We start from the raw sequence: 57351 nt of genomic DNA on the forward strand, positions 1-57351 counted from the left end.
ATCTCGGAATTGAGACAAGGCCCGTACTGATTGGGCCATTGACGCTGCTCCTGCTTGGCAAGGGAGTCAATGGATTTGATCCAATGGCGCTATTGCCGAAGCTAACCACTGCCTACGTGCAGATATTACAAGTACTCGAAGCAGAAAATATCGAATGGGTTCAGGTCGACGAACCCATGCTTGTGACTGATCTCGATGCAAACGTTCAGAGTGCTTATCGGCAGGTTTATTCAGAGTTGAAAAGGGTTCCAGTCAAACTCATGCTGACTACCTATTTCGACACAATCGGCGATAATTTGCGAACAGCAATTGAACTTGACACTGCCGGTCTTCACATCGATGTAGTTCGTGCTCCTGAACAACTCGAAGAAACTCTGCAGGCATTGCAACCTGAGCAGGTGTTAAGTGTGGGTTGCGTCGAAGGGCGCAATATCTGGCTGACTGATTTCTTTTTGGCCACGCCGCTGTTACGTAAAGCCGTCCGCCAACTCGGCGCCGACCGAGTGATCGTTGCTCCGTCGTGCTCCTTGCTGCATGTCCCACACGATCTTCGCAGCGAAGCGGAGTTGTCACCACGCATCAAAAGTTGGCTGCGCTTTGCCGAAGAAAAGCTGGCAGAGATCTCCGCGCTGGCGAGTCGTGATGAGGTCGCATATCAAGCCAACGCCGCTGCACTTGCTGATCGCGCTTCCGCAGAGACAACTACCAATCCAAATGTCCGTGAGGCGTTAACAGCGCTTCGGCCTCAGGACTTCTTGCGTAGATCACCGTATCCGCAGCGGGCTATCGTCCAACGCAATGAGCTACAACTGCCGCTGTTGCCTACTACAACAATTGGCTCCTTTCCTCAGACTGCCGAAGTACGTAAGCACCGTGCCGCACACAAGCACGGACACGAGACTTCCGAACAGTATGAAGCTTTTCTGAAAGATGCCATTGCACAATGCATCCGCGAACAGGAGCGCATAGGCCTGGATGTGCTCGTGCATGGAGAGTTCGAGCGCAATGATATGGTCGAGTATTTTGCTGAATTTCTGGATGGCTTCGCCTTCACTGAGAGCGGCTGGGTACAGAGCTATGGTTCGCGCTGCGTGAAGCCGCCCATCATTTACGGCGACGTCTCCCGCCCGGCACCGATGACACTGAAGTGGACAAGCTATGCTCGCTCGCTTACATCGCGACCGCTCAAAGGAATGCTTACGGGACCGATCACCGTGCTACAGTGGTCGTTTGTTCGCAACGACATTTCCCGTCAGCTGACAGCGTGGCAGATAGCGCTTGCTCTGCGGGATGAGGTTCAGGATCTAGAAGTGGCTGGCATCCGTATCATCCAGGTAGATGAGCCGGCTTTACGCGAGGGATTGCCGCTTCGTTGTGCCGACTGGCCACATTATCTTGATTGGGCCGTCAAGGCATTCAAGCTGACCACCAGCAGCGTTGAAGATGAAACGCAGATTCACACACACATGTGCTACTGCGAGTTCGAAGATATCCTTCCCTCCATTGCCGCACTGGATGCTGACGTGATCTCGATGGAATCAGCCCGCTCTCGCATGGAACTGCTCGAAGCCTTCCAATCACACCAGTATCCCAACGAGATAGGTCCGGGCGTTTACGACATCCACTCTCCGCGAGTGCCATCGGCGGAAGAGATGCAGGAGCTGCTGTCTCTGGCTCTCGATGTACTCAAACCGGCGCAGGTCTGGGTAAATCCTGACTGCGGCTTGAAGACACGTGGTTGGCCCGAAACTGTGTCAGCACTGGAGAATATGTGCAAGGCAGCCGACAGGCTTCGAAATCAGATCGGAGCATAATAACGAGCCGAGCTGGAAGGGCAAAATCCGGCTCGGTCCTTACACCTGATATAGGTATATGCACATGAAGCGTGGTTCTCCGGATACTGAGTGCGAATGCGATAGATTGCAAATGATTACTATTTCGCGTATGACGCGGCGCTCTGTAATTGCTTAAACAGCTAAATAGAACGCGCCAGATCCGCTGAATTTTTACAGGCCATTGCTTGACAAAACCATCAGATCCTTTTAACTTGGCATTGTGATTCACCTTCTACATAACGCTTGTTGCTGCCCTCAGAACATTTCGTGTTCAGAGCGGGCTATCATGAGCGTACCCAGCTAGGGCTGGAGCATACCCATTAAAAAGCCCACTCGGTTATCAACCTGAGTGGGCTTTTGCTGGTATTGATATCTACTCCAATCTGAGCATTCTTCTTTATAGAGCGAGCTTTGTCACCTAACTCATTGATTTTAAATGCGTTATTCAATCTATTGAAATAGATTGACAATGATTCTAAAAGGTTCCTATAATCCCGGCCATCCAAAAGAATAGGTATCTGCAACATTTCTGGGGGAAATTGATGGAGCAGTTTACACGAAGGAAAGTGTTGAAGACGATTGCGGCGGCAGGTGCGGGAGTGCTCGGACATTTCCCATATGCGTTCGCAGAAACCAGGGAGTATGCGGGTATTAGTTTCGGTGTTCAGTTGAACGCTTTCCCTATCGATCCTAAAAACTTCAACAGCTTCATGAGCGCACTCGCGCAGGTGAAGCAGATCGGCTATCAAGGGTTCGAAAGCAGCTTCCGCAATGTGAGCGCGCAGTTCGAATCACCTAGTCATGCAAGAGGACTGATTGCGCAGACTGGACTGACGTTCTTCGGTGTTCATATCTTTCTACCTACGCAGAGCTATGACACGCGAACATGCATCGCTCCGGCTTCTTTATATGAAGGCATTGCCAGGGGTGGCGCCGCGTTGGGTGCAAAGCACCTCATCTTGAGTGGGGCTCCTGTTTCGAGCGAGGAGCAGCTCAAGTGGAAGATCGAGGGACTTAACCAGGCTGGACGCTTTGCCAGGAGCGTAGGGATTACGGCTGCCTATCACAACCACTGGCCCGAATTTGAATCTAAGCTCGGTGAAATAGAGGCGCTGTACACGAAGACAGATCCTTCGCTGGTCTCATTTGTGCTCGATGCCGGTCACGCGTATCGTGGCGGTGCAAACCTGCCGGTTTTCATCCGCGCACATTCTCAGCGGATTGTTGGTTTTCATCTGCGCGATTACAAGAATGGACGATTGGTCACACTAGGCACGGGCACGTTCCCACTGGCTGAGGTTGCGCACACCATCGAGCAAATCGGCTGGAAGGGTTGGGTCGAAAACGAAGAGGAACGCGAGGATCTTTCTAAAAATGGCGCCGAGGTGATTGCCCCGGCATACAAAGCGATGAAGGGAGCGTTTTCCGAATGAACCGCCGTGATTTTCTCTACTCCGGTGCGGCCATTGCGGCCATGTCAACCCAAGGGATGACTGCCCGCTCGTATGCGTCGGTGCTCGGCGCAAACGGCCGTGTTGGTCTTGGCGTTATTGGATTAGGACGCCGTGGCACTATCGTCAGCAACGGCTTCGTGCAAGATCCTCGCGTTCGGATTGTTGCGCTTTGTGATGTCTATGGCGAACAGGCGAAAAAGTTTCAGCAGCGGTTCGCGGCGAATCTTGCACAGCCTGCACTAGCCGTCGACCATCATGATCTGCTTGCGCGCAAAGATGTGGACGCTGTGTTGATCTCCACGCCAGATCATCTGCACGTAGAGATCGGTTGCGATGCCTTGAACGCAGGCAAGGACGTGTACCTGGAAAAGCCGACAGTGCATCGCTGGAGTGATCATACGAAACTCAGCGAGACTGCCGGACGCTCCAGACGTGTGTTGCAGTGCGGCATGCAGCAACGCAGTGGTGAGCACTATGCGCGCGCAAAGCAGGAGTTCTTCGACAGCGGCAAGCTTGGCAATGTCGTCTTCGTTCGTGCAGTGTGGAGCAACTTTCCATGGCAGCGGCGTGACATCAAGCCTGAGCCGAAGCCGGCAAATCTTAACTGGGGCCTCTTCCTTGGACCCGCGCCGAAGGTTCCCTACGAGTTGGTGCGTTATAGCTCGTGGCGGTCGTTTCATGCATACGGCAATGGCCTGCTCGCCGACATTCTCACGCACTGGGTGGATGTTGCGCAGTGGATGCTTAACGATAGCCAGCCGCAGAAAGCCTCTGCGTTTGGTGGCATCTATGTTCTTCACCAGGAGAGGGACAATCCAGACACAGTAAGTGCAATGATCCAGTACAAGAATTGGAATCTAAACTTTGAGTCGTCAGTACTCTCCATCCGTGATGATCATCCATCTGTCTACTTCGAAGGCACCGAAGGAAACCTAAACCTGACGCGCGAGGGCTATACCTACACCCCGACACGTGGCGTTCCGGTAGAGGTGAAGTCCACTCAGAACCTTGACGCCGCACATCCCAAAAATTTCCTCGACGCAATTATCACGGGTAGCTCTGTAAGTGCGCCAATCACAGCTGGTATCGATGCTAGCCGACCAGTTGCTATGGCGTTGCAATCGTATTGGACACATTCGACGGTTTCTGTTGCGGATTTGACATAGTATTCCGGAGCGCCATGGATGCGGCGCTTCAAAGCCCATGTATCGACGTTAGTCCTGCTTAAGCACTGGAAAGGAAGGCCAAAATGAAGTTCAGACGATACAGACTTTTGTTTTTATCTCTTGGGATTGTCTTCTCTCTCTTCCCCGGGAATATGTTGTTGGCGCAATCGACAGGCAGCATCCGTGGCACGGTCAGCGATACAACTGGCGCAAACATTGTGGATGCCACCGTCACCGCCACCAACCCTTCTACCGGGCTTACTCGAACTCAGCAGACAAATGGTGATGGCATCTTTGTCTTTCCTGACTTGCCCATCGGCTCCTACACACTGCAGATTGCGAAGCATGGCTTTCAGACGCAGCAACGCGAAGCGCTTGAACTGCTGACCGGCCAGAACATCGCGCTCGACATCAAGCTGACTGTTGGAATCCAAACTGTTTCGGTTGAGGTCGACACGGACACGCAACAGATCCAGACAGCAACCTCCGAGGTCGCTACGACCGTCGACCAAAAGCAAATGCAAGACCTTCCTTTGAATGGAAGAAATCCATTGCAGCTTACGGCATTGACGCCTGGTGCGGTGCTGACAAACACGGGGACAGAGAGCGGACAGCAAGATAACACTGGCCTGTCTGTAAACGGCCTTCGCGCAACCCAGAACAACTATCAGCTTGATGGCTCTATCTACGTCGATCGCTTCTTTGATTCGGTCCCCATTCTGCCGAACCCAGATGCGCTCCAGGAGTTCACCATTCAGGCGGCGAACTTCAGTGCGGAGTTTGCGGGCGCGGGCGCGGTGGTGCAGCTCTCCACACGCTCTGGTACCAATCAGCTTCACGGCTCGGCGTTCGAGTTCTTCCGGAATACTGTTCTGAATGCAAAGAACTACTTTCAGAGCACCATCCCGCCATACAAACTCAATCAGTTCGGTGGCACAGTTGGTGCGCCAATTGTGATTCCGCACATCTACAACGGCAAAGATAAGACATTCTTCTTCTTCGCTGCAGAAGACATGCAGCAGCGATCGTCGCCAAATCCGATCAGCATCAACGTCCCGACAGCCGCCGAGCTGAAGGGAGATTTCTCCGGCCAATCGAAAACTATCTACAACCCTTCAACCGGCCTGCCTTATTCCGGTAACATCATCACCACTCCTGAAAGCCCACTCTCCGCAGCCGTCGCCAAGGAATACATCGATCCAGTCCTTGCTAACCCAAACACTAACCAGCAGACCGGCAACTTCAAGTCTTCCTCAAACTCCAACGTCGACCGCACGCAATATCTCGTCAAGGTCGATCACGCCGTCCACGCGAACAACCACCTGAGCGGTCGTTATTTCTACGTGCAGGACAACTTCCAGCGTGCGTTCAACGCGCCATTGGGCTTCTTTGCCGAAAATCTCTTCCGCAATCAGTCGCTTACGTTAAGCGACACGCAAATTTTCAGCAATACGCTCACCGGCACGATCTACGCGACAGGTTCACGCTACGCGCGCACACAAATACCTGAGACGCCGACGCTGCATACCCTGCAGGATCTCGGTCAGAACCTGCCCCTGGGCACAACCGTCCCCATCTTCGCGGGTGTGCGTGCCAATATCTCCGGTTTCGTCGACTTGTTCTCCGGTGGAGCGCTCACTCAGGACTCGACTACTTTTGAATACAAAGCGCAACTGGTGAAGGTCCTTGGAGCGCACACGATTAGCTTTGGCGGCGGATACGAGCGCACCCGTATTGACGCCGACGACTTCTCCTATACGCCCGGCGACCACACCTTCAACGGTTCCCGCACCCAGAATGCCGCGGGCCAAGGAGGCTCCGCCGCCGCGGACTTCTATCTAGGACTCGGCTCCACCTTCTTCCAGGACAACGGCCGCAAATTCTACCTGCGCGAAAACCGTCCTGCTATCTATATTCAGGACGACTGGAAGGTCACACGTGCGTTGACGGTCAACGCTGGTGTTCGCTGGGACCCCTGGCTTCCTCCGATTGACCTTAACGAATCACTCGTCGGCTTCAAGGCTGGCCAGCAATCAACCGTTGCCCCCGGCGCGCCCGTTGGCATGGTCTTCAATGGCGATGCAGGAACCGTCCCTTCGGTCTTCCACAACAACTACAAAGCATTCGGTCCACGTCTCGGCTTCGCCTACAATGTCGCCGGTCAGGGGCGGACCGTCGTCCGCGGTGCCTACGGCATCTTCTACGGCTTCCCCGAGGGCTTGCTCTATCAGCGGACCGACGCAGCACAGCCTATTGACCTCTACCTCAACATTCCAGCGCCCCCGGCCTGGGACAACATCTATGCCGGCTTCCCCGGCGGCGATCCCTTTCCGCGCGCGCACGTCCCGCCAAGCCAGTTCAAAACCTACAGCTTCATCCTACCCGTGTCAGGAGGCCTCCTTAATCCCGCATCGAAGGTCGCTTACAACCAGAACTACAACCTCACCGTCGAGCAGCAGCTTCCCGGCAACATGGCTATGTCGCTTGCCTACGTTGGAAACCACGCGGTTCACATCATGGCTTCGCGGCAGTTCAACCCAGCGGTTTATGGCCCGGGAGCGACCATCGGCAACGAAAACTCACGCCGTCTCTATCCCGGCCTCGGAGCGATGGAACTGGCAGACGCCTACTCGTACGAGCTTTACAACTCGCTCCAACTCAACGTCACCCGCCGTGTCTCCAGGGACCTGACTCTGCTCGGCAATCTGGTCTGGGCCAGAGTCACGGACAACACCTCATCGGGAACGGAAGGCCAGGCTGGTCCGCCAAACCCCTACAACCTCAACAGCTCTCGCGGCCCCGCCGACTTTGACCAGGCCGTGCGCGTCAACATCTCCGCCAACTACTATCTGCCGAAGTTCACCAGTAGCCGGCACTGGGGTGAGCTCGCCAACGGATGGCAGTTGAATATGATCGCGAACCTTCGGACAGGAATGCCCTACACTGTAACCAGCGGCACAGACCGATCACTCTCTGGCATCGGCAACGACTACGCCGACATCGTTCCCGGCGTTAGTACGAATCGTACTGCCGGTTTCTCGCGTATTGCGGAATACTTCAATCCGGCAGCCTTCAATCCGGCGGCCATCGGCACCTTCGGTAATACGCACCGCAATGTTTATCGCGGTCCAGGATATGAAGACATTGACGCCTCCATCTTTAAGGACTTTTTCACCGAACGTCGTGTTCACGGCCAGTTCCGTGCAGAAGGATTCAACATCCTGAACCACACCAATCTCAACAATCCGGTAACCACCGTGTCCAGCAAAAATAGCGTTATAGGAACGCCTAATAGCCTAGGAACGATCAATGGTTCGGGCGATCCACGCGTTTTCCAGTTCGGCGCGAAGATCTTGTTCTAATAACACCTAAGACTCAACAATGGGTCAGTCCGAGTTTGATTACGGACTGACCCGAATTCTGAAGAAGGAGTGTAGGAAATGATGATTGATTCGTTGGGTTTACTGCACACGCGGCGGCAATTTCTTCGCGGTACAGTTGCAGCGGCTGCGGGCTTGGGTCTTGGAGCGTCGTCCTTTGCCGAAGCTGCACCCTTGAGCGCGTTTGGCGTTCAGCTCTACACCGCGCGTAAAGACGTCATAGCTGACCCGGTCAAGACGCTCCAGACCATCCGTCAGATTGGCTATCGCTGCGTCGAAACCTTTGCCGCCGAGTACAAGAGCACGAACGCAAAAGACCTGCGCAAGATGATCACCGACGCAGGTCTTGCTTTGCCCAGCGCACATTTCGGTTACAACGAGATGAGTCAACGTCTTGATTACGCGAAAGAACTTGGCGTTCACTACGTTGTCGTCGGATCGACCCCCGTCAACATCGCCAACTCAGTCGACGGCTTCAAGCAGGCCGCGCACCAGTACAATCAGTGGGGAGAACAAGCCCGCAAACTTGGCCTTAGCTTCGCCTTCCATAATCACAACACAGAGTTTCAGCGCTTCGATGGCCGCACCGGCTTAGATATCCTTCTCGCCGAAACCGATCCCCATCTCGTTCAGTGGCAGATGGACTGCTACTGGGTCACCGAAGCTGGCTCCGACCCTGTCCAGCTTATCCGGCAGCACGGACACCGCCTTCAATCACTACATTTCAAAGACCGCAAACCTGACTTCCTGCCATCGACCATCCTCGGCAAAGATGCCCAGCACTTCACTGAGGTAGGAACAGGCACGATTAATTGGCGCGCGATATGGAATGCCGCTTCAGCTGTCGGCATCAAGTACTTCTTCGTCGAGCAGGACACCACGGAGATTCCAGCGCTCGACAGTTTGAAGATTAGCTTCGCGAATTTGAAGCGCCTGCTCGCATAAGTTTGGGGCACCCTCAATCAATTCCAATTCCCAAGCGGTTGGGATGCGATTGCGAGAACTCTACCGGGCCGGGCCGAGCAAAGAGGACATTGAAGTGACAAGCGTAAGAGCACATACAACGGCGACACGTGATTGTTATGTCCTTGCTTGAGCCATTCCGAATACGGCGTACAGATAAATGGTCAGGCCAAAATTTCTTAAGTAGTTAAATGTGGGTTACTTTTCCAACAATGGATCTGCTGGGCTCTCTCGAACATCGGCCGACCACCGTGGTGATAGCTCTACTAAGCTAAGGGGTCGAAAGGTAGCTATATAAACATTTACTCGATCTCTATAGCTGGTTTAAGGCCAGCGATTTTTCTTGACAACCTGGCAGGGCGGACTTTACTGTGTCGGAGTTCCCGTAGGAGTGTCATTTTTCTCGTCATAGTGGACGGACCATTTTTAGATAATCGTTATTTTAGGTCTGCTGTCTCGGGCTGGTATCGTACGCTCTTTTGCTACTCAGAGCGGCTGCCCATCTATGCCATTTCAGGTGATCACAGACCAGCAGAGCGTTGTCCCCGAACCGGGGAGCCTGGCTTTAACTGTGACCGGTGTGTTGATGCTTGCATTTCTTACTGGCAGAGGGTTGATCAGACAAGCGGGTGAGGATTCTCGCACCTAAACTGGATGGTCAATTGATTGAGACCCTTGCTTCTAAGGATTCCTAGAGCTGAGAGTTGACTTGCTACGAATGATCTGGCGGGTGCTCTCCATGCGGGCATTGGAGGGTGCCTTTACAACTTTTGGGGAACTTGCAATAGGCTTCGCTGGCGGTACTCTCCGGTAGTTGCTGATGGAGCTGCCATGAATATGCTGCCCTGCCTTGTTGCCGAGCCTGCTTCAATTATCTACATTGTGACGGGAACTTTGGGCCTTTGTCTGGTCCGCTTCCGTCCAAGTAAGCGCTCGGCACGGTCCTCGGTGATAATGCTCTTCTGCCGCCACTCGACCCATAAGAGGTTGGCTGAGGTCAATCTGTTTGAGGTATAAGGGCTGGACCCGAGCGAATTCAAGCGTTGACTCACCCAGTAGTCTCGGCTATTCTTAAAACTCGCGCAGTCTCGCATCTGCGCCCCTGTGTCTGTTTGTGACTGGGCGGCGTTGGCATTCGGGACATCCGTGGTGGATCCACCAGGCGCACTCCCATCCGGGAATGCCCTGAAGCACCCATCCAAAAGGTTTTGTGCGGAGCCCGAGCCTGGGCGAGGAATCTCTCGCGCCGCGTGCAGGCTAGTTTTCATTTGATGTGCGGCAGCAAACATTCTTTCTTCATGGAACACGCCGAACACTGAAGACGGCAGAAACAAGGAGCAACTCGACATGCCTACAACTATTCCCAGCGGCAAAGACGTTCAGCGCAAGTGGTTCGTCATTGATGCCAGCGGTCAGACTCTGGGGCGCCTCGCCACTCACGCCGCGTCGGTTCTCGCCGGCAAGCTCAGCCCTCTGTATACTCCGTATCTCGACATGGGCGACCACGTCGTCATTATTAATGCGGAGAAGATTGTGCTGACTGGTCTCAAGTCCGACAAGAAGCTTTATCGCCGCTACACGGGTTTCCCCGGCGGTCTGCGCGAAGAGTCCTTCGTCAGCCTGCTGGCCCGCCGCCCGGAGGCCATCATCGAGCAGGCTGTCAAAGGCATGCTTCCCAAGTCGAAGTTGGGCCGCCAGATGGCGACCAAGCTCAAGGTTTACAAAGGCGAGCGTCATCCGCATCTCGCCCAGAAGCCCCAGCCGATGCAGATTGCTAGCTAGTTTGCAGGGTTTCGGCTTACGGTCCGACTTTGGGTCGGGTCGATTCAAGATTCAGGGCTTTTGGCCCAGAGGTACAAGTTCTAAGGAGCATCATGGCAGATCTCGTTCAGTATTACGGAACCGGCCGCCGCAAGTCCTCGATTGCGCGCGTCTTCCTGCGCCCGGGCAGTGGCAAATTTACCGTCAACAAGCGTGAGTTCGAGCAGTACTTCGTCACGCCGGCACAGCGCGCAGCGGCCAAGCAGTCGCTCGGTGTGCAAGGTATCGACGAAACCTTTGACATCATCACGACGGTTAAGGGTGGTGGTGTCATGGGTCAGGCCGACGCAGTGCGTCTAGGTATCGCCCGTGCCCTGATGGAGTTCAACCCCGAGCTGCGCAAGGCCCTCAAGTCCGAGGGCTTTGTAACACGCGACTCGCGCGGCAAGGAACGCAAGAAATATGGACAGCGTGGCGCTCGCGCTCGCTTCCAGTTCTCGAAACGCTAAGAAGCGGGCTTCTCGCTGCCGTCTGCTGACGGATGGCAGCGGGGAGCATCGAATTGATTTTCGCAACACCCTCCGGAGCCCTGCGGCCGGGGGCAAGGAGTTCAATCTCTCTCGCTGGTTGATAGGCGAGGGATCAATTCAGGCACCGGATGTGTCCGTTCGCCTCGACAAAGGAGCATTATGGCAACGATTACGATGAAGGAGCTGCTCGAAGCCGGCGTTCACTTCGGGCATCAGACCAAGCGGTGGAACCCTCGCATGAAAGAGTATATTTTCGGCGAGCGCAATGGCATTTACATCATCGATCTGCAGAAGACTCTCAAGATGTTCAAGGAGGCGTCCAAGTTCGTCACCGATCTGACCGCTTCGGGCAAGATCGTCCTCTTTGTTGGCACCAAGCGCCAGGCACAGGATGCTATTGCCGAAGAGGCCAACCGAGCAGGCATGCCTTACATCAACTCTCGCTGGCTGGGTGGCCTGCTAACCAACTGGGTGACGGTGCAGAAGTCGGTCAAGCGCCTGCAGGAACTCGACGATATGTCGACCGATGGACGCTACGAGTTGCTCACAAAAAAGGAAGTTATCAAGCTCGAGCGCGAACGCAAGCACCTTTCGACCAACCTGGCTGGCATCAAGAACATGAAGCGGTTGCCGGACGCGATCTTCGTCGTTGACTCGAATAACGAAGCTATCGCCGTCTCCGAGGCCCGCAAGCTAGGTATCCCGGTGGTTGCTGTTGTCGACACGAATTGCGACCCCACTGTGGTTGATTATGTGATCCCGGGCAATGACGATGCGCTACGCGCCATTCGTCTGTTCACTACGAAGATCGCAGACTCGGCCTACGAGGGCACACAGATGGTTTCCGAGAACGCGTTCGCGGCCGAAGTCGCCGATGTTGATCAACTCGCGACTTCCTCTGAACACGTTGGCGAAGCTGGTGAACACGAAAGCGTCGAACAGCGCTACAGCGCACTTTCTGATGATGACGACAACGTGGACTTCGAGGCCGTTCTCGGCGGGAACATTCGTAAAGCACCTGCTGCCGCTGTTGCGGACGACTCGGATGCGGCTATCGCCGAGACTGGCGCATAAGCAAGAAGGTTAGGGCATTCGGTCTGAAAATCGGAGTGAGAAGATTGAAAATTCAGCTTCGAGACGTGACCTTTGTCATGTAGTAATACTTTCTCATTATTTCTGGGCGTGGGTGTTGAAACTCACGCCCCTCAGAATCAAAGGAAACGACTTATGTCTACTGAAACAGCTGTGAAGATTGATGCCAAACTGGTCAAGGAACTTCGCGAAAAGTCCGGTGCTCCCATGGGCGACTGCCTCAAGGCTCTTCAGGAGAGCAAAGGCGATATGGAAGAGGCTTTTGTCGTCCTGCGTAAGCGCGGTATGGCCTCGGCTGCCAAGAAGGCTTCGCGTACCACAAATGAGGGTGCCGTAGGTACTTACATCCATGCAGGTGGCAAGATCGGTGTCCTACTGGAGCTCAATTGCGAGTCCGACTTCGTTGCTCGCACTACCGACTTTCAGGACCTGCTCAAGGACATCGCCATGCACATTGCTGCGACTGACCCCCGTTACGTCCGTCGCGAGGACGTGACCGAGGAGGACTTGGCGCGCGAGAAGGACATCTACCGAGCTCAGGCAGCGGCTACTGGTAAGCCTGCCAACATTATCGAAAAAATGCTCGAGGGTAAGATGTCGAAGTTCTACGAGGAAGTCTGCCTACTCGACCAGCCCTTTATCAAGGAGCAGACCCAGACAGTTGCGCAACTGATCGCGGCCAAAGTCGGAAAGCTCGGCGAGAATATTTCTGTTCGTCGCTTTGCGCGCTTCAAGGTTGGTGATCCCAACTGGACGGTGGCCACAACCAAGGTTGCCGTCTCAGAGGAGTTGCAGGCGTAGTTACATATCTATACTTCACAAGAGCCCGGCACAATCGCCGGGCTCTTGTGTTTCTGACGAAACGAATCGGGTTGACTTTCTTTCAATGGGCGAGGCGCTCGGCCTCTTTGCGGTCCGGATCGAACCAGAAAGCATCGTCCTTGGGTAGTGTCGGAGCAAATCGTTCCAGGTCCCTACGGATCAATGCAGTTGCATCCTGCGAGGTGCTGTAAAAAACCACACATTTTTCCGGTAGAACAAATATAGGCTCCGGTACACACAGCTTCGCGACCGGTGTCCATGAGCGTGGAATCTGAAACCACTCTGGAAAAAGTATCGCCAGACCGATTCCGTGCTTTTTTACCATCGCTTCCATCCACTCCGGCGTCTTTTCAGGCTGACGCGCAGCTTCCAGGGATCCTAGCCCATAGAGGTCGAGAACATAGCTGCCCTTCCTCCTCTGAAAACTAGTGAGCCCTAAATCGTTCACAGCGTAATCGCTGTGATAATACTCCGTGACAAAGCGATGCATTTGGTACTGCTCGATGTAAATTTCATGGGAGGCATGTGGCGTGAGTTCGGTTGCGCGAATGTATGGCGCAGCACAGAATACGAGTCCCAGAGCGAAGTACCGGAACAAGAAGCGGGGACGTTCTCCCAGCACCCACATACAGATCATTGTCAAAAAGATAACGGAATACACTTCATATCGATAGAACCACCCGAAACGTCCTATGGCGAGTTGCAGGAAGGAGGGGTCATCTAACCCATACACGAAATGGCCATGGTTTCTCGTTAGAATTACAAAAAGGATAATTGCTGCCCAGCAGAGGTAAATTCCTACACAACACAGGGCCAGTTCGCGCTGAGAGTTTCGCATCTTCAGAGTTTGACTATCCTATTCACTCTGCAAAGCGGCGATTACATCTGGTCATCGGAAGGTCTTTGTCGAGTACATGGCTCCGCCCATGCGATACTGAACAGAGCCATGTACAAGCGAATCCTTCTCAAGCTCTCAGGCGAAGCTCTGGCTGCAGGCAAAGGCTTTGGCATCGACGCCGTTTTTATTCACAAAGTTGCTGCCGAGATTGCTGCTGTTCATTCTCTCGGTTGCGAGATTGGCATCGTCGTCGGTGGAGGCAACTTCTTTCGGGGTGTTGCTCAGCAGGCCATCGACATGGACCGCGTAGCCGCTGACCACATGGGTATGCTTTCAACGGTTATCAACGCTATCGCGTTGCAGGATGCCATCGAAAAGCTGGATATTATCTGCCGCGTTATGTCAGCCATTGAAATGCACGAGATTGCTGAACCATACATTCGCCGCCGAGCTATCCGCCACCTTGAGAAGGGCCGCATCGTCATCTTCGCCGCAGGTACGGGCAACCCATTCTTCTCTACCGATACCGCAGCCAGCCTACGTGCCATGGAGATCAAGGCAGATATCCTTCTCAAAGCTACCTCTGTTGACGGCATCTATACTGCCGATCCTAAAACGACTCCCGAAGCGACTAAACTTCCCGACATCACATACAATGACATCCTTCGCCTGAATCTCCGCGTCATGGATCAAGCGGCGGTTTCGCTTTGCAAGGACAACAATATGCCCATGATGGTGTTCAGCATGAAGGAGCAGGGGAACATCGTCCGCGTAGTAAAAGGTGAAAAACTGGGTTCACTCGTTACTGCCTGAAATCTCAAGACTCTATATGGCATAGTCGCTCTCTTAGCAGAAAAGCCAGGTCCTTTTTTGGGGAAGATTTCTGGGCGCGTATTGGAGCATGCTCGAAAGAGGTGCTGACAGTGCCGTCGTATCAAAAGGCTGCTAAGTTCTACTGTGTCCTCCTCACCGCAATGGCATCTAATTATCTGTCAATAGAAGGCTGAAGTGAATTCGAGCGCGCTACTACAGGAAGTACCCGTGACCACTCAGACGGCAAAGCCGCCAGCACCTATTTATGCGCGTAAACCTCAGTTGCCTGCGCTTACGGGAATTCGCACGCTGCTCGCACTTTTCATTGTGCTGTTTCACTTCACACCGCCGCACATGGGCTTGCTTTATCCGTTCATCGACAACGGCTATGTCTTTGTCAGCGTATTTTTCCTCATCTCAGGTTATGTGCTTACTTACAACTACGGCGATCGTGGGCGTAATTTGAACAAGCGCGATTTCTGGATGGCTCGTGTCTCGCGCCTCTACCCGGTCTACCTGCTGGTTCTCTTCATCTCGCTTCCCATGCTCCGCGATGAGTGGTACGCGCGCTCCCATGCTGAGTTCTGGCGGGGAGTCGTGATGACGCCGTTTCTCTTCCAGGGCTTCAGCCCTACCTTAGCTACCTTCTGGAACACCGTAGCCTGGACGCTCTCGTGCGAGGCCGTCCTTTATATTGCTTTTCCATGGCTTATACGTGCACCATGGCCCAAGACCCCCGGACGTCTCATCCTGTTGTTGTTAATGCTCTGGTCCCTCGGTCTAGTCCCCCATTCGCTCTACCTGCTGATCAATCCTGACCATCTCGCGGGACATGTTGACCGTTACACCTCTACTGAGTGGGTTCGTTTTCTTAAGTTCACCCCTTTGCCCTACCTCGGGACCTTCCTTTCTGGAGTCACGCTGGCCAAACTCCACTATGCCCTTCCGATGTCCGCGCGTCAGCGGCTTGCATTGAGCGCGGTTAGCCTCGCTGTGATATGTGCTTTTTTTTACACGTTCGTTTCAAAGACGCCCTACCTGCTCATGCATGGTGGCCTGCTCACGCCACTTTTTGCCGCGCTTGTTCTGGGGCTAAGCGGGCCACACCTGATCACCTCTTGGTTCTCGTGGCGTCCTCTGCTTCTAGTAGGCGAAAGCAGCTACTGTCTTTATCTCATTCACTTCAATCTCTACCAGTTGCTGCATCGAAGTCACGTCCTCGATCGCTTGCACCTCGCGAGTTTAGACCCGTGGCTCTCCTACGTCATTCTTGTAGCTGCCTCAGTAGCTGTCTTCAAGTGGTATGAAAACCCTGTCCGTCGCGCCATCCTGCGACGTTTTCCACCAGCCTCGCGTCCTCTTGCGCCAGCGGCTTCATAGACGGTTATTCAGGCTGAACAGGTCTGCTGTTTGCAGGTTCCTTAGCGCTATGATCTAACTCACGCGTTTTGAGGACAATGAAGTACTCGTAAATGGATTGGAGCGTGGCATATACCAAACCAGCCGAGCCGTCGAGGATGGATCGGCGGATGAACACCATGTAAATCCACTTGAGCACAGGACGGCCTGGAAGACGATAGAAGAGTGCTTTTTGATGAAGGCGCCGGGTGTGGAAGTCACGGTGACTAAGCGCCGTTCGCAAGGAAGGATTTTGCAGTCCTTGCTGACCGTGAATCAGCTCGGCTTCCATCGTGGAATAGAGGTTGTGTTTCTGGATCCAGTGAGCGATTCCTTTTGAGAACGGGTAGTGGTCGAGCTGGTGCTTCAAATCGCCAACTTTACCTTCTACATTGAGCACTTCGTTGATAGCGCGGGAGTAACGGGCGTGTTCTGGGCGAACGAGTCGAATATAGAACGGCGATATCTGTGCATGCTTGAGCCAGGTGCCGAAAAGAAAGTCGCGACGGCGAAGACGGAAGCCTGAGACCTCGGATGGTGCGGCGATGACGGTCTGATGTATTTCATGTGAGAGCTCATGTGTAGGGCGTTCGTCGGCGTCGAGGATAAAGACCCAGGAGTATTTGAAAGGGACCGTGGAGAGGGCGGCGTTGCGGTGGGTAGCGTAATCGTCAAACGCGCGCTGAGTCACGTGCGCGCCTGCTGACTGTGCGATCTCGACGGTCGCGTCTGTGGAAAACGAATCGAAGACATGGATGTCATCAGACCATGAGACGGAGGCGAGGCAGCCGGGGAGGTCCTGCTGTTCGTTGCGCGTGAGGATGAGAACAGAGATCATCTGAGGCGATGGCGCTTCGGTAAGAGCAACCCTATGCTATCAAGCAGTATTGCACGTGCCAGTTTAGAGTGAAGAGAGGTACAAGGGAGAGCAAGTTTGGACGCGACGAAGGCAAGCAGGGGCAATCCTTGTGTTTGGTGCGTGATTGTGAACTGGAATGGGTGGCGCGACACGCTGGATTGTCTGGCTTCGCTGCGGGAGCAGAGCTACGGACATCTAAAGACGGTTGTGGTGGACAATGGCTCAACTGACGATTCTGTGGAGCGGATTCGGCGGGAATTTCATGAGGTCAAGGTAATTGAGGCGGGGAAGAACCTGGGTTATTCCAAAGGCTGCAACGTGGGCATCCGCGCAGCCCTCGAATCCGGAGCGGATCTCGTCTGGTTGCTGAACAACGATACGATTTGCCCTGCGGACACGCTGGTGAAACTGGTGCGACGCGCGGTAGAGTGTCCTGAAGCGGGGCTGGTGGGGACGGTGTTGCTGTACGCGCATGATCCTTCGCAAGTGCAGGCATGGGGTGGCGGAAGGGTCCTGCCCGCAATTGGCTATGTGACCCACTTCACGGCCCCTGTGGTGTTTGGGAAAAACTGCTACACGACGTTTGCTAGTGTGCTTTGCCGCAGGGAGGTATTTGAACAGATCGGCGTGCTCTATGAAGGCTTCTTTATGTACTACGACGACAGCGATTTTTGCCTGCGCATGCAGAAGACGCGATGGAAGATCGTGATAGCTGAGGACACGGCGGTGCTGCACAAAGAAGGGGCGAGCACGTCAGCTGGCCAGAAGCCATTAATGACTCGAATCGTGACTGTCTCGACGCTCCGGATGATTCGCCGAAACTCGATATATGCCTTCATTGGAATGCCGGTTTTTGTCGCCCTTCGGTTAGGGAAGCGGGTGATGCGGGGCCAGTGGACTGGGGCCAAAGCTGTCTGTGAAGGGGTGATGGAGTTTATTCGGGAACCGATGCCGTAGCAGGAGCGAATGGAAGACACGTGCTTTTCAATCCGGATGTGATTCTGTGTGTGGGCTGAAATCCTTGAGGCGCTTTTGCATGATGGCGATAGCGGCGGGGTTCTGATCGATGAGGATGAAATGTCGATTGTGTGCTGCTGCGGCTTCTCCGGCGGTGCCGCTGCCTGCGAAGAAATCAAGGACGGTGTCGCCGGAATTGGAGTGGACACGGACGATGCGCTCGAGGATGCCGAGTGGCTTTTGCGTGGCGTAGCCAGTCTTTTCCTTGCCTGTGGGTGAGACGATGGTGTGCCACCAGACATCGGTGGGGGTCTTGCCGCGCGCGGCCTTTTCTTCGCCGACGAGCGATGGGGCCATGTAGGGGATGCGGTCTGAGGCATCGAGGTTGAAGGTGTAGTGGTCGGAGTCTTTGGTGTACCAGAGGATGTTGTCATGCTTGGCCGGCCAGCGTTTGGTGGAGCGTGCGCCGTAGTCGTAGGCCCAGATGATCTCGTTCTGGAAGGAGTTGCGGCCGAAGATTTCGTCGAGCATGATCTTGCAGTAGTGGACTTCGCGGTAGTCGATGTGGAAGAAGAGCGAGCCGGTGGGGGTGAGGATGCGGTGCGCTTCGGCGATGCGAGGGCGGAGGAAGCCGACGAAATCGTCGAAGACGTCGATGTAGCCGTCGCTGGCGGGGTGGTCTATGACCTCGGTGCGGTAGCGGCGGCCGCCGAATCCGGTGCGGTCACCTTTGTCGTCGCGGATGGTTTTAAGCTGCGGACGGGATTGGCGTTTGCCGGTGTTGAATGGCGGGTCGATATAAATAAGTTCGACAGAGGCAGAGGGCATGTTGGCGAGGATTTGGAGGTTGTCGCCGAGGATGATGCGATTCATCTTGTTCATCAGTAGTTCTCTCACAGCTAACACTAACGTAATCTTGGTTGCCAGCGTTTAGACGTGTATCGTTTGGGGGGACGGTTTTTAGCTTTCGGGATGTCGCAGAGCCAGCTTATCTATGCCATGTTGTCGGACCGCGGACGTGTGCGCCGGGGCAATGAAGATGCGTGCGCGGCTTCGCCTGAGGCTGGGGTATATGTTGTGTGCGATGGCATGGGCGGAGCAGCAGCGGGGGAGATTGCCAGCCATCTTGCGGCAGAGACTCTTCTGGAAAACTTGGCGCCGATGACAACGAACGGCAAACCTACAGAGAAGCCGGAGTCACGGTTGAGTGCGGCGATTCAGGCGGCTAACCAGGCGGTGTATCGGGAGTCGCGGCAGTCTGCGCGGCTAGCGGGGATGGGGACGACGCTGGTGGCGCTGCTTCACGCGCCGATGACGAATGGGAGCAAGTTGGGGCAGCGGCGTCACGCGAACTCGCGTTCGACCGACCCGGCGACACTGTGGCTGGCGCATGTGGGTGATAGTCGATGTTATCGCTGGCGGCGCGGACAGCTGGAACGTCTTACCGTGGACCACTCGCTTGTAGAGGAGCAGGTGCGGGCCGGGCAGATAACACGGGCGCAGGCGGCGCGGTCGCCAATGCGGAACCTGATTACGCGTGCGATTGGGTCGCAGGCAGTGGTCGAACCGGAGATTCAGGGGCATAGGCCGCAGCCGGGGGACCTTTACCTGTTGGCATCCGATGGGTTGGTGCATGAGCTGGATGATGACGAGATCGCACGGGTTCTGGATAACGTGCCTCTGCCTTCTACGAAGGTAGGGTTGAAGCGTGCTTGCGAGGCTCTGGTCAGTGCGGCCAATTCGAGCGGCGGGCACGACAACATTACGGTGTTGCTCGTGGGTATAGGAGCATGAGCTGCTACACTCGCGGAGTTTGGTGAAGGGCAGACATGTTGGAGATTAAGAGAGTTGGAGTAGTGGGTGCTGGCACGATGGGCAATGGGATTGCCCATGTGTGTGCGCGGGCAGGGTTGGATGTTGTGCTTTGCGATGTGCAGCAGGGGTTTCTCGATCGCGCGGTGGCGGCGATTGAGAAGAACCTTGCACGTGAGGTGGCTAAAGGAAAGCTAACTGCGCAGCAGAGCGATGAGGCGAAGGCGAAGATTGCTACTTCGCTGACGATGAATGCGCTTGGCGATTGCGATCTGGTGATTGAGGCGGCGACGGAGAAGTTTGCAGTGAAGGCTGAGATTTTCCGTGATCTCGACAGGATTCTCATGCCAGGTACAATTCTCGCGACGAATACCTCGAGCATTTCGATTACAAAGATCGCGGCGGAGACGGAGCGGGCGGAGCGTGTGATTGGGATGCACTTCTTCAATCCCGTACCAGTGATGCAACTGGTTGAGGTGATTCGCGGGCTGGCGACCTCGCAGTATACGTTTGCGGCGGTTGAGGCTCTTGCTGTGCGGTTAGGGAAGGCGCCGGTGGAGGTGAACGATGCGGCGGGGTTTGTCTCAAACCGCGTGTTGATGCCGTTGATTAATGAGGCTGCCTATGCGGTGATGGAAGGCGTGGCGACGGCTGAGGCGGTGGACAAGGTGTTTGTGCTGGGGATGGCGCATCCGATGGGGCCGCTGACACTGGCGGATTTTATTGGCTTGGATGTCTGTGTGGACATCATGCGCGTGCTGGCTGAGGGGTTGGGTGGTCCGAAGTACAACCCGTGTCCGCTGTTGGTGCGAATGGTGGATGCCGGATGGCTTGGGCGGAAGAGCGGCCGCGGATTTTATACTTATCCACAATGATGACTCATGTTCTTACTGTAGTTGCGGTGGTGCTATTGTGTGTGTTCTTCACGGGGGCAGGCGTGTTAATGGTGATTTCGCCAGGAACATACTTCAAATGGGTGAGCAGGGTGGGACCACGTAGCAGTCGCGTCGAAGGCGCTGGACATGGCACACGATGGCTGGCGTTCACGTGGTGGACGCGGTTTCGTGGCCTATTACTGCTGGCGGCGATGGCGTGGGTGGCGTATCACGGATGGCTGCACATCCGGTAAACGAACGCTTCTGCCTTTCGGCATAGTCAGTGCTGTCTCGAATCCCGTACACTTTTAGCAATCAGGAGAGGCTATGGCGAAAGAGCTTTACTTTGAAGACTTTTATGTCGGGCAGAAGTTTGCGTCACTGGGTGGAGTGAAGGTGACGGCGGAGGAGATCAAAGAGTTTGGCAGCAAGTACGATCCACAGCCGTTTCATTTGGATGAGGCCGCGGGTGAGAACTCGTTCTTCAAGGGGCTGGCCGCTTCGGGCTGGCTGACGGCGGCGATTGTGATGCGCCTACGGGTGCAGAGTCTGAACGTTGCCGGAGGCATGATTGGTGCGGGTGTCGAAGAGATGCGTTGGACGCTGCCAGTGAGGCCGGGTGACTCGATCCATACGGAAATTGAAGTGGTGGGAGTGCGGCAATCGCAGTCGCGCAAGGAGTTTGGGATTGTGCGCACGCGGACGCTTGCTTACAACCAGCACAACGAGGTGGTTATGCGCAGCACAGTGAACTTTCTGGCGCCGCTGCGCTCGGCTGTGAAGTAACAGCCTGAACCAAATTCGTTACCAGGCGCCAATCCCCACAGGATATAGGCGTATTCTGAACAACATGATGCAGATGACGGTGCTAGCCTCGGGATCAAAGGGCAATAGCACCGTTATTTCCAGCGGCCGCACGCGGATTATGGTGGACGCCGGGCTCTCGTGTCGCGAGTTGATGCGGCGCATGGCCGAAGCAGGCGAGGATGCCTCGACACTGGACGCAATTCTGATTACTCATGAGCATATTGACCATGTGGCAGGGCTGGGAGTGTTAGCTCGTAAGCTGAAGATTCCTGTCTTCATTACTGAGCCTACGCATAAGGCTTGGGTGCGGATGTTTTCACCGCGCTCGACAATGTCGTATGCGAAGTGGCTGGAGCAGATTCAGCGCGAAAAAGAGGTACGGGCTGATACTGTTGCTGCCGAGTATGACCCTGGGACGGATGCAGTGTCGGTTGCCCACCTGGCCATGGTCGCATCGGAGCCGCATTCGGCCCTGAACCAGTCAGTCAGTGCCAAAACGGGGCTGAATCCCTCAGATGATGGTTGCAGCATAATCCAGAGATCGGCACGGAAGACTGATCCCACGTGCCTGCCGGCAGTCGAACATTTTTGTGCTGGAGTGGATTTTTCGATTGGCGACATAGCTATCACGCCGTTCACAATTCCACATGATGCAGTAGATCCTTGCGGCTTCGTCTTCGAGTCCGGTGGTGTACGGATGGCACTGGCAACAGACCTGGGCTATATGCCGCCAAATGTGAAAGCAGCATTACGCCGGGTGGATCTAATGCTGCTGGAGTCGAACCACGATCTGGAGATGCTTCGTGATGGACCGTATCCGTGGTCAGTGAAGCAGCGGGTTATGTCTCGGGTGGGGCACCTGTCGAACCACGCTATGGCCGAGTTTCTGGAGAACGACTACGACGGCTCGGCTGAGTACATTGTGCTCGGTCACCTTTCGGAGTCCAACAATGCGCCGGAACTGGCCCGCATGTCAGCAGAGCAGGCGCTTGGCCGTAAGGCCAGCCTATTGGGGAATAAGCTGTTGCTTGCCACTCAAGCAAGCCATTTGGAATCAATTACTTTATAGGGATTTTTCGCGATAGATTGCTTTTTTCGTTACTATCCTGTGAATCTTTTCTATGGCGTGAGCGGTCAAAGAAGATAGAATGGATAAGCCAATGAAAAATACAGCTTTGGAATTTCCTTCGAGCCGTCGTCGCACGCGTTCTGCGCAGTGCGTCGACCAGGTTGTCGGAGATATTCTCTCAGGCTGGCGGTATGATATTTCGGGGCTTTCGCCTGCAATGCGCATCGACTATGAGCAGCATTTGGCAGAGTGTGCGCACTGTCGCCGTCGTCAGAATGTCGCGCGTACCATCGATCTGCTGCTGCTCTCTGTTAGTACGCTCTCGATTTTGGCTTTTTTGCTGGCCGCGGTTGTCATTCACCGTGTGGAGCTGATTACGCACATCTTCTCGATTCAGGTGCGTCTGACCCAGACACACGCTGTTGCGATTTCGTTAGAAGCGGTCGCGCTGGCCGGGATGGTCTTTTCGGCACTGATGTGGGTGCTGGTCGCCATTGCGACACCTTTACCGGGCTTCCTCGGGCATATCGTTCAGGAGCGCATCCCTGCCGATATCCGTGAGCGTTTCAACAGGAACGCTGCCTAGAGGTCTTGTCTAAAGACGAAGGTTTGGAGTTGCCAAGCTAATCCAGACCTAGCAGCGACAGTATGATGTGAAACTGTGATTCGATTCGTGCACATTTGTCACGGAAGCTCTGCGCGCGATAGCGTAGAGATGAATGCCTTCTTCTTACGAGCCTAATGGTGAGATTCTTCCCCCAGCCCCGCACGACGTAGGGCAACGTAGGCCTGTGCCTGATTACGAGACAGAGGCAGCGCGCCCTAATTCACGGTCGCGCGGATGGAACGTACTTGCTGCGCCGGGAACGTATTTGCTGGTTGGTATTAACTGTGCGGTGTACCTGTGGATGGTGCTGCATGGGGTTTCGCCGAGCGAGCCGACGCCAGCGCAGTTGGTTCACTATGGTGCGAATGTCCCGATTCTGGTACTCCATGGGCAGTGGTACAGATTGCTGACGGCGACGTTCGTGCATGTGGGGCTGATTCACATCGCCACAAACATGTGGTGTTTGTGGAACCTGGGACTGCTGGGTGAGCCGCTGCTTGGCCCGATGGGGCTGATTGCTGTCTACATGCTGACCGGGATCGCGGGCAATCTGTTGAGCATGGCCTACAATGTAGGCGATGCGCTGCTGTTTCACCATGGACGTATGGAGCTGTTTGTTGGCGCAGGTGCTTCGGGGGCTGTGTTTGGGATTGCAGGCATTTTGATTGTGCTGCTCTCGAACCGCAAGCTGCCGATACCGTGGTTTGAGCTGAAGCGGCTGCGGCGGTCGGTGGTGTGGTTTGCGGTGATCAACCTGCTGATTGGTGGGGCGACGATCCTGGTGCCGGTTGTGCGGATCGACAACTTCGCGCACCTGGGAGGGTTTCTGTCGGGGCTGGCGCTGGGGGTGCCGCTGTTGCCGAGGATGATGGCCGGGCGGGTGCGCTATCTGGAGAGGCAGAAGGTCACATTTGCAGCGGCAGCGTTTGGGCTGGCGCTGTTCGGGTACTGGATCGCGAATCTGCGGTAAAGTTGGTGCCGGACTTGTTTGCTACGTTGCTGGATACAGCGGGGGCTTTTCCGATGCGGAGACGGCCAAGGGCATTAATTCCCCGGTGAGTCGTATCTATCTCATCTGTCTGGCAAGCCTCGCGGTGCGTGGGAAGCGAGACGGTTTGCGAGTATGGAAACGCGGGTATAAGCTCATCCTGCGCTATTCGCATGGAGGCGTCAGGTTTGCCAATGAGTTCTATGACCTGAAGGCCGATCCCCGCGAGACGACGAATCTATGCGAGAGTCCGCAGCAGAAGATCGTTAAGCAGGTGACGGCGCAGTTGAACGAGTTCTTCACGAAATACACCGTTCCGGCGCACGATGGGTTGCATCTGGAAGATCAGCCGATGGCTACGCCAGCAAGCCCATGCTGTTGGCCCTGAAGAAGTAGAGCACATGTGGATCAAGGGTTCTCAGCAGAAGAAAAGCGTACCTCAGCGGCTAAGGCCGCATGGTTCTCAAGCAATTGCGGCACGGTTTCAACCGTGCCCTTAAACAAAACGGGACTTTAGCTGAGGGTGGTCTGGGCGAACTTGCGCACCATGGCGAGTAGTAGGCGGCGATCACTCTCGTTGAGGTGGGCGGAGTAGCGCTGAACCTGAGTGAGGAAACGGATCTCGTCTTCGCTGAGGTTGAGGGAAGACATTTCTTTGGCGATGATCTCTTCGGCGAAGAACTCTGAGAGCTGGAGGTCGAGAGCGCGCGCAATTTTTTGCAGCGTCTCAAGCGAGGGCACGGTGTGGCCGTTTTCAACGCGCGAGAGATAGCAGCGCAGAAGGCCGGTGCGTTTTTCGATGTCCCCCTGCGACATCCCTTTTTGCAAGCGATATCCGCGGATCGTTGTTCCGATGTTGATCGAAATGGGGAGTGCCGCTTCGTGGTCGTTGGGGAGGTCGGCGGGAAGTGTTTGCATGTCAGCCATTAGCCACAAAGTAAACAGGAACTTGGCGTTGGTCAATGGCTAAGTTAGGGGGTGAAGGAGGTTTTGTACCAGCCTGGGTTCATCCATAAAGGGTTAGCGGCAAAACTGTGAACCTTTACTTGAACCTCGTAGGTGGGTGGAACCGAAGAGACTATTACTAAAGCCACTATTAATGCAGAAGTAATGGCGGTCGAGAGTCGCACCTTTAGAGTGATGAATGAGCGCGCTATAGTGAACGAAAATCGTACCTCAGCGGCTAAAGCCGCACGTTTTTCTTGGACATTTCGGCACGGCTGAAGCGTCCCCCTAAGCAAACGGACTTTAGAACTCCCCCTTCAAGTCTTCGTCACGAGGCTCTTGCAGAAGAATACGAGGTCGGGAATGTTGCTCTGGTTGTATCGCTCCGCTGGGAGGAATCCGACATTTTTGTAGAGCCGGTTTGCTTCGGGCATGGCTGCCGGGACCGTGTCGAGATATATTGCGATGTATCCGGCCTGTTCCGCCCATGCGATCGCTTCGGCGAGCAATCGCTGCCCTAAGCCGAGGCCGCGAAATCCCTGGCTGACCCAGAGACGCTTCATCTCGCAGGAACGATTTTCACGTTTGAGAGAGCGGAGGGCGACGCAGCCTGCTGGCTTTCCGTCGACTGTTGCGATCAGCAGAGTGGCGTAGCCTTCGGGAAGCCGCTCGAGTTCACGTGCGTAACCTTCGAGGCAGATGCTGGCCGCGCCGGATGGATGCGTAGTGAGGTGGTCTCCGTAGGCCTGCATCAGGTTGCGCACGGTGGCTACGTCTTCGGGAGTGGTGGCCGCGCGGATTGTGATTTCAGGCATGGAGCTTTACCCCATGTGCATGCCGCCGTTCACGTCGAGCGTGTGACCGGTGATGTAGCTGGCCCCATCGGAGGCAAGGAAAGTGACGGCGTGGGCGATGTCGAGGTCGGTGCCGACGCGGCCGAGCGGGATGTGCTGGGTCATGGCGGTCTTCTGCTCGTCGGTGAGGATGGCAGTCATGGCGGTTTCGATGTAGCCCGGCGCGACGGCGTTGACGGTGATAGAGCGGCTGGCTAGTTCGCGGGCGAGCGACTTGGTGAGGCCGATGAGTCCGGCTTTGGAGGCGGCGTAGTTGGACTGACCGGCCTGGCCGGTTTCGCCGACGACCGAGGTGATGTTGATGATGCGGCCCCAGCGGTTCTTGACCATCTGCGACATGACGGCTTGGGTGAGGAGGAAGGCCCCGGTGAGGTTGGTGGTGAGGACGTCATCCCAGTCCTTGCGCTTCATGCGCATGGCGAGGATGTCGCGGGTGATGCCGGCATTATTGACGAGGATGTGGACTGCGCTGAGTTGCGTGATGACTGCCTTGGCGCACTCTTTGATGGAGCCCTCGCTGGCGACGTCGAGCGCGAAGGCATGGGCTGTGCCGCCTGCAGAGGTGATCTCGGCGGCTACGGCGGCGAGCTTTTCCGTGTTGCGCGCGGCGAGCGCCACGGTTGCCCCGGCGCGGGCTAGTTCGAGGGCGCAGGCGCGCCCGATTCCCTGTGAAGCTCCTGTTACCAATGCGATGCGGCCAGCCAGCGTGGTCAATGTTCCTCCGTCGATAAGTGCTTTGGAGAATTATACGAAGGCAGTGACGGAAACATCCTCAGGGGGTTGTCGTATTCTGGGTTCCGCTGCTAATTCTTCTTACCTGAGCTTCCATGTCCGATATCAAAAATAAGATGACCGAGACCGACGTGTATGCGATCCACGGGGCTGACCCTGAGGTGCTGGCGTATGCGATGGCGAAGTACTCGCGCTCTGCGCTGACGATGAAGGAGTCGCTGGCGGAGATCAGCGCCCAGCGCGCAGAACAGTTTCTGAACACGTTTTATTTTCAGTATGGGCATCGGTCGATTGCCGACCTGGCGCACATTCCGTTCGCGGTGGAGCGGCTGAGCTTGCTGGCGGCGATTGAGCTGGTGGACGAGCAACGATGGGACGGGCAGGAGCGCTCGACGCGGTATCAGAATTTTCGTACGTCGGGGTGGTATACGCCTGATCTTGGTGCGAAGACTCCGGCGTTTACGGCGGCGATTGAGGCGTCCTTTGCCGCGTACGACCGCATCAGCGCGGGGATGCTTGAGGCTTTGAAGAAGGCGATTCCACGCCCGGAAGAGATGAAGCCGGAGGCTTATGAGCGGACGCTGAAGGCGCGGGCGTTTGATGTGGCGCGGTATCTGCTGCCGCTGGCGACGAATACTTCGCTGGGGCAGATCGTGAATGCGCGGACGCTGGAGACGCAGGTATCGCGTTTACTGACGAGCAGGTTTGCCGAGGTAAGGCAGCTTGCGGAGAAGCTGCGTCTGGCTGCGACTGAACCTGCGTGGAATGTTCAGCGCGGCGCGGCTGAGGTGCTTTGCGAGGAGATTGGTTCGGTGGATGCTGCTTGTGGTCAGCGTGCCTCGGATGCGTTGCTGCGTCCGGTTAAGACTGCTCCTACGCTGGTCAAGTATGCGGGGAGGAATGATTATCTGGCGGAGAGTCGGCGCGAATTGGCTGCTGCTGCTGCCGAGTTGATGGGCAGTGAGCCGATTGCTCCTGCGCCGGTAGTGGATTTGATTGATGACGACGAGCCGCTGGAGGTCGAGCTGGCTACTTCGCTGCTCTATCCACATTGCCATTATTCTTACCGGCAGTTGCGCGGGCATGTTGCGGCGTTGAGTGAGGCGCGGCTGGCGGAGTTGATTGCGCTGGGGGCGAAACATCGCGGGCGGCATGATGAGCTGCTGCGGGCCTTCAGTGCGGGGCGTGGATTCCGATTCGACATCTTGATGGACATTGGCGGGTTCCGAGATATGCATCGGCATCGGAGGTGCCTGCAGTTGTTGCAGGGCTATACGGATGCTCATGGGTATGAGGAGCCGGTTTGCCCCGGCCAGCCCACGCTGGCGGAGGCGAGGATTGAGGCAGAATACAAAGCTGCGATGGATGCAGCGTTTGCGACGTATCGCTCGCTGCGCGATAGCGGCGTGCCGGAGGCGGCTGAGTCGGCGCAGTATTGTTTGCCGCTGGGGACGCGGACGCGGGCCATGTTCAAGATGGACTTCGCCGAGGCGCTTTATATTGCGGAGCTGCGGTCGGGCGTGGCGGGACACTTCAGCTATCGGCGCGTCGCGTGGGAGATGTACAAAGCAGTCGCGGCGAAGCATCCCGCGCTCGCGCATTTGTTCCGCATTGAAGATGTGAACGTGCCGGTGGATCTGCTGAAACGATAGTGCCCAAGCTGAACAAATCCGGCAGTACTTCGGTCGGCGTTGAGGGCAATATCGATACCATCATGTCGAAATGCCTTCTGAGAACTAAGTCATAGGTTCGCCTTTTATTTGCTTTTTCCGGATTTGATGCTAGAATCCGCTTTGAACCGGATTCCACACCTTTTACCCAGCAGAGGAGTATTTCAACGTGGCAGATGACCGCAGCAAGGCAATTGAGTTGGCCCTTTCCGGGCTGGAGAAGCAGTTTGGCAAGGGTTCCATCATGCGGCTGGGGTCAAGGGATGTGGTGCCGATTTCGGTCATCTCGACCGGATCAATCTCGTTCGACGCCGCACTGGGCGTGGGTGGGGTTCCGCGTGGTCGCGTGATTGAGATCTTCGGACCGGAGTCTTCAGGCAAAACGACGATTACCCTGCAGATCATTGCCGAGGCCCAAAAGACAGGTGGGTTGGCGGCGTTTGTAGACGCCGAACATGCGCTCGACCCGGCTTACGCGGCGAAGCTCGGCGTGGATATCGACAACCTGCTTGTCAGCCAGCCGGACTACGGCGAACAGGCATTGGAGATTGTTGAGGCCCTGGTGCGTTCGAACGCCATCGACGTGCTGGTGGTGGATTCGGTGGCTGCGCTCGTGCCGAAGGCGGAACTGGACGGCGAGATGGGCGATTCACATGTGGGTCTGCAGGCCCGCTTGATGAGCCAGGCGCTAAGGAAGCTTACAGGAACGGTGGCAAAGTCACGTACTTGTCTGATCTTTATTAACCAGATCCGCGAGAAGATCGGCGTTATGTTCGGTAACCCAGAGACGACGACCGGCGGCAAAGCACTCAAGTTCTACTCCTCCGTTCGCATAGACATCCGCAGGATTGGCGCAGTGAAGGATGGCGACACAGTGGTTGGCTCACGCACCAAGGTGAAGTTGGTGAAGAACAAAGTGGCCGCGCCGTTTCGCGATGCCGAGTTCGATATTCTTTATGGCGAGGGCATCTCGCGAGAGGGTGATGTGTTGGACCTGGCGGTGCTGCACAACATCGTTGATAAAAGCGGCGCGTGGTACAGCTATGCGGGTGAGCGCATCGGGCAGGGTAGGGAGAATGTCCGCGGATTCCTCAAGGACAATCCGGATGTGTTCGGCAAGATCGATACTGAGCTGCGCAAGAAGCTCGGAATTACAGGCATGAGCAATGTTCCTGTGCCTGAAGTTCCCACAGACGGACCCGCGCAGGCGAAGGAAGCGGTTCGCGGACGGAAGTAGAAAAGAATCTGATCCCAGGTAAAAAAAAAGGCGCCAACTCGGCCGAAGGCGCCCAGGAGTGCCTCGTACTAAAGTGCAGGCGGTGGAGGAGGCGCAGGTGCTGATTCCTGCCCCCCGTTATCATCCGGGTCATGCCTGTTCCGCGGCCCCATCATGCGATGATGTCCGTCGCGGCCTAGGTCGTGCAGCTTGGTCCATTGGTCTGGAGTAAGAACTGCGCGAATGCCGAGCAACATGCGAGCATTGCCTTTTTCGAGGTCGGCACGGGCTTGGGCCACGCGGTCAATCTGTGCCAATACTTTATTGGTATCAGGGGGATTCTCGTCGAGCATAGGGTGCAGAATGATTTCCTGCTTTTCGAGGGCCGCCTTAAGATCGATCAGCTCTAATCGGCTCCTCTGGAAGATATCGTCCATTCGCTTCTGCTGATCCGGGGTAATATTGAGCGATTTGACTAGGTCGGGATTTTTCCACCACATGCCGTGCATAGCGAAAAAAAATCCTGGGCGGGCATCGTCCATGTGCCGCCGGGGTAGTTCAGGAGGGCGATTGCCCTCCATTTGCTGTGAGAACGCAAGGGGTGCCGAGAGAATCAAAGCCATGGCAATTGATAGCGCGGGTCGCAGACGCATTTCAGTTCTTCCTTTGAGCTGATGGGGATAAGGCTGTTCCGTCGGTGGGATCAGCTAGAGGTTGCATAGCAGTCGGCACGTCGGCCGAGAGGTCTTGATCAATACCGTCCAGCAGTGCCTCGTCAGACTGCGTACTGTGCGTGACTGCCGGAGTAATGACAGTCGCTGCATGTGGCATGGATGTGTTCCGATGATGCAGGCCAAATGGCAGTGCTACCGCGATTGCAAGGGCGGCTGCAGTTGCCCAATAGAGAACATGTGAGCGGAAGCGCGGCGAAGGAGCGATCGATGCCCTCTGTATGATGGGGCGCGCGTAGGCATACTCTGCATAAGATCTCGAGGCTTGGCGGAATAATATGAGAGAGCGCCGCAGGCCTTCCAGTTCAGACGAGCATATAAGGCAGTTACGCAGGTGATCCTCCACGGCCATCAGTGTGGGAGATACATCTCCTGTAGAAGGTGCGAGAAGGACATCGCAGAGCTGCTCGTGGCTAAGGTGGCGGTTGATTGGGGTGTTCATAGGGACTCCTTGCTTGGAAGTTTGCCCGTGGACTTTTGCTCGCAATTGTGCCGTGCGCGAAGCGCGGTGAGCGCACGGTAGAGGTGGGTCTTGACTGTGCTCACCGGCATCGCGGTGATTTCAGCAATTTCGGAAAGCTCAAGCTCCTCGACGAAGCGAAGCATAAAGATATTGCGCTGCCTGTCGGAGAGACGCCCGACCGAGTTCCATACAAGTGCCAGCTGCTCACGGGCAATCAACGCGGCCTCGGGCGAACTTTCGCGTAGAGGAATATGCTCGGACACGTCCGATACATCGACGGCGGTCTCGGAGACGCGCTTCCAGAAGCGGAAGCGGTCAGTGCGGGTATGATCACGTATCAGATTTAGTGCGATGCGCATCAGCCAGGTGGAGATGGCGCAGTCACCGCGGAAGCTGGTTCGCGCGGCCCATGCTCGGGTAAATGTGTCTTGCGTTAGTGTCAGCGCAAGATCCCGGTCGCGAATCGACATGAGGTGGAAGCGGAAGATGCGTTGCTCATAGGTAGCAACCAGCGAATCCATGTCGTCGAGCTGTGTCGCGGCATGCGGTATGGCGGCGTGCAGGCTTTCGGAGGTGATGGCGGGCGAAGACATGGATTGGTCGACCACTGATATTGTCCGACGTTTCTATAGAGGACAGACGGATGGGAGCATCTGGAAGACTACAGAAAAGATGGGGTTTCTAGCAGGGATTTTTTCTCGGGGGTCGCAAAAGGGCGGTATTCTCGTGAAAGTATGCACACTGTAAGGGCCATTTACCCCGGAACCTTTGACCCGTTGACCAACGGGCACTTGGATTTGATTGCGCGCGGTTCGAAGATTGTGGACCACCTGGTGGTGGGTATTTTGCGCAACTCGGAGAAAGGCACGCCGTTGTTTACCGTCCCGGAGCGGGTGGAGATGATTACCGAGGCAACACGGGGATTTGGCAATGTGTCGGTGGCAACCTTCGACGGCCTGCTGGTGGACTTTGCGCGAGCGCAAGGGGCAAAGGCTGTGCTGAGAGGCATCCGCGCTATCTCTGATTATGAGTACGAGTTCCAGATGGCGATGATGAACCGCAAGCTCGACCCGGAGCTAGAGACGCTGTTCATGATGCCGGCGGAGAAGTACACCTATGTCAGCTCGCGTTTGATTAAGGGCGTCTTTGAATTGGGCGGCGATGTGGCGGCTCTGGTGCCTCCATTGGTGATGGAGCGCCTGAAAGCCAAGGTGCCGAGTAGAGTTTGATTGCGGTTTTTCTGGCGAGGAGAGTGGATGCGCTTTGCAAGAGTTCTGTATGTTCTGGGCTTGTTTGCGATAGTAATGTCTTTGACGTGCACAGCTCAGCAACGCAGGGTTGCGGTTACGTTTGATGATCTTCCTGGCACCAATGCTGCGACCATGAACGCAGATGAGGTGCTTGCTCTGAACACTAAATTGGTCTCGACGCTGAAGGCCGAGAACATTCCTATTATCGGCTTCGTGAATGAGGTTCAGCTTTACTTCCCAGGGCAAGTGGATGAGAGGATTCACGCGCTGGATCTGTGGTCTGAGGCGGGGTTTGATCTTGGCAACCATACCTATAGCCATGTCTCGCTGAATCATGTGTCGCTGGAAGACTGGGAGATAAATGTGCTGCGCGGAGAGACCGTGACCCGGATGCTTGTGGAGCAGCACCATAGGAAACTGATGTACTTTCGCTACCCGTATCTCGATATGGGTGAGGATTTAGCGACGCGCAGGAAGGCGGAGACGTTTTTGGCAGAGCATGGGTATCGCATTGCTCCGGTGACGCTGGATGCGTGGGACTGGTACTTCGCGCAGGTCTATGCCGATGCGCGCAGTCGCAAGGACACTGCGGAGGAGCAGCGAGTTGTTCAGAGCTGGCTGGCGCATAGCGCGGCGATGTTCGACTACTACGAGAAGAAGGCGCACACGCTATTTGGGCATGAGCCGGCTGAGGTATTGCTGGCGCATGATACGTGGCTGGAGGCGGAGCACTTTTCTGATCTGGCTGCGTTGTTGCGGAAGCGTGGATATCAGTTTGTGTCGCTCGATCAGGCTCTGGAGGACCAGGCATATGCTTCGCCGGACAGCTATGTCTCGGACGTGGGGCTGACTTCTATTGACCACTGGGCGATTGAGCGTGGGATGCCTGATCCTCCGGATGCGAAGCCGCAGATCGATAAGTGGGTGCAGGATAGGTACAACGCGATTGCGGCCGTGAAGAAGCTTCCGTGAGGCGCGGAACTTGTCAGGAGCACTTCATGTCGTGATACTTTCTAGGCCATGCAAAAAGCTGATGCTGGGGCGAGCGCTGCCGAATCTGATTTGAGTGAATCCGTTCCGGGCCGGTCTTCTGAACGCCCGTGGACCTTTGCGCTGCTGATTGCTCCTGTTGCAGTGCTTTCGAACGGCGTCATCTCTGGCGTGCTTTCGTATTTGCTTCGGCAACAAGGGGTGGGATCGGCGCGTGGGGCGGCGATTATTTCGCTGCTGAATCTCCCGCAGACTACCTATTTTTTGTGGAGTCCGATTACGGATTTTTGGATGCTGCGACGGAACTGGCTGATTCTGGGGTCAGTGACAAGTTCAGCGCTGCTGATTGTTGCGTTCCACCAGAAGAATCTCGCTACTTCGACTGCTGTGACGCTCCTGTTTATCAGCGCATGTCTTTGCCAGCTTGTTGTGGCAAGTTGTGGAGGCATGATGGGTACGCTCCACGCGGAGGTTACGCGGCGGAGTGCGAGCAGCTTTTATCAGGCGGGGTCGCTGGCTTTCGGAGCGTTGGGGATTTTTGTGCTGGCTTCGCTGGCGGGTAAGTATTCGCTTGGCACGCTTGGCTGGATTACTGCTGGGCTTATCTGCCTTCCCGCGTTGCTCGCGTTTGCTGCGCCGCGGCAGGACTTTATTCAGACGAGTGGATTGAGTGATGCGATGGCGCGGCTGTGGAGTGAGTTCAAGGTCACGTTCGTGCGCTGGCAGGCGATTCCTTACACCCTTTGTATGCTCTTTCCCATGGCGAGCGGAGCGGCGATTGGGTTGCTTCCGGGGCTTGCGGTGGATTATGGTCTCAGTGGTCAGCAGGTTGCGTGGATGAATGGTCTTGGCGGGGCTGTTTTGACGGCTGCCGGGGCGATGGCTGCCACGCTGGTGCCTGCGCGTGTGAGCGCTCCTGTGGCTTATCTGACTTCAGCCGTCATCAATGCGGCTACACTGCTGATTCTTGGGCTCGGTCCGATGCATCCGGCCACGTATTTTGCAGGGGTCACGCTTTATCTGTTCACGATTGGAGCGTGTTATGCGCTGTTCACAGCAGTGGTGCTGGAGTTTCTGGGGGCGTCGGGGAAGAGCGGTAGCGGGCGCTACTCAATCATCAATGCGCTTGGGAATGTGCCGGTGGTCTATATGATCTTTCTGGATGGAAAAGGCTATGGACGATGGGGAACGCGCGGACTGCCGCTCACCGAGGCCATTGTGGGCACAGTGGGCGCGGTGATTCTGTTGAGCTGGTTTCTTACGCGGAGGAGGCAAGCCGCCTCGTGACTATTGCGCGGGTGTGAAGCAAAGCTCCAAGCCGCCATTGCTGGTCGTGACAGCGAGGTTTTCGAGCGAGGGTACGATCCAGCTTGCTTCGTGTAGCTCGTCTGCAGTGTGGGTTCCGAGCACGCCGAGGACGCGGCAACCTGCGGCGAGACCTGCGCCTACGCCTGAGGGGGCGTCTTCCACAACGACGCACTCTTCTGGTTTCAGACCGAGGATTTCGGCGCCACGACGGTAGGGTTCGGGGTCGGGCTTGCCGTTGATTACGTCGTCGCCGCTAATCAGGCGGTCAGGGAGCGGGAGCCCTGCGGCCTTCAGGCGCCCCACGAGTAGGTTTCGGGTGGCCGAGGTCACGATGAGCCAGCGATCATGGGGGATGCTGGCGAGCAGCTTGCGGACTCCGGGGAGCACCTTTAGGTCAGCGGTGTCTTCGAGCTCCAGTTTTTCGATGACGCGCACGCCCTCGTCGGGATCGATGTCCGGGCGTAGCATTTTGACCGTTTCGATGGCACGGACGCCGTGCTTCACCTCAAAGTTTTCGGCGTCGGGAACGCCGTACATCTTCGCCCATACCTTCCAGCAACGCTGAACGGAGCCAATCGAGCTGATCAGCACGCCGTCCATATCGAAGAGGACACCCTTTGCGTCTACACAAACTTGTTCCTTCAAACTGTGGCTCCTTGCAGTACAAATTCTCTGGCGGCTTCGAGCACGCGCGCGACGGACTCGGTTGAGCAACTCTCCGAGTAGACGCGGAGCAGTGGCTCCGTTCCTGATGCGCGCAGCAGCAGCCAGGTTTCGGCAGCGTTTGGTTTGCCTGCGCAGGCGGGGTTTTCGAGGAAGAACTTGATGCCGTCGAGCGTCTCCATGCGGAGCACCTTCATGCCGGCGATCTCCTTTGGGCCGGCTTTGGCGCGCGCGATGGCGGCGTGCTTGAGGTCGTCGTTGATGTGCATGTCGATGCGGCCGTACTGGTGCTCGCCGAACTCCTGCTGCAGGGCGGCGACGAGTTGGCCGAGTGTTTTCTTTTCGTCGGCCATGACGTTGGCAAGGAGCAGCGCGTTCAACATGCCGTCGCGCTCGGGCAGGTGGCGACTGATGCCGACGCCGCCGGACTCTTCGCCGCCGATGAGGATATCGCCATCCAGCATCAGCTCGACGACGTATTTGAAGCCGATGCCGTGCTCGTGCAGCTTGCGCCCGTACTTGGACGCGATGCGGTCGATCATCTTGGTGGTGTTGAAGGCGCGCGTCAGGTCGCCCGACCACTGCTTGCGCTCGAGCAGCCACTTGCTGAGGATGGCGAGGATCTTGTGTGCGTCGACGACGTTGCCGTGCTCGTCGACTGCGCCGATGCGGTCGGCGTCGCCGTCGGTGATGAGACCGGCATCGCATTTTTCGGCAACGACTGCGGCTTGTGTGGCTTTGATGTGCGGCAGGATTGGTTCGGGATTGATGCCTGGAAACGCGGGGTTGAGCTCGCTGCGGATTTCGACGAATGGAATGCCAGCGCGGGTGAAGATGCCCGCGATGACGCCGCGTCCGGCGCCGTACATGTCGTCGATCAGGAATTTGTAGCCGGAGGCGCGGATGGCTTTGAGATCGACGAAGCGTTCGATGGCGGCGATGTAGTCCGTCGTGAAGTCAACCTCTTCAATCGCGGCTGGCTTCGCGCTTTTGGCGAGGGGCTTTTCGAGGTAGCTCTCGATTGCCGTCATGATGGAAGGCTTGCCGGAGCCTCCGTAGCTGGCTTTGTACTTCACTCCGTTCCATTCGGCTGGGTTGTGGCTGGAGGTAATCATGACGCCGCCCGCGGCCTTGCGCTCGCGGACTGCGTAGGAGAGCGCCGGGGTGGGCGTGATTTCGCATGCGAAGGCGACGGGGATTCCGGCGCTGGCGAGGACCTCAGCGACGACGTGTGCGAAGGAGCGTGAGCCGAAGCGGGTGTCGTACGCGATGCAGACGCCGCGGGTGGGGTCTTCGTGGTGCAGGACGTAGTTTGCGATTGCGGCGGCGGCTACGCGAACGTTGGCGTAGGTGAAGTCGTCGGCGATGATGCCGCGCCAGCCGTCGGTCCCGAACTTAACGACAGTTTTTGTCTCTGCCATATCAGCGTCTTTTATCTCAACCATTTCGGCTTCAGTTTTTTAAATCAGGTCTTCCCGTCCGGCGGCCTTTAGTTCGGCGACCACCTTGCCGACGTCTTGCGACCGCTCGCGTGTGGTTATCAGCAGCGCGTCTTTTGTCTGCACGACTACGAGATTGTTGACGCCGACCAGCGCGACTGACTGGCCAGGTGCGTAGACGTAGTTTCCGCAGGAGTCGATGACGACGCGAGCTGAGTCTACGCCGTCGAAGATGTTGGCTACGGAGGGGTCTTCGCAGCCGCAATCGGCTTCGTACTCGTGCAGCGCGTCCCAGCAGCCGAGGTCGTTCCAGCCGAAGTCGCCGGGCAGGCAGTAGATCTCGGCGGCGAGTTCGCCCTTGGCGGAGCGCGGCTCCAGGACTGCGTAGTCGATGCTGATAGACGCGCACTTCGGATACTCTTCTGCGAAGACTTGCGTGAACGCTGGCGTGCCGTAGGCGGCTGCGGTCTTCTCCAGATGAGGGACCATCGCGGGGCAGTACTCGCGGATGGCTCCGGCGAGTGTGCGCGCGCTCCACAGGAAGATTCCGCCGTTCCAGGCATAGTTGCCGGAGGCGACGAACTCTTCGGCGCGCCTGCGGTCGGGCTTTTCGGTGAAGCGCTTCACTCTGCGCGGGGTGATGCTGCCGGAGGTTGTGGCTTCGCCGTCGAGTTCGATGTAGCCATAGCCGGTCTCTGGGCGGGTTGGCGGAACACCGAGCACGACTACTTTGTCGCCGCTGGCTGCGAGCTTGATTCCTGTGCGGACTACTTCGGTGAAGCGCGCTGTGTCTTTTACGACGTGATCTGAGGGGAAGATGCCGATGACGGTATCAGGTGCAGTCTTCTCCATCAGGAAAGCTGCGAGAGCGCAGGCTGGGGCGGTGTTGCGCGCGGTGGGCTCGCTGAGGATGCGGCTGCGGGGGACTTGTGGGAGTTGCTCAGCGATGAGGTCGTCGAGCAGGTCGTTGGTGATGACCCAGACGCTTTCGGCCCTGCTGAGCGGGAGCAGGCGGTCGAGCGTCTGCTGAATCATGGTGCGGCTGCCGTCGAGCGCGAGCACCTGTTTTGCGCGCGCCTTGCGGCTTCTGGGCCAGAACCGCGTACCACTGCCGCCTGCAAGAATCACTGGAGCAAACTGCGGCTCCGGCTTACCGCCTTCAATCGCCATACGACTCCATCCAAAGGAAAAGACCGCGCCGGTCTTTTCCGGTCTGCGGCCTCTGCCTCGAATTCAACGTTTAGCCAAGTTTGGCAAAGTACTCCCGCATCCGCCTGACGCCTTCGTCGACGACGTCGCCCGATACTGCGTAGGAGAGGCGGATGTGCTCGGTGGTGCCGAAGGCTTCACCCGGCACGACGACGACGTGGGCTTCGTCCAGCAGCTTTGCCGCGAGATCGGATGCGGACTTGATGCCGCCCTTGCCGATGAAGTTCTTCACGTTTGGGTAGACATAGAACGCGCCCTGCGGAACTGTGCAGGTGAGTCCGGGAATCGTCTGAAATCCGGCGAGAATTTGATCGCGCAGCTTGATGTAGTCGGCACGGAACTCGGCGACGCACTCCTGCGAACCGCTCACCGCTGCAATTGAAGCCCGCTGCACCATGCTGGCGGTGTTAGAGGTGCTCTGCGACTGGAGCTTGCTCATCGCGGCGATGATGGGCTTTGGCCCGAGCGCGTAACCTGCGCGCCAGCCGGTCATGGCGTAGGTCTTCGAGAGCGAACCGAGCACGACGACATGCTCCTTGCAGTCGGTGAACGAGCCGCCGCTGACGATGTTGCCGGTGAAGTTCAGGTAGACGTAGCACTCGTCGAGCAACACGAAGATGTTGTTTTTGTGCGCGAGGCGGACGATGGCTTCGAGGTCCTCGGGCGAGACGACTGCGCCGGAGGGGTTCGAAGGTGAGTTCAGGACGATGGCCTTGGTGCGCGGGGTGATTGCTGCCTCGATCATCTTGGCGGTGACGCGGAAATTTTCGCGCTCGTCACTTTCGACGTAGACTACCTTACCGCCCGCGTACTGGATGATGTCCTTGAAGCTGACCCAGTAGGGGACGGGGAGGATGACCTCATCGCCGTGGTCGACGAGCACCTGGATGACGTTGAACAACGCGAGCTTACCGCCAGTGGTGAAGACGCACTCGTCGGGTGCATAGTTGGAGCCGAAGTCGCAGGCGTGGCGGTCAACGATGGCTTTGCGCACCTCAGGGATGCCGGCGACGTTGGTGTAGCGGGTGAAGTTCTTCTCGATGGCCTCGATCGCGGCGTCCTTGATGTGGCGCGGCGTGGCGAAGTGCGGCTCGCCCGCGCCGAAGTCGGCGAGGTCAACGCCCTCGGACTTCAGCTTCAGGGCCGCAGCCGTGATGGCCATGGTTGCCGAGACTTCGATGCGGCCGATACGGTCCGCGAATACTTTGGTTGCTACTGCCGTTGCGCTCATACCTCTAGTTTGGCAGATTTATGCGGCAAGATAAAGTCGCCAGATAATGCTCAGGTCCGCCAGATTCCGATAGCGGCTTACTCCGAGTCCGGCTTAATGGGAGTCGAGATCGTTCGTCTCATTCCCGCAGCATGTATCACCCATCCGCGTCCAAGCCTCCGCTGCGTCCAGCGCCGGCCCACACCCACCGGACGTAGACCAATACTTCCCCTCCATTCCAATCCTGGCCTTCTCCTTCAACGTATCCTGAATCTCTTCCCCCATAACTCAATCTCCTCTCTCGCATATCATTTTGCACCAGAACGATGCTCTTTCCTGCATCCTCATAACTAGTGTGCTCCTGCCGGACCTCTGCCTGGCTTTACCTTCTTGAAGAGCCAGACGATGATGATGCACCCGAAGCTGAGCAGAGAGAGCCAGCGGAAGACGTCCACGAAGGCCCAGCTTAGGGCCTGGCGCTGAAGCTGCTCGTAGAGCAGTGCTGCGGCGGGATGACCGTCATTGGCTTTGCCAAAGTAGCTGCTAAGCGCATGGGTCGCCCCGGTAAGCGAGTTCTGGAAGTTCTGGCCTGTGCGGGGAACCGAGCCGGCGATCAGTGTCTGGTGAACATCGGCGCGGCGAACCAGCAGGGTCGAAGCAAGCGAGATGCCGATGGAGCCGCCGACGTTGCGCATCAGGTTGAACAAGCCGCTAGCATTGCCGATCTGCTCGTTGCGCAGCGTGCCGTAAGCGGCTGTGTTGATGGGCACGAAGACGAAACTCAACCCGAAGCCGGTGATCAGGATCGGCAACAGCAGCGTCGTGGGGGAGATGTCGAGCGTCAGTCCGCCGAAGTAAAGCGTGGTCAGACCGAAAGTGAAGAACCCGAACGTCAACAGGTAGCGCGGGTCGGACTTATTGGAGAGATAGCCGATAATTGGCATCCCGCAGATTGCTCCGATGCCACGAGGAGCAACGACAAGGCCCGCGGTAAAGGCGGTGTATCCGAGCAACTCCTGATAGAAAAGCGGAAGTACGACGACAGTCGAATAAATGGCGATGCCGAACAGAAAGATGAGCGATGCCCCGATGGCGAAGTTGCGGTCCTTGAGGACCTTGAGATCGACCAGCGTGTTCTTATGCGCCCAGGAATGCCAGGCAAAGTAGACGAAGGAGACGACGATGGCGAGAACGGCCCAGCGGACCCACGTCGCTGCGAACCAGTCAACTTCCTGTCCCTTGTCGAGTACGACCTGTAGGCAGCCAGTCCAGATGACGAGTGCCGCGAGGCCATAGCGGTCGAATTTCGGAGCCTTGGCCTTGCTGATATAAGGCGGATCGTGGATGAAGCGGCCGATCATGTAGAGCGCCAGGATGCCGACCGGAATGTTGATATAGAAGGCGTAGCGCCAGGAGTAGGTGTCGGTGAGCCAGCCGCCCAGCGTGGGACCAAGCACAGGAGCGACCACTACTCCGAAGGCGAAGACGGCCATGGCGGCTCCGCGTTTAGCTGGAGGGAAGGATTCAAGCAGGATGGCCTGGGAGAGCGGCTGGAGCGCGCCTCCGCCTGCTCCCTGAATGATGCGTGCGATGAGAATGAAGGCAAGCGATGGGGCGGCTCCGCAGGCGAAGCTGGCGGCAGTGAAGATGACCACGCAGGACATCAGGAAACGCTTGCGCCCGAATTTAAGCGAGCACCAGTTGCTGGCGGGCAGGACGATGGCGTTGGCTACCAGGTAGCTGGTGAGGACCCAGGTAGCTTCGTCGGTCGTGGCCGAGAGCGACCCGGCGATGTAAGGCAGCGCCACCGAGGCGATGGCGGTGTCGAGCACCTCCATGAACGTGGCCAGCATGACCGACGCCGCAATCAGCCAGGGATTAACTCCCTGGCGAACTTCGGCGGATGGGTCGAGCACGGCTGAGGCGGTCGCCATGTGGTTTTTGACGCGTTCCTTTGTATGGAATTCCTTTTCATAACAATAGAGCGTATCTGGGTGGGAATGGATGCTTTTCTCTCGCCTTGGACGAGGCACACAAGAACGCGGCACGCTCTGTGTTCGAGCGTGCCGCGTTCTTGCTACCTACAAGGAGGGAGAGTTCTGTGCTGCTCAGGAGCCATAAAGGTGCGGAGTCGACGCCGGTTGAGTGGGTTGCAAATTGTCTTCTTCCAACCGCCGGGCTGAGGGTGCGTTTTTGAGTGGTGGGATTCTGACCGAGTCGAGGTTGGGCGGAAGCTGACTGCCGTCGAAGTTGAGGGCGGTGTCTGCGTTCGCGTAGGAGGTGTTGACGATAGTGTGAGGTGGGGTTTCTGAGCATCCGGCGAGCAGGCCGGCGAGAAGACCGGCAAGTCCGAGGGAGGCCAGTTTGATGAGCCTTCGAGCTGTTCGGGATGTGTATTTGGACGACATGGGGAGGAACTCCAGGTACTGCTTGCAACCCGGTTTGAAGGTAGCGCGGGGTATCTAGAGAGACAATGACCCGTTCGTGGAATGCGCTGGAGACCGGAAGGCATTCATTTTGCTTGGCTTGGCCTGCTGCATACTTTGGCAATACCTTATGTTTGTGTATGATGAAACCTAATGGCAGCGATGTGCATCACAATATTTGACAATAAGTGACTCAAGATGAGATTCTTTTAGAGTCAAGCGACTTTGACAGGGGGACTCTGTGCCCCGAAGTGAGGATACAGATGGCGAAGATTATCGGAATTGACCTGGGAACCACCAACTCGTGCGTGGCCGTGATGGAAGGCGGCGAGCCGAAGGTGATCCCGAATGAAGAGGGAGGGCGTACGACGCCTTCTATCGTCGCGTTCACCAAGAGCGGTGAGCGATTGGTTGGTCAGGTGGCCAAGCGGCAGGCGATTACGAACCCGGAGAACACGATCTACTCGATCAAGCGGTTCATGGGGCGCCGCTACAACGAAGTGTCGGACGAGATGAAGATGGTGCCCTACAAGGTGGTCCAGCAGGGCGACCATATTGCCGTGCTGGCGCAGGGTAAGGAGTACACGCCGCCCGAGATCTCGGCGATGATCCTGCAGAAGCTGAAGAAGGCGGCCGAGGACTATCTGGGCACGTCGGTGACGGAGGCCGTCATTACGGTCCCGGCGTACTTCAATGACGCGCAGCGCCAGGCGACGAAGGATGCGGGCAAGATTGCTGGTCTCGACGTGAAGCGCATCGTAAATGAGCCGACGGCGGCTGCTTTGGCTTACGGATTGGACAAGAAGAAAGACGAGACGATTGCCGTGTATGACTTCGGCGGCGGTACGTTTGATATTTCGATCTTAGAGGTTGGCGAAGGCGTCATTGAGGTGAAGTCCACCAATGGCGACACGCACCTGGGTGGCGACAATCTTGACCAGCGCATCGTGGACTGGCTGATCGGCGAGTTCAAGGCTGAAAGCGGACTTGACCTGCACTCGAAGGGCAACGAGATGGCGTTGCAGCGCCTGAAGGATGCTGCAGAGCGCGCCAAGATCGAGCTCTCGACGGCGCAGGAGACGGAGATCAATCTGCCGTTTATCACTGCCGACGCGAGCGGGCCGAAGCACTTGGTCCGCAAGCTGACGCGCGCTAAGCTGGAGAGCCTGGTGGACGATCTGCTGCAGAAGTCGATTGGGCCCTGCAAGCAGGCGATGAAGGATGCAGGCGTAGATGCGAGCAAGATCGACGAGGTCGTGCTCGTTGGCGGCCAGACCCGTATGCCGAAGATTCAGCAACTGGTGAAGGACCTCTTCGGCAAGGAGCCGCACAAGGGTGTGAACCCGGATGAGGTCGTGGCGATTGGCGCTGCGGTCCAGGCTGGTGTTCTTGCCGGCGATGTGAAGGACCTGCTGCTGCTCGATGTGACTCCACTGACGCTGGCCATTGAGACGATGGGCGGCGTGGCGACACCGATGATTCAGCGCAACACGACAATTCCGACGAAAAAGACGGAGACGTTTTCGACGGCGGCGGACTCGCAGACTGAGGTTGAGGTGCACGTGCTACAGGGAGAACGTCCGATGGCGGCGCAGAACCGGACACTGGGCAAGTTCAAGCTCGCGGGGATTCCGCCTGCACCGCGTGGCGTGCCGCAGATTGAAGTGACGTTCGACATCGACGCGAATGGCATTCTGAATGTGACGGCGAAGGACAATGCGACCGGCAAGGACCAGAAGATAACTATTACAAGCTCTTCGGGTCTAAGCAAGGAAGAGGTTGAGAGGATGGCGAAGGAGGCCGAATCTCACGCCGCTGAGGACAAGGAGAAGCGCGAGGAGGTGGAGGCGCGCAACGGGCTCGACTCGATGGTCTATAACGTCGAGAAGATGTTGAAGGATGCCGGCGATAAGGTTGCCTCCGGCGACAAGAGCGAGGTCGAGTCTGCGTTGGAGGATGCGAAAAAGACCTTGGGCGGAACTCCGAGTGCGACGGAACTGAACTCGGCAAAAGAGCGTCTTACTACGGTAAGCCACAAGCTGGCCGAGGCCATGTACAAGGCGTCTGCGACACCAACTGATGGCGCAAGTGCTGCGGCTGGAACGGCGGACGGACAGGCGGAAGAGAAGAAGGACGAGGGCGTCATCGACGCTGAATATGTGGATGTGGATGAGAAGAAGTAACGAAATCCACTGAAGTGGTATGGACGTATCAACAGGAGGGGCGTTCTTTTAGAGGTGCGCCCCTCTTGCTGACTCAAGGGCCGGATGGTGCGGTGGGCAAGGCTTGCCGGGTAGGAAACACCAGGAAAGGTGTTGGCAGTGAAGAACAACTTTAGCAATGACGATCGGTACGCAGATGTGATTTGGCTCGAAAACCTGGAACTCAATCAGATGATGAATGGAGGAAAGGTCATGGCTGACACGATGTGGAGATGCGATCAGGTCCGTGCGGGACAACTTTATAACCGCATGATGTTCGACACGAAGGCCGAAGCAGAACAGTTTGTCCAACGAATGCAACAGATTGAGCCGGACCAGATGTTTTCGATTGAACCGGTAGAGGCTCGGCAGGTCTGGAACTAGACTACTGGAAGTAGAATTCGGTTTCTGAATGGCGACGGTAGTTCTGGGTGTGAACCAGTGCCGTCGCCATTGTTGTATGGTTTGCGTGAGGTGAGCTGAGGATGCCGGAAGGGAATGAGATTCACCGCTGGGCGGAGCGTCATGCGGTGGCGTTTGCCGGAAAGGCTGTACGGGTGGATGGGCCGCAGGGGCGATTCAGGGACTCGGATGTGCTGAATGGGCGGAAGCTCGCGCGGGTGATGGCCGTGGGCAAGCATCTTGGCTATGACTTCGGCAAAGACCGGATTCTACATGTTCATCTGGGATTGCAGGGGGACTTTACGGAAGGTTCTGGCCCGCTGCCCGACGTGCGCGGAGCGGTGAGGCTGCGTATGTGGAATGCGGCAGCTATCAAGCGGCCTGCTGAGCCGGGCGTGAGCAAACGGCACGGATGGTATTCAAGCGACGATGGCGCTGGGCATATTGCGCCGGAGAAGATTGCGTGGGTCGAGCTTCGTGGGCCGATGGATTGCACGGTCTACACTCAGGCTCAGTGGGAAAAGCTTTTGAAGCGGCTCGGGCCTGATCCGCTGAATGGCGATAGGCCGGAGCGGATGATTGAGAAGGTGAGGAAGAGCAAAAAGGCAATTGCAGAGATGCTGATGGATCAGTCGGTCGTGGCGGGCGTGGGGAACATCATTCGTGCGGAACTTCTGTTTCGCGCGCGACTGAGTCCCTTCACGGCTGGGACAGAGGTTGAGGAGAAGACGCTGCGGTCGATATGGAAGGATGCGGCTGCTTTGTTGAAGGCCGGGATGGTAGACCGAAGGATTGTCTCAACCAAGCCAACCGATAGGCCGCACCGCAAGGGCAAGGTGTTGAAGGAAGAGGCGCACTATGTGTATCGGCGCAAGGGGCTGCCTTGTTTTGTCTGCGGAACGGAGGTCCGGAGGCAGGAGATGGCGGGCCGGAACCTGTTCTGGTGCCCGGGGTGCCAGGCATAGGTGCGGACTGCGGAAAAAAGTTTGAGTATGGATTAGGTTAGAGGTGCGGATTCGCACTAGTTGCGGAGTGAAGAGAAGAAGATGGCGACACAGACAAAGGACTACTACGGCGTACTTGGCGTGAAGAAGACGGCGTCGACGGAGGAGATACGCAAGGCGTTCCGCAAACTCGCGCGTAAGTATCATCCCGATGTGAATCCCGGCGACAAAAAGGCCGAGGAGAAATTCAAGGAGATATCGGAAGCCAACGATGTTTTGAGCGACGAGAAGAAGCGGAAGATCTATGACCAGTTCGGCTTCTACTCAGACAACATCGATCCTGCGGCTGCCGAGGCTGCTGCGCGCGGCGGGTATGGTCCCGGTGCGCACGGCGGGCGCACGCATGGCGGAGGACACACGCAGGAGGTTCCGTTCGACTTTGGTGGCTTTGATTTTTCCGACTACCAGGGTGGACAAGAGCAGCAGGCCGGCGGTGGGTTCGGCGGCAGCTTCCGCGATATCTTCAGCGGAATGTTCAACCGTGGTGGGGCTTCGGCTGCGCGCGGGCCTCAGCCGGGGTCTGATGTTGAGTATCAAGTAAGTATTGACTTCTGGACTGCGATACACGGAGGTGTGACTCGGCTGGAGATTCAACGGCAGGAAGTATGCCCGACCTGCAAAGGAAAGACGACAACCGGCGGGAGCGTGGAGTGTCCTGAGTGTCATGGCTCGGGACAAGTGACGCAGATGGGCGGGCGGATGAAGTTCAACATCCAGTGCCCGCGCTGCGGTGGTTCGGGCAAGGTGCAGCATACGTGTCCGACGTGTGACGGTGCGGGCGTGGTGACGAAGCGCGATCCGCTGGAGTTCCGTATCAAGCCGGGCACGCGTGATGGGCAGAGAATCAGGCTGGCAGGGAAGGGCAATGCTGGAACCGGTGGTGGCCCTGCGGGAGACTTGTATCTCATCATCAAGGTTGGGACGAATCCGGTGTTCACGCGCACGGGCGATGACATTTACGTGACTGTCCCGATAACGATGACCGAGGCCGCGTTGGGTGCGAAGATCGAGGTGCCGACGATCGACACACATGACGGCGGCGGGCGGACCCAGTTGAAGATTCCGCCGGGGACGCAGAGCGGACAGAAGCTGCGCATGCGCGAGAAGGGCGTTCCTTCTGCCGCAAGCGAGGGCAAGCGTGGCGACCAGATCGTCGAGGTTAAGATTGTCGTGCCGAAGGTGCAGGATGAACGGTCGAAGGAGATTTTGCGCGAGCTGGCGAAACTGAATCCCGAGGACCCGAGAGAGGGATTGTTTGCAGGGGTCTAGCTCAACTGTGGATTGAGATTTTCGTCACGGCTAGGTGTCGATACCCTGAGTGTGAAGTCAATGGCTGGCGGATCGGTGGGCGAGGGGTTCGGCAGTAGAAAGTGGTTAGCGAGGCTGGTGATGTATTGGGTGGCTCCAGGTGCGATGGCTGCTGCGCGGGCCGCCAGCCAGGCCTGCGGGGTGATGGTGATCTCGGTGCGGCCTGCGGCTACCGCATCGTAGATTCTGTTGGCGGCGTAGTTGACAGAGGCAGCAATAACAGGCGTTTTCGCGGCGAGTACGAACCAGCGCTTCTCTTTTTTTGATTGGCCTATGAAGTGGGCATTGCTCTCGCCTCCCGTGCGCATCAAGCCGGGGCAGACTGTAGTTACGCGGATGCCTTTGTGGCGCAGTTCCGCGTGGAGGCCCTCGGAAAATCCTGTCAGCGCGAATTTGCTGGCCGTGTACGGCAGCATATGTGGCACGGCAATCTTTCCGCCGATGCTGGAGATGTTGACGATGGCAGCGTCGCCCTCATCACGGTTGCTATTGAGCATGTGGGGCAGCGCGGCGTGCGTGGTGTAGAGCGCGGCGAAGAAGTTGGTTGCCATGGCGCGGCGGTAAGCGGCCAGCGGCTGGTCTTCGACGGGGCCGACTTCTATGATGCCCGCGTTGTTGATGAGGATGTCGATGCGGCCGAAGTGTTCGACGGCGTGCTCGATGAGCGTAGTGGCCTGTGCGGCGTCGGTGAGGTCGCAGGAGACGATCTGTATGTCTTCGCTGGACTGGATGGCGTTGCGCTCAAGCAGCGTCTGGCGCGCGCGTGCGAGTTCGTCGTGGTTGCGGGCGGCGAGCACCAGTTTGGCTCCGGCGCGTCCGAAGCGTTCGGCCAGCGCAAGGCCCAATCCGCGCGATCCGCCGGTGATGACGACGATTTGGCCTAGGCGTGTCCGACGAGGACGGCGTGAAAACAATGCGCGGACTGCGACCACGGCGGCAATCCCGGCGGCTCCGGTAATGACTGCAGCTGAACCGAGGACGACTGTGGACTTCTTCATATGTGCCCCGCTCCGATACTTGTGCAAGGATAGCTGAGGATGGTTGACTTGTGTGGGCCGTCAAGAGCTAGACTCTCGGTAAACGCATCAAAGGAATGGAGAAAGCGGATGGCGACGAAGCGTAAGGGCAAGGGCGCGTACATGATCTCTGCGGTAGCGGAGATGTACGATATCCATCCGCAAACGCTCAGGCTGTATGAACGTGAAGGACTGCTACGTCCTTCGCGCAGCGAGGGAAACACACGACTCTATACCGATGAGGACTTGGAGCGGTTGGAGTTCATCCTTAACTTGGCCCGCGATCTGGGCGTGAACATTGCCGGTATCGCAATCGTGCTCCAGATGCGCGAGCGTATGGAAGAGATGAACCGACAGATGCAGGGTTTTGTTGATTACGTCCGTACGGAGATGCTATCCAGGATGCAGCAGCAACCTCCAGCAGGCTTGGTCCCTCTCCGGAGACCTGTCGTGATACCCCAGACGACGAAGGTGGTTTCAGTAAAGAGCGGCAAAAAGAAATAGGTAAACGAGTTAGCCATGGGTTTCGTAGGTCACTGCCCTGATGGTGTCGGCGTGAAACCACTCCTCGCTGCTGCGATACACTGAAGATTCCTGCTTCAATTTTGATTTTGCGTTGTTTGCAAAGGTGAAATGAGTGTATTGCTGAAGATTCTTTTCTGGATAGCGGTGACTGGTTCGGCAACCTCAACCATCTACTGTTTGATGGTGATCGTGGCAGCCGTGCGCTTTGGCCTCCGCAAACGACGCGAGGAACGCACCGCGACTGATTTCTTTCCCCCAGTCAGCGTGCTGAAGCCACTTCATGGCACTGAAGAGGGCATGGAGCGCAATCTGGAATCATTTTTTGAGCAGGATTATCCGGAGTTCGAACTGCTATTCTGCGCACGATACGAGACGGACGAGGGCTTGCAGCTGGCGCGTAAGGTGGGTGCACGCTATCCACATATCGACGCAACGTACGTTACATGCGGAGAGCCCACACCTCAGTTTCACAACGCAAAGGTCTTCTCGCTGGCAAAGATGGACTCTGTGGCCAAGCACAATCTCTTCATCACAAGTGATGCAGACGTGCGGGTTCGCAAAGACTACCTGCGACGCATGGTGCAGAATCTACGCGAGCCGAAAATGGGGCTGGCTTCGTGTATGTACCTAGGCAAGACGAACAGGGGAGCAGAAGCGGGCTTCTCATCGCAATTGGACGCGGTGGGTAAGAGCGTCGAGATGAGTTCCGGCGTACTGGTTGCCGACATGCTCGAAGGCACAAAGTTTGCGCTTGGAGCGTCAATGGCGGTGCGAAGGCAGTCGTTCCAGCAGGCGGGTGGTTTCGGAGAGCTGGGACAGTTCTATGCCGACGATTTCGTGCTCGGGAATCGACTCGCTGCCAAGGGTGTTGGCGTACAGATGGCCACTCACGTTATCTGGCTAATGGTCATGGACACTCCATTCGGTCTCTCATTCCGCAACCAATTGCGTTGGATGCAGAGCACTCGACGGTCGCGCCCGTGGGGTCATCTGGGCAGCGGACTGACATTTGCCCTGCCGTTCGGGTTGCTCGGATTGTTGTGGGGCCTGTTGAGCGGCCATGTTCTATTGGGCTTGATTTGGCTGGTTGTAATGGTGGTCAACCGCTGGCTTCAGGCCGGCGTAATCTTACGCGTGCTCGGTGATGATGAGTGGCTGCGTGGAACCCTGATTTATCCATTGCGCGATCTGCTGGGAAGTATTCTCTGGCTTGCCAGTTATGGTGGTGAAAACTTCTACTATCGCGGCAAGATCTACCACCTGAAAGAAGGTGGACGAGTCGAAGCCCCTGAATAATCGCAACTCTATCGGTTGGTCAGTATCGTTTTGCCGCCAGAAGATGCAAGCACATGGACTGGAGCAAGTGTCACGAGCTCTGACTCGCGCTCCTTTGGTTCATACGTAAGCAGGAAAATGCGGTGTGGACCCGACCAGAGCTGCCGTAGAGTGGAATTCGTCTCGAAGATGTGCGGCGCATCGGGCCAAAAGCTACCGTACCAAAGGCCATTTACACGGCCGTCCACAACATGTATTTGTTGTTCCGTGTAGAAGACAAGCGTGGACCCAGAGGTCAACTCGCCATCCAGCAGAATTAGATCGCCAGGCCCCATCACTTGTCTGATATCAAGCGCGAGCTGCTTTGATCCCAGTGTGGGATAGAAGCGGACGAGGCCCGTGTGCGCGGCAAGCAATGTCACTATCATTGATGAGGCAAGAGTCAGGTTTGCAACATAGGTAAAGCCTCGACGGCGAAGCAAGTAGCTTCCGAAACCAACGCCCAGCATACTGAGAGCCACAGCGATGAGTGGGCCTCGAAAGAGGCCCAGAGCTGCGCCTGTGAGATCGAAAAGATGGCCGAGCGACAGGTTATAGAAACTGGGGTTGTTCTCAAGAAGCTTCGAGATATCAACTCCCGGAGTTGGATGCGGCGCAGTAACAGCGAAGTATCCGCAGACAGATGTAATGGCGCCTGCTATCGGGACAAGAAACCATAAATGCCAGCGCAAGCAGATGCGGCGAGTGTCGCCAAGCCAGACGTCGGCACGCGCGAGTAGCCCGCCCGCAATCAACGCAAGTGCTGGAATTGCTGGAAGAGAGTAGTACTCTTGGCGGCTGGAGATCGAGAAAAATATGACAACGAGAGCAGTCCAAAGAACGAGCGAGAGCGCAGCCTCATACTCGCGCGCCGTAGCAAGAGAGCGACTCCTAAGGTGGTAGACATGTTTGATTATGGCTTCTGGAATGAACGTAGCCCAAGGCATAACCCAGATCACGAGATAGGTCCAGAAGAGCCAGACGGGCGTCAGGCCATAGTCATGTGGAATGCGCTTACCGAGGAAACGCGCAAAGTGCTCGTTGTAGAGATAGAACCAAGCCCATCCTCCGCGTGCCGGTAATCCAAGTCCTGGAGGCAAAGCAATAGCCGGTGTGCGGAGAGCAGCAAGGATATGCCAAGGAGCAGCGATCACACTGAATACTGCTGCGCTTAGGAGAAGATGAAATTGGCTCAGCAGGCGCAACTGTCGCGTCAGCGCGAGATAGAGAACAGCAAACCCGACAGGGAAGATGACGCCTATCAGACCTTTCGTGAGAACGTTGAGCGCCATAACGGATGCAAAACCAAGGCATGGTAGCAATGCAGATTGTTGCCGTTCTCTGATACGTTCCAACGCGATGAGGAAGCAGTGGACGCCAAGTGTCATCCAAAGCGCAAGCAGAATATCGGGGATGTAGAAGCGCGTATAAAGATAGGGTCCAATACTCGTGGCAACTGCAAGCGCCGAATAGAAGCCGCCACGGTCTGGGTGTGCTGCGGGCGAGACCTCGCTGAAGAGACGAATACCCAATGCATAGACGGCGAAAATCAATACGAGCACGGAGAGTGCCAGAGGCAGTCGCGCGGCCCAGTCGTGAATCCCAAACACGTGCATTGAGCCAGCGGCCATCCAATACATCAGAGGAGGCTTATCGAAGAATCGGATCCCATTGACGTATGGCGTAACGTAGTCATGGCGTCGAAGCATCTCACGCGCTATCTCGATGTAGATGGAGTCAACATCGTCGAGCAATCCAGGCGTGAACAGGCCGCCAATCTGAAGTACGAGCCATGCAAGAGTAAGGATCGCAGCCGAGCGCAGGCTCCATCTGCGTACCGGTGTCGTTGTACCGGACGGAGCTGATTGTTGCGTGATGAGTGGCGCAGTAGTCAAAAGATTAAGATCAAAAGAATAGGTTAAACCTGCGCCACCATGGTCGCGATGTCAATTGCATAAATTGGGACTATGCACGATGACGTTGCGGTCTACACATGGCTGTTCTGTGGGCGCTGTAAAATCGAGAACAGCTATGAACCTCTCCCTGCTTCGGCACGCCAGCGCGGGTACTCGCCGGTTAAACCCTATCATCGACGTCAAACGCTCGCTCGACAAGGATGGGAAAAAGTATTGCGTCCAGCTCGCGTGGGTACTGAACTCGCTCGATGTGCAATTCGACCTGATTGTCTCCAGTCCGCTTAAGCGCTGTCTGCAGACGGCTTCGCTTCTCGGCACCGAAACAGGCTACGAGTCCAAGATACTGCTCTCGAATGCTTTAGCGCCAGAGGCTACGCTGGCGGACTTTCAGAAACTGCTTTATGACTGCTCGAAGAGTGAGAATCTTCTACTCGTCGGGCATAATCCCAACATCACTCTCTTTCTGGGATCTCTGATTGCCAACGGAGGCAGCGCAACGCCGCGTATCCGGTTGAGAAAGGGCTCACTTGCGCGGCTCTCTCTCAATCGTGGCCCCGCAGTGCTTCAGACGCTGTTGGACCCGCGTACTGTCCGTGCCCTCTACGCCACCTCGACCAAGAGTTCGCGTCGGAAGACCTCACGGAAGTAAGGAGCTTCTTTCTTGATTGACCATGCTTCCAGCTCCGCTCCGCCGCGCCCTGGAACCAGCTCGAGGACCACACGCTTGGGATAAACGTGTGTGCGTATCTTTACCACAGCGCTGGCGCGATCTTGATTCAAGGCTGCGGCCAGCCGCAGTATCACCACAGAGCGCATGACGTTCGTGTGCTCTTCAACCGGAATCGAGCGCATTAGTCTGTCCATGGGGTCGGGCCGCGTCTTGCCCAGGTAACGCGCAATTGCGCTCACGATGGCGCGTTGTTCAGGCGAGAAGCCGAATATCTCTGAGTTGGCAATGATGTACTGTGTGTGTCGATGATGGCCTTGGTGGTTCATGAACTTGCCAGCTTCCTGCATCATTGCGGCAGATTCAAGCCACAGCCTATACTCTGCGGGAAGTTCATGCACACGGTCCAGCGCATCGAACAATTGGGCTACGTGCTGGCGCACGGGCTCTACCTTGCGTTGTTCGATGTTGTAGCGCTTGCAAACTTCCAGTACGCCAGCCCATCGTTCTCCTTCCATCTTCTGGTGCACCGATGTCCGTAGATCGGCTTCGGCTAGCATCTGCGCCAGCATGCCATCACGCAGGCCAAGCGGCGAGTAACGATACCCCTTCAACTTCATCCGATCCAGCAGATCGGCATAGACGAACGCTCCTCCGACGATAATTTCCGAACGTCTCGGCCCGATTCCCTGAATTGACGCGCGTTCGGCATTGGTCATCTTTGCAAGTCTTTCCGCAAGTTTGCGAACTTCTGTCGTGTTTGCTGTCATCGCACCAACGTGGTCAATTCGCTTTCTTGCGAGCGACTTTTTCCCCTTTGCGGTATGCGCATTGCGTGCGTGGCCACTGGCCTCAGCTAGCGCTGCTGCTGTACCTGATGTCGCAATGACCAGCGACACCCGTGGCGTGCCAAGCCTGCGCTCCGCCTTGCGTAGTTCACGGTCGATGTACTGTTTCAGCCGCGCGATATCTTCCTTGGTCGGAGGATCGCCGCGAAGAAATTCTTCCTGCAGTCGCACCGCGCCAAGCGACAGACTCACCATCGACTTTATGCGTCCGCCTTCCGAAACCGTAACCTCGCAGCTTCCACCCCCAAGATCGATGAGCAGGCACCGCCCGCGCGCGCCCACTTCATGTGTCACGACGCCTAGATGAATCAAGCGGCCTTCCTCCAGGCCGGAGATCACCTCAACGTTCCACCCCGTCGCCGAGCGCACCCACTCCGTGAATGCGTCTGCGTTGCGTGCATCGCGCATGGCGCTGGTTGCCACCACGCGCACCTTGTCAACGACATGCATCTGAACGGCCTTGTGAAACCGCCTGAGTGCACGGATCGTCGCGGCCATTGCCTCAGGTGAAATGGAGCCGGTCTGAAACACGCTCTCACCCAGTCGCGTCACCTCGCGGTCCTCGTGGAGTGTCTTCAGCCGGTGCATCTGTACAGCGGCGATCTTTAATCGGCATGAATTGGACCCAATGTCGATGGCGGCAAATGTTGGCATTTCGCTGATCATCCCCTTACGGCTGAAAATCCTACACAAGCAAGATACATCCCTCCCGCACCCTGACTGCTCTCAGATGCATCCAACCCGTGACATTTGCAGTTATGGGTGTCTTTGTATGCCTAAAGGCTGCGGTTCCAGATATCCTATAAATACCTCCTGAGCTGATGACCAATTCCACCATCTCCAAGACGCTGGACGCATCGCCAACCGAGCGCTCAACGCCCGCAGGTACCTTCCGTCACAGGGCGGCTCTCTCTGTACTGGTTGGTCTTTGGGGTGTCATTTTTTTCAGCGCGTTATTCGCTCCATCCATACTCGACGACGCGGATGCTACGCACGCAAACGCCGCGCGTCACATGGCTCTTACCGGAGACTTGGTCACACTTCACGTAAACGGCATCCGCTATCTTGAAAAAGCTCCACTTCCCTACTGGCTGGCTGCGGCAAGTTTCCGAACTTTTGGCTTCAATACCTTTGCCGTTCACCTTCCTCAAGCCATCGGAGTGCTGCTGCTCGCCCTTCTGGGCTTCCGCTGGGCCGAACGAGCCTTCGATGTTCGCACAGCGTTCTACACCGGTCTTGGCATCCTTACCTCGGCAGGAGTCTTTTTGTTTACCCGCATCTTCATCCCCGAGGTGCTGCTAAGCTTTTTTCTCTGTGCAGCGCTCTACCTGCTGTTGAGATCGCTGGACGAGGCGTCTTCTTCGGTGAAGAGCGGAACATTCTCATCAGCGGCTTACGCCTATCTCATGTGGACTGCACTTGCCTTAGCCGTTCTGACGAAGGGTCTCGTGGCACTAGTCTTCTTCGGCGGAGCCGGAATCGCTTACCTCGTCATCACTGGCGAATACAAGCGCTGGCTTACTCTCAAACCTTTCACTGGCTTACTGCTGTTCCTTGCGATCGCCGCCCCTTGGCATATTCTCGCAGGCCTGCGTAACACGGGTGGCATGAACGGCCACGGTTTCTTTTGGTTCTACTTCATCAACGAGCACTTCCTTCGCTTCCTCGGCAAGCGCTACCCGAAGGACTACAACAAGCTTCCAGGTTATCTCTTCTGGAGCCTGCACATTGTCTGGCTCTTCCCCTGGAGTCTCTTCATACCTGCCGCTGTAGTGGTTGCTGCAAAGCGATGGAAAGCACGTGGCGCCGCGTTTCGTTTTCGTCTGAAGCCACTCTCGTTCAATGGCCAGACAGTGCTTTTGCTCGCACTTTATTCAGCATTTGTACTGGTCTTCTTCTCCATCTCGACCAATCAGGAGTACTACACATTCCCGGCATACCTTTCGCTGCTGATTCTTCTCGCCGCCGCGCTCAACCTTGCTGAGCGTGGCTATGCAGAAGACAGCACCTCTCGCCGCTGGATTAACTTCGCCCATGCCGCTTACGCAGTCGTTGGCATTGGTGTTTCCATCACGCTCGCCTACGGGCTCTGGCGTTCGCGCCATATTCCCTTTGTGCCAGACATTGGCGACATGCTAGCGCACCGAGATGTGGGCAACTACACACTCTCGATGTCGCACCTCTTCGACTTGACTGATTCGAGTTTCGCCGCACTGCGGCTGCCCGCATCGCTGGCGGCAATCACGTTTGCCATCGGTCCCTCCATCGCCTGGCTGCTACGCAAAAAGCGGCGTCATCTTGCGGCAACCGCGGCCATCGCTCTTACTAGCACGGTCTTCCTTATTGCAGCTCACATAGCATTCGTGCGCTTTGGCACGATGATGTCGTCTGAGAACTTCGCCGCGAAAATTCAGCAACTCGAAGCATCAGGAGCCATCTCGCCTCAAAGCGAAGTGCTCATGTACGGCGACCAGGCCTACGGCTCCTCCATCCCGTTCTATCTGGGCAAGACGGTCTATCTTGTTGAAGGCCGCTCCACATCCATGCTCTTCGGAAGCACCTTCCCTGACGCGCCACACATCTTCCTGTCAAACGCCGACCTGCTCAATGAATGGGGACACGGTCCACGCAAGGTTCTCTTCGTGCCGCTCGAAAAGCGCGATATCGTCGACCAATTGCTTGGCAGCGACAAGGTCCTTCTGCTCGATAATTCAGGCAAAGCTCTCTACACTGACCGACCGCTCGATCACTAGTCATCCGGTCGCGTTGGAGTGTAGTGAAAGACCGCCGGATCTGGTTCCTCAAGCGAGGGACCGGCCGGTTCAGGGTCAGGAATAGGTGCCGGATGCGTGTCTGGATGGGGCATGGGCTGTTCCGGCTTAGGGACGGCGGCGTTGTCAGGCTGAGTCATAGCTGGACTCCCGTTCGCTTGCTTCAGCTTATCTGATGCGACCTTCTCGGCGAGAGGTTATCAGCGCGCCTTTGCCACACTTCAGTGCCGAGCAGGCCGGCAAGAGAATAGTGGCTGGCAATGCGGGCGAATCCATGCTCTGTTATTGGAGTAAAGTAGTCAGGTAGCTGCGCTGTTTCGAGGCCGGTGAGCATTCGAAACGCAAAGTAAAGACTGCGAACATAGGCTCGGGCGAGAAGACGCATCGGCCCCCGCGGAATATGAAAGTCGGAGATGAGCCAAAAAGCCTCAGGTGCGAGCACAGGCGCGATACACCCGATCAACTGCTCTAGTTCTGGTTGCGTGAGGCAATCGAGGAAGAAGTGCGTCACAACAAGATCATAAGATTTACCCTCGGATCCATATGGAAAAGTACGGGCGTCCGCGTGGTGCGTGTGGAGTCTGTCTGAAGCCTGCTCTGAACGTTGCCGCAACAACGCAAGCATGGTTTGGCTGATATCGATAGCATCTACTTCTATCCCCGGATTCGCTGCAAGGAGTTTCGCAGTAAATCGCCCATCACCATCGCCTAGAACAAGCGCATATCGGCAACTGTGCGTTTGCGGGAGAAAGTGAAATCGGCAGCGTTCGAGTGACATGCCGAGTGAGAGGTATTCAAGCCAGCGGTAAGACCGTGCGATGACATCGAAGTTTGGCTGCTTCATCTGTGGAACAGGATCAGTAGCAGAGGTGTCGTGAGGACAAGGTCAGCTGCCGCGCGCAGCGTCGTCGGAAGAATTGTGCCGCGGCGATGATGGAGGACAAGCAGTAGTGCCGCCGCAATTGCTGTCGCGAAGGGGATTTGCCATGGCGCGAAGCTGTCGAACACAGCCAGTGCAGTTCCTGCGACAACAACGGCCATCGCGATAAGCCTTAGGTAGCGTAGCGCAAACCGTGTCACTGCATGTGCCGGATGGTCGCGCGCAAGCGCACTATGTCCCAGTGGGTGCTCCCATGCATAAATAAACAGGCAGTTCAGGCTGCAGAGCATGGCAAAGAGAAGTGCTGGCGCGAGCAGTTCGAGGCGAAGACCAGGCCGTCTCGCGACTGTTGGGATAAACGTTGCCGCAGCGAAGAAGATGCCGACAGCAATCTCTTTCGGTAAGCGATGTGCACTGCGAGCAGCGTGAATCAGAACGAAGTATCCAAAAACCAGCCCGCCAAGGATGAGGTAGAGACGAATAGATTGACCGTCGAGGCGCGGCAACAGTAGCGTTAGTGCAACCGAAGACAGAACAATTCCGATAAGGAAGATGGAGCGGTGACGATGGTGGAAGATGTGGCGAGCCTCCAGCTTGTCCTGTCGAGTCGATCCCGAATCAAGCAGCCGGTCGGCGGCATAGAGCATCCACACTGCAATGGCCATGGCTATCGTGGCAGCCGCAGGAAGATGCACATGACAGGTCCGTGCGATAAACCAAGTCCAGAGCGCGGCAACAGTAGGCGCATCGAGTGAGAGCAGATGCCAAAGCGCCAACGACCTTGTGCTGTTACGAACCTTTACTGCAGGTTGAGTTGGAGTGAATGTGGCCACTACTTAAAGTCTATTCCTGCGGTAGTGTTACTCATCGTGGGCGTGGTCGGCACGAGCGTCTTCGCCAGACCATATCTTCTGCTGTGTCCACTGCTCGGGCGGTTGTGACCAGAAAGGATCAGTTGATGGCAAGCCAAGGGGTAGCCACGCCGCGCTGCACAAGTAAAGGCTTCCAGTCGAAATGTATGTTTCACCTAATTCAGGCTGATGTCCGGCAAGGCCGATCTGAAGCCATCCCTTCGCATCAAAAGTATTTTTGGGCTCAAGCGTCTTCTGCATCACGGCAGACAACGCACAGCGCACCTGTGCGGCGCTTATATCCTCTAGCAGCATGTGACGTCGTGCCACATCGGCAAGCAGATGAAACGCCCCGCAGCGATACGTGATCGACCGTCCAATGACGGGATACGAGCCATCTGCTGCGATCAACCGCTCCTGCACCGCAGCATAGCGCTGGGCGCGTCGGTTTATCGGCTCACGCATTACCATCCACGCGCCCGACTCATTGCCCAACGTGTCCATTAGTTGAAGCAG

Annotated in this window: 54 protein-coding genes (2 of these 54 only partly in view); 33 read left to right on the forward strand and 21 right to left on the reverse strand. The window is 56.6% G+C overall.

Going from position 1 to position 57351, the window contains the following annotated elements:
• From metE to tsf, 9 genes are all read left to right on the forward strand, one after another.
• On the forward strand, positions 1 to 1814 hold the 3' portion of the coding sequence (metE, locus tag IEX36_RS13515) for a 5-methyltetrahydropteroyltriglutamate--homocysteine S-methyltransferase (RefSeq protein ID WP_188760092.1). 466 nt of this gene lie to the left of the window's left edge; only the last 1814 of its 2280 coding nucleotides appear in the window; its start codon lies off the left edge, out of view; its stop codon occupies positions 1812 to 1814.
• A gap of 590 nt (positions 1815 to 2404) precedes the next feature.
• On the forward strand, positions 2405 to 3268 hold the full coding sequence (locus IEX36_RS13520; protein ID WP_188760093.1) for a sugar phosphate isomerase/epimerase family protein: 864 nt from the start codon (positions 2405 to 2407) through the stop codon (positions 3266 to 3268).
• Positions 3265 to 4455 carry a Gfo/Idh/MocA family protein gene (locus IEX36_RS13525; protein WP_188760094.1) on the forward strand — a complete coding sequence of 397 codons (1191 nt, stop codon included), beginning with the start codon at positions 3265 to 3267 and terminating at the stop codon, positions 4453 to 4455. The genes IEX36_RS13520 and IEX36_RS13525 overlap by 4 nt, the downstream gene beginning before the upstream one ends.
• Before the next feature lie 83 nt (positions 4456 to 4538).
• A complete protein-coding gene (locus IEX36_RS13530) occupies positions 4539 to 7817 on the forward strand; it encodes a TonB-dependent receptor (RefSeq protein WP_188760095.1) in 3279 nt (1092 codons plus the stop codon).
• A gap of 81 nt (positions 7818 to 7898) precedes the next feature.
• Positions 7899 to 8780 carry a sugar phosphate isomerase/epimerase family protein gene (locus IEX36_RS13535; protein ID WP_188760096.1) on the forward strand — a complete coding sequence of 294 codons (882 nt, stop codon included), beginning with the start codon at positions 7899 to 7901 and terminating at the stop codon, positions 8778 to 8780.
• Between the two features lie 1365 nt (positions 8781 to 10145).
• Entirely contained in the window at positions 10146 to 10580 is a 435-nt protein-coding gene (gene rplM, locus IEX36_RS13540) for a 50S ribosomal protein L13 (RefSeq protein ID WP_188760097.1), read from the forward strand.
• Positions 10581 to 10672: 92 nt separating this feature from the next.
• Positions 10673 to 11068, forward strand: coding sequence for a 30S ribosomal protein S9 (gene rpsI, locus IEX36_RS13545; protein ID WP_188760098.1), 396 nt, complete (start codon positions 10673 to 10675; stop codon positions 11066 to 11068).
• Positions 11069 to 11248: 180 nt separating this feature from the next.
• Complete coding sequence (gene rpsB, locus IEX36_RS13550; RefSeq protein ID WP_188760099.1) at positions 11249 to 12163, forward strand: 30S ribosomal protein S2; 915 nt, start codon at positions 11249 to 11251, stop codon at positions 12161 to 12163.
• Positions 12164 to 12316: 153 nt separating this feature from the next.
• The gene (tsf, locus tag IEX36_RS13555; RefSeq protein WP_188760100.1) at positions 12317 to 12982 is read left to right on the forward strand and encodes a translation elongation factor Ts; all 666 of its coding nucleotides are present in this window, start codon (positions 12317 to 12319) and stop codon (positions 12980 to 12982) included.
• Between the two features lie 82 nt (positions 12983 to 13064).
• Here the strand turns inward: tsf and IEX36_RS17530 are convergent, their stop codons facing one another.
• Complete coding sequence (locus IEX36_RS17530) at positions 13065 to 13841, reverse strand: DUF8728 domain-containing protein (RefSeq protein ID WP_229669005.1); 777 nt, start codon at positions 13839 to 13841, stop codon at positions 13065 to 13067.
• 108 nt (positions 13842 to 13949) lie between these two features.
• On the opposite strand from IEX36_RS17530, the gene pyrH reads away from it, so the two are divergent.
• Complete coding sequence (gene pyrH, locus IEX36_RS13565) at positions 13950 to 14654, forward strand: UMP kinase (protein ID WP_229669006.1); 705 nt, start codon at positions 13950 to 13952, stop codon at positions 14652 to 14654.
• Between the two features lie 228 nt (positions 14655 to 14882).
• Positions 14883 to 16034, forward strand: a complete 1152-nt coding sequence (locus IEX36_RS13570; protein WP_229669007.1) for an acyltransferase family protein — start codon at positions 14883 to 14885, stop codon at positions 16032 to 16034.
• A gap of 4 nt (positions 16035 to 16038) precedes the next feature.
• Here the strand turns inward: IEX36_RS13570 and IEX36_RS13575 are convergent, their stop codons facing one another.
• Positions 16039 to 16890 (reverse strand): glycosyltransferase family 2 protein, encoded by an 852-nt coding sequence (locus tag IEX36_RS13575; RefSeq protein WP_188760103.1) that lies wholly within the window; start codon positions 16888 to 16890, stop codon positions 16039 to 16041.
• A 96-nt stretch (positions 16891 to 16986) separates the two neighbouring features.
• Between IEX36_RS13575 and IEX36_RS13580 the strand changes: the two genes are divergently transcribed.
• A complete protein-coding gene (locus IEX36_RS13580; protein ID WP_188760104.1) occupies positions 16987 to 17868 on the forward strand; it encodes a glycosyltransferase family 2 protein in 882 nt (293 codons plus the stop codon).
• A 27-nt stretch (positions 17869 to 17895) separates the two neighbouring features.
• Here the strand turns inward: IEX36_RS13580 and IEX36_RS13585 are convergent, their stop codons facing one another.
• Positions 17896 to 18750 (reverse strand): DNA-methyltransferase, encoded by an 855-nt coding sequence (locus IEX36_RS13585; RefSeq protein ID WP_229669008.1) that lies wholly within the window; start codon positions 18748 to 18750, stop codon positions 17896 to 17898.
• Positions 18751 to 18840: 90 nt separating this feature from the next.
• On the opposite strand from IEX36_RS13585, the gene IEX36_RS13590 reads away from it, so the two are divergent.
• The 8 genes from IEX36_RS13590 to IEX36_RS13625 all read left to right on the forward strand — a co-directional run bounded on the left by IEX36_RS13590 (position 18841) and on the right by IEX36_RS13625 (position 24414).
• Positions 18841 to 19662 (forward strand): PP2C family protein-serine/threonine phosphatase, encoded by an 822-nt coding sequence (locus tag IEX36_RS13590; RefSeq protein WP_188760105.1) that lies wholly within the window; start codon positions 18841 to 18843, stop codon positions 19660 to 19662.
• A 35-nt stretch (positions 19663 to 19697) separates the two neighbouring features.
• Positions 19698 to 20555, forward strand: coding sequence for a 3-hydroxybutyryl-CoA dehydrogenase (locus IEX36_RS13595; protein WP_229669009.1), 858 nt, complete (start codon positions 19698 to 19700; stop codon positions 20553 to 20555).
• A gap of 68 nt (positions 20556 to 20623) precedes the next feature.
• A complete protein-coding gene (locus tag IEX36_RS13600; RefSeq protein WP_188760106.1) occupies positions 20624 to 20809 on the forward strand; it encodes a hypothetical protein in 186 nt (61 codons plus the stop codon).
• 73 nt (positions 20810 to 20882) lie between these two features.
• On the forward strand, positions 20883 to 21341 hold the full coding sequence (locus IEX36_RS13605; RefSeq protein ID WP_188760107.1) for a MaoC family dehydratase: 459 nt from the start codon (positions 20883 to 20885) through the stop codon (positions 21339 to 21341).
• A gap of 64 nt (positions 21342 to 21405) precedes the next feature.
• A complete protein-coding gene (locus IEX36_RS13610; RefSeq protein ID WP_188760108.1) occupies positions 21406 to 22431 on the forward strand; it encodes an MBL fold metallo-hydrolase in 1026 nt (341 codons plus the stop codon).
• 79 nt (positions 22432 to 22510) lie between these two features.
• Entirely contained in the window at positions 22511 to 23017 is a 507-nt protein-coding gene (locus IEX36_RS13615; RefSeq protein ID WP_229669010.1) for a hypothetical protein, read from the forward strand.
• Positions 23018 to 23150: 133 nt separating this feature from the next.
• Positions 23151 to 24008 (forward strand): rhomboid family intramembrane serine protease, encoded by an 858-nt coding sequence (locus IEX36_RS13620; protein WP_188760109.1) that lies wholly within the window; start codon positions 23151 to 23153, stop codon positions 24006 to 24008.
• A 145-nt stretch (positions 24009 to 24153) separates the two neighbouring features.
• Positions 24154 to 24414 carry a hypothetical protein gene (locus IEX36_RS13625; protein WP_188760110.1) on the forward strand — a complete coding sequence of 87 codons (261 nt, stop codon included), beginning with the start codon at positions 24154 to 24156 and terminating at the stop codon, positions 24412 to 24414.
• A gap of 125 nt (positions 24415 to 24539) precedes the next feature.
• Here IEX36_RS13625 and IEX36_RS13630 read toward each other — a convergent pair whose 3' ends face one another.
• The 3 genes from IEX36_RS13630 to fabG form a co-directional block, all read right to left on the reverse strand.
• Positions 24540 to 24944: a helix-turn-helix domain-containing protein gene (locus tag IEX36_RS13630; protein WP_229669011.1), complete on the reverse strand. Its 405-nt coding sequence runs from the start codon at positions 24942 to 24944 to the stop codon at positions 24540 to 24542.
• Positions 24945 to 25288: 344 nt separating this feature from the next.
• Positions 25289 to 25786 carry a GNAT family N-acetyltransferase gene (locus IEX36_RS13635; RefSeq protein WP_188760112.1) on the reverse strand — a complete coding sequence of 166 codons (498 nt, stop codon included), beginning with the start codon at positions 25784 to 25786 and terminating at the stop codon, positions 25289 to 25291.
• 6 nt (positions 25787 to 25792) lie between these two features.
• Positions 25793 to 26539: a 3-oxoacyl-[acyl-carrier-protein] reductase gene (fabG, locus tag IEX36_RS13640; protein WP_188760113.1), complete on the reverse strand. Its 747-nt coding sequence runs from the start codon at positions 26537 to 26539 to the stop codon at positions 25793 to 25795.
• A gap of 113 nt (positions 26540 to 26652) precedes the next feature.
• Between fabG and IEX36_RS13645 the strand changes: the two genes are divergently transcribed.
• Both IEX36_RS13645 and recA read left to right on the forward strand, forming a co-directional pair.
• A complete protein-coding gene (locus IEX36_RS13645; RefSeq protein WP_188760114.1) occupies positions 26653 to 28209 on the forward strand; it encodes an FAD-dependent thymidylate synthase in 1557 nt (518 codons plus the stop codon).
• A 187-nt stretch (positions 28210 to 28396) separates the two neighbouring features.
• Complete coding sequence (recA, locus tag IEX36_RS13650) at positions 28397 to 29464, forward strand: recombinase RecA (RefSeq protein ID WP_188760115.1); 1068 nt, start codon at positions 28397 to 28399, stop codon at positions 29462 to 29464.
• A gap of 68 nt (positions 29465 to 29532) precedes the next feature.
• On the opposite strand, the gene IEX36_RS13655 is transcribed toward recA, so the two are convergent.
• Both IEX36_RS13655 and IEX36_RS13660 read right to left on the reverse strand, forming a co-directional pair.
• Positions 29533 to 30096, reverse strand: a complete 564-nt coding sequence (locus IEX36_RS13655; protein ID WP_188760116.1) for a Spy/CpxP family protein refolding chaperone — start codon at positions 30094 to 30096, stop codon at positions 29533 to 29535.
• Between the two features lie 516 nt (positions 30097 to 30612).
• Positions 30613 to 31230 carry an RNA polymerase sigma factor gene (locus IEX36_RS13660; protein ID WP_188760117.1) on the reverse strand — a complete coding sequence of 206 codons (618 nt, stop codon included), beginning with the start codon at positions 31228 to 31230 and terminating at the stop codon, positions 30613 to 30615.
• 141 nt (positions 31231 to 31371) lie between these two features.
• Here IEX36_RS13660 and coaD point away from each other — a divergent pair, with 141 nt between their 5' ends.
• From coaD to IEX36_RS13675, 3 genes are all read left to right on the forward strand, one after another.
• Entirely contained in the window at positions 31372 to 31866 is a 495-nt protein-coding gene (coaD, locus tag IEX36_RS13665; protein WP_188760118.1) for a pantetheine-phosphate adenylyltransferase, read from the forward strand.
• A 75-nt stretch (positions 31867 to 31941) separates the two neighbouring features.
• Entirely contained in the window at positions 31942 to 32859 is a 918-nt protein-coding gene (locus tag IEX36_RS13670) for a polysaccharide deacetylase family protein (RefSeq protein ID WP_229669012.1), read from the forward strand.
• Between the two features lie 48 nt (positions 32860 to 32907).
• Complete coding sequence (locus IEX36_RS13675) at positions 32908 to 34164, forward strand: MFS transporter (protein WP_188760120.1); 1257 nt, start codon at positions 32908 to 32910, stop codon at positions 34162 to 34164.
• Here the strand turns inward: IEX36_RS13675 and IEX36_RS13680 are convergent, their stop codons facing one another.
• From IEX36_RS13680 to IEX36_RS13710, 7 genes are all read right to left on the reverse strand, one after another.
• On the reverse strand, positions 34165 to 34830 hold the full coding sequence (locus IEX36_RS13680; protein WP_188760121.1) for an HAD family hydrolase: 666 nt from the start codon (positions 34828 to 34830) through the stop codon (positions 34165 to 34167). It lies immediately after the preceding gene.
• On the reverse strand, positions 34827 to 36269 hold the full coding sequence (locus IEX36_RS13685) for a phosphoglucomutase/phosphomannomutase family protein (protein ID WP_188760122.1): 1443 nt from the start codon (positions 36267 to 36269) through the stop codon (positions 34827 to 34829). The genes IEX36_RS13680 and IEX36_RS13685 overlap by 4 nt, the downstream gene beginning before the upstream one ends.
• 39 nt (positions 36270 to 36308) lie before the next feature.
• Positions 36309 to 37457 (reverse strand): mannose-1-phosphate guanylyltransferase, encoded by a 1149-nt coding sequence (locus IEX36_RS13690; RefSeq protein ID WP_188760123.1) that lies wholly within the window; start codon positions 37455 to 37457, stop codon positions 36309 to 36311.
• Between the two features lie 70 nt (positions 37458 to 37527).
• Positions 37528 to 38727 carry a pyridoxal phosphate-dependent aminotransferase gene (locus IEX36_RS13695; protein WP_188760124.1) on the reverse strand — a complete coding sequence of 400 codons (1200 nt, stop codon included), beginning with the start codon at positions 38725 to 38727 and terminating at the stop codon, positions 37528 to 37530.
• Between the two features lie 93 nt (positions 38728 to 38820).
• The gene (locus IEX36_RS13700) at positions 38821 to 38991 is read right to left on the reverse strand and encodes a hypothetical protein (protein WP_188760125.1); all 171 of its coding nucleotides are present in this window, start codon (positions 38989 to 38991) and stop codon (positions 38821 to 38823) included.
• 65 nt (positions 38992 to 39056) lie between these two features.
• Positions 39057 to 40640: a DHA2 family efflux MFS transporter permease subunit gene (locus tag IEX36_RS13705; protein WP_188760126.1), complete on the reverse strand. Its 1584-nt coding sequence runs from the start codon at positions 40638 to 40640 to the stop codon at positions 39057 to 39059.
• Positions 40641 to 40814: 174 nt separating this feature from the next.
• Positions 40815 to 41114 (reverse strand): hypothetical protein, encoded by a 300-nt coding sequence (locus tag IEX36_RS13710; RefSeq protein ID WP_188760127.1) that lies wholly within the window; start codon positions 41112 to 41114, stop codon positions 40815 to 40817.
• Between the two features lie 281 nt (positions 41115 to 41395).
• On the opposite strand from IEX36_RS13710, the gene dnaK reads away from it, so the two are divergent.
• From dnaK to IEX36_RS13730, 4 genes are all read left to right on the forward strand, one after another.
• Positions 41396 to 43315 carry a molecular chaperone DnaK gene (gene dnaK, locus IEX36_RS13715; RefSeq protein ID WP_188760128.1) on the forward strand — a complete coding sequence of 640 codons (1920 nt, stop codon included), beginning with the start codon at positions 41396 to 41398 and terminating at the stop codon, positions 43313 to 43315.
• Between the two features lie 138 nt (positions 43316 to 43453).
• Positions 43454 to 43717: a hypothetical protein gene (locus tag IEX36_RS13720; protein ID WP_188760362.1), complete on the forward strand. Its 264-nt coding sequence runs from the start codon at positions 43454 to 43456 to the stop codon at positions 43715 to 43717.
• Positions 43718 to 43818: 101 nt separating this feature from the next.
• A complete protein-coding gene (locus tag IEX36_RS13725) occupies positions 43819 to 44700 on the forward strand; it encodes an Fpg/Nei family DNA glycosylase (RefSeq protein WP_188760129.1) in 882 nt (293 codons plus the stop codon).
• An 81-nt stretch (positions 44701 to 44781) separates the two neighbouring features.
• Positions 44782 to 46008, forward strand: coding sequence for a DnaJ C-terminal domain-containing protein (locus tag IEX36_RS13730; protein WP_188760130.1), 1227 nt, complete (start codon positions 44782 to 44784; stop codon positions 46006 to 46008).
• Here the strand turns inward: IEX36_RS13730 and IEX36_RS13735 are convergent.
• Positions 46005 to 47045 (reverse strand): SDR family NAD(P)-dependent oxidoreductase, encoded by a 1041-nt coding sequence (locus IEX36_RS13735; RefSeq protein ID WP_188760131.1) that lies wholly within the window; start codon positions 47043 to 47045, stop codon positions 46005 to 46007. The two genes, IEX36_RS13730 and IEX36_RS13735, sit on opposite strands and share 4 nt — an antisense overlap.
• Positions 47046 to 47153: 108 nt before the next feature.
• Here IEX36_RS13735 and IEX36_RS13740 point away from each other — a divergent pair, with 108 nt between their 5' ends.
• Positions 47154 to 47567 carry a MerR family transcriptional regulator gene (locus IEX36_RS13740; protein WP_188760132.1) on the forward strand — a complete coding sequence of 138 codons (414 nt, stop codon included), beginning with the start codon at positions 47154 to 47156 and terminating at the stop codon, positions 47565 to 47567.
• 129 nt (positions 47568 to 47696) lie between these two features.
• Positions 47697 to 48884 (forward strand): glycosyltransferase, encoded by a 1188-nt coding sequence (locus IEX36_RS13745; RefSeq protein ID WP_188760133.1) that lies wholly within the window; start codon positions 47697 to 47699, stop codon positions 48882 to 48884.
• Positions 48885 to 48892: 8 nt separating this feature from the next.
• Here IEX36_RS13745 and IEX36_RS13750 read toward each other — a convergent pair whose 3' ends face one another.
• Positions 48893 to 50797, reverse strand: coding sequence for an ArnT family glycosyltransferase (locus tag IEX36_RS13750; RefSeq protein WP_229669013.1), 1905 nt, complete (start codon positions 50795 to 50797; stop codon positions 48893 to 48895).
• A gap of 136 nt (positions 50798 to 50933) precedes the next feature.
• On the opposite strand from IEX36_RS13750, the gene IEX36_RS13755 reads away from it, so the two are divergent.
• Positions 50934 to 51467: a SixA phosphatase family protein gene (locus IEX36_RS13755; RefSeq protein WP_188760134.1), complete on the forward strand. Its 534-nt coding sequence runs from the start codon at positions 50934 to 50936 to the stop codon at positions 51465 to 51467.
• On the opposite strand, the gene IEX36_RS13760 is transcribed toward IEX36_RS13755, so the two are convergent.
• The gene (locus IEX36_RS13760; protein WP_188760135.1) at positions 51419 to 52987 is read right to left on the reverse strand and encodes a Ppx/GppA phosphatase family protein; all 1569 of its coding nucleotides are present in this window, start codon (positions 52985 to 52987) and stop codon (positions 51419 to 51421) included. The genes IEX36_RS13755 and IEX36_RS13760 overlap by 49 nt on opposite strands.
• Positions 52988 to 53154: 167 nt before the next feature.
• Between IEX36_RS13760 and IEX36_RS13765 the strand changes: the two genes are divergently transcribed.
• Positions 53155 to 55086, forward strand: a complete 1932-nt coding sequence (locus tag IEX36_RS13765) for an ArnT family glycosyltransferase (protein WP_188760136.1) — start codon at positions 53155 to 53157, stop codon at positions 55084 to 55086.
• A gap of 181 nt (positions 55087 to 55267) precedes the next feature.
• Here the strand turns inward: IEX36_RS13765 and IEX36_RS13770 are convergent, their stop codons facing one another.
• From IEX36_RS13770 to IEX36_RS13780, 3 genes are all read right to left on the reverse strand, one after another.
• Positions 55268 to 55882 carry a class I SAM-dependent methyltransferase gene (locus IEX36_RS13770; RefSeq protein WP_229669014.1) on the reverse strand — a complete coding sequence of 205 codons (615 nt, stop codon included), beginning with the start codon at positions 55880 to 55882 and terminating at the stop codon, positions 55268 to 55270.
• Positions 55883 to 55944: 62 nt separating this feature from the next.
• Positions 55945 to 56760, reverse strand: coding sequence for a hypothetical protein (locus tag IEX36_RS13775; RefSeq protein ID WP_229669015.1), 816 nt, complete (start codon positions 56758 to 56760; stop codon positions 55945 to 55947).
• An 84-nt stretch (positions 56761 to 56844) separates the two neighbouring features.
• A protein-coding gene (locus IEX36_RS13780) for a DUF2264 domain-containing protein (RefSeq protein ID WP_188760139.1) crosses the window boundary here: on the reverse strand, positions 56845 to 57351 show its 3' portion. Its footprint extends 744 nt past the window's final position; 507 of the gene's 1251 nt are visible here — the last part of the coding sequence; the start codon falls outside the window, past its right edge; the stop codon is at positions 56845 to 56847.

Source organism: Edaphobacter acidisoli (assembly GCF_014642855.1).
Lineage (GTDB): Bacteria > Acidobacteriota > Terriglobia > Terriglobales > Acidobacteriaceae > Edaphobacter > Edaphobacter acidisoli.

Bases quoted from the DNA above. Each gene is read 5' to 3' on its own strand.
- IEX36_RS13600 (WP_188760106.1), top strand. From the start codon at position 20,624: ATGGTGATTTCGCCAGGAACATACTTCAAATGGGTGAGCAGGGTGGGA.
- IEX36_RS13735 (WP_188760131.1), bottom strand. From the start codon at position 47,045: ATGAAGAAGTCCACAGTCGTCCTCGGTTCAGCTGCAGTCATTACCGGA.
- IEX36_RS13755 (WP_188760134.1), top strand. From the start codon at position 50,934: ATGAACCTCTCCCTGCTTCGGCACGCCAGCGCGGGTACTCGCCGGTTA.
- dnaK (WP_188760128.1), top strand. From the start codon at position 41,396: ATGGCGAAGATTATCGGAATTGACCTGGGAACCACCAACTCGTGCGTG.
- IEX36_RS13630 (WP_229669011.1), bottom strand. From the start codon at position 24,944: ATGCAAACACTTCCCGCCGACCTCCCCAACGACCACGAAGCGGCACTC.
- IEX36_RS13690 (WP_188760123.1), bottom strand. From the start codon at position 37,457: ATGGCGATTGAAGGCGGTAAGCCGGAGCCGCAGTTTGCTCCAGTGATT.
- IEX36_RS13670 (WP_229669012.1), top strand. From the start codon at position 31,942: ATGTCTTTGACGTGCACAGCTCAGCAACGCAGGGTTGCGGTTACGTTT.
- IEX36_RS13530 (WP_188760095.1), top strand. From the start codon at position 4,539: ATGAAGTTCAGACGATACAGACTTTTGTTTTTATCTCTTGGGATTGTC.
- IEX36_RS13745 (WP_188760133.1), top strand. From the start codon at position 47,697: ATGAGTGTATTGCTGAAGATTCTTTTCTGGATAGCGGTGACTGGTTCG.
- IEX36_RS13645 (WP_188760114.1), top strand. From the start codon at position 26,653: ATGTCCGATATCAAAAATAAGATGACCGAGACCGACGTGTATGCGATC.
- IEX36_RS13700 (WP_188760125.1), bottom strand. From the start codon at position 38,991: ATGGGGGAAGAGATTCAGGATACGTTGAAGGAGAAGGCCAGGATTGGA.
- IEX36_RS13725 (WP_188760129.1), top strand. From the start codon at position 43,819: ATGCCGGAAGGGAATGAGATTCACCGCTGGGCGGAGCGTCATGCGGTG.
- rplM (WP_188760097.1), top strand. From the start codon at position 10,146: ATGCCTACAACTATTCCCAGCGGCAAAGACGTTCAGCGCAAGTGGTTC.
- IEX36_RS13635 (WP_188760112.1), bottom strand. From the start codon at position 25,786: ATGCCTGAAATCACAATCCGCGCGGCCACCACTCCCGAAGACGTAGCC.
- IEX36_RS13765 (WP_188760136.1), top strand. From the start codon at position 53,155: ATGACCAATTCCACCATCTCCAAGACGCTGGACGCATCGCCAACCGAG.
- IEX36_RS13575 (WP_188760103.1), bottom strand. From the start codon at position 16,890: ATGATCTCTGTTCTCATCCTCACGCGCAACGAACAGCAGGACCTCCCC.
- IEX36_RS13585 (WP_229669008.1), bottom strand. From the start codon at position 18,750: ATGAACAAGATGAATCGCATCATCCTCGGCGACAACCTCCAAATCCTC.
- IEX36_RS13535 (WP_188760096.1), top strand. From the start codon at position 7,899: ATGATTGATTCGTTGGGTTTACTGCACACGCGGCGGCAATTTCTTCGC.
- IEX36_RS13710 (WP_188760127.1), bottom strand. From the start codon at position 41,114: ATGTCGTCCAAATACACATCCCGAACAGCTCGAAGGCTCATCAAACTG.
- IEX36_RS13660 (WP_188760117.1), bottom strand. From the start codon at position 31,230: ATGTCTTCGCCCGCCATCACCTCCGAAAGCCTGCACGCCGCCATACCG.
- IEX36_RS13615 (WP_229669010.1), top strand. From the start codon at position 22,511: ATGGATAAGCCAATGAAAAATACAGCTTTGGAATTTCCTTCGAGCCGT.
- IEX36_RS13675 (WP_188760120.1), top strand. From the start codon at position 32,908: ATGCAAAAAGCTGATGCTGGGGCGAGCGCTGCCGAATCTGATTTGAGT.
- IEX36_RS13730 (WP_188760130.1), top strand. From the start codon at position 44,782: ATGGCGACACAGACAAAGGACTACTACGGCGTACTTGGCGTGAAGAAG.
- IEX36_RS13610 (WP_188760108.1), top strand. From the start codon at position 21,406: ATGATGCAGATGACGGTGCTAGCCTCGGGATCAAAGGGCAATAGCACC.
- IEX36_RS13740 (WP_188760132.1), top strand. From the start codon at position 47,154: ATGGCGACGAAGCGTAAGGGCAAGGGCGCGTACATGATCTCTGCGGTA.
- pyrH (WP_229669006.1), top strand. From the start codon at position 13,950: ATGTACAAGCGAATCCTTCTCAAGCTCTCAGGCGAAGCTCTGGCTGCA.
- IEX36_RS13705 (WP_188760126.1), bottom strand. From the start codon at position 40,640: ATGGCGACCGCCTCAGCCGTGCTCGACCCATCCGCCGAAGTTCGCCAG.
- IEX36_RS17530 (WP_229669005.1), bottom strand. From the start codon at position 13,841: ATGCGAAACTCTCAGCGCGAACTGGCCCTGTGTTGTGTAGGAATTTAC.
- IEX36_RS13590 (WP_188760105.1), top strand. From the start codon at position 18,841: ATGTCGCAGAGCCAGCTTATCTATGCCATGTTGTCGGACCGCGGACGT.
- IEX36_RS13695 (WP_188760124.1), bottom strand. From the start codon at position 38,727: ATGAGCGCAACGGCAGTAGCAACCAAAGTATTCGCGGACCGTATCGGC.
- tsf (WP_188760100.1), top strand. From the start codon at position 12,317: ATGTCTACTGAAACAGCTGTGAAGATTGATGCCAAACTGGTCAAGGAA.
- IEX36_RS13595 (WP_229669009.1), top strand. From the start codon at position 19,698: ATGTTGGAGATTAAGAGAGTTGGAGTAGTGGGTGCTGGCACGATGGGC.
- IEX36_RS13760 (WP_188760135.1), bottom strand. From the start codon at position 52,987: ATGCCAACATTTGCCGCCATCGACATTGGGTCCAATTCATGCCGATTA.
- IEX36_RS13525 (WP_188760094.1), top strand. From the start codon at position 3,265: ATGAACCGCCGTGATTTTCTCTACTCCGGTGCGGCCATTGCGGCCATG.
- rpsB (WP_188760099.1), top strand. From the start codon at position 11,249: ATGGCAACGATTACGATGAAGGAGCTGCTCGAAGCCGGCGTTCACTTC.
- IEX36_RS13770 (WP_229669014.1), bottom strand. From the start codon at position 55,882: ATGTCACTCGAACGCTGCCGATTTCACTTTCTCCCGCAAACGCACAGT.
- IEX36_RS13620 (WP_188760109.1), top strand. From the start codon at position 23,151: ATGCCTTCTTCTTACGAGCCTAATGGTGAGATTCTTCCCCCAGCCCCG.
- rpsI (WP_188760098.1), top strand. From the start codon at position 10,673: ATGGCAGATCTCGTTCAGTATTACGGAACCGGCCGCCGCAAGTCCTCG.
- IEX36_RS13655 (WP_188760116.1), bottom strand. From the start codon at position 30,096: ATGCGTCTGCGACCCGCGCTATCAATTGCCATGGCTTTGATTCTCTCG.
- IEX36_RS13685 (WP_188760122.1), bottom strand. From the start codon at position 36,269: ATGGCAGAGACAAAAACTGTCGTTAAGTTCGGGACCGACGGCTGGCGC.
- coaD (WP_188760118.1), top strand. From the start codon at position 31,372: ATGCACACTGTAAGGGCCATTTACCCCGGAACCTTTGACCCGTTGACC.
- IEX36_RS13605 (WP_188760107.1), top strand. From the start codon at position 20,883: ATGGCGAAAGAGCTTTACTTTGAAGACTTTTATGTCGGGCAGAAGTTT.